The 57,671-nt window shown below is 44.5% G+C and carries 47 protein-coding genes (1 of these 47 only partly in view); 28 read left to right on the top strand and 19 right to left on the bottom strand.

Translation table 11 applies throughout. The annotated features are described in order from the left end of the window. A protein-coding gene (locus tag AB4486_RS07875) for an META domain-containing protein (RefSeq protein ID WP_004734625.1) crosses the window boundary here: on the bottom strand, positions 1-22 show its 5' portion. It extends 425 nt beyond the left edge of the window; 22 of the gene's 447 nt are visible here — the first part of the coding sequence; it begins with the start codon at positions 20-22; the stop codon falls past the left edge of the window. Positions 23-210: 188 nt separating this feature from the next. Between AB4486_RS07875 and AB4486_RS07880 the strand changes: the two genes are divergently transcribed. Together AB4486_RS07880 and AB4486_RS07885 are read left to right on the top strand one after the other, a co-directional pair. Beyond that, positions 211-474, top strand: a complete 264-nt coding sequence (locus AB4486_RS07880; RefSeq protein ID WP_372116912.1) for a DUF1289 domain-containing protein — start codon at positions 211-213, stop codon at positions 472-474. A gap of 109 nt (positions 475-583) precedes the next feature. After that, on the top strand, positions 584-751 hold the full coding sequence (locus AB4486_RS07885; RefSeq protein WP_017060325.1) for a hypothetical protein: 168 nt from the start codon (positions 584-586) through the stop codon (positions 749-751). Between the two features lie 57 nt (positions 752-808). Here the strand turns inward: AB4486_RS07885 and AB4486_RS07890 are convergent, their stop codons facing one another. From AB4486_RS07890 to AB4486_RS07900, 3 genes are all read right to left on the bottom strand, one after another. After that, on the bottom strand, positions 809-1,111 hold the full coding sequence (locus AB4486_RS07890) for a thiamine-binding protein (protein WP_017065764.1): 303 nt from the start codon (positions 1,109-1,111) through the stop codon (positions 809-811). 127 nt (positions 1,112-1,238) lie between these two features. Then, positions 1,239-1,460, bottom strand: coding sequence for a hypothetical protein (locus AB4486_RS07895; protein WP_017057116.1), 222 nt, complete (start codon positions 1,458-1,460; stop codon positions 1,239-1,241). Between the two features lie 253 nt (positions 1,461-1,713). Further along, positions 1,714-2,952: a DEAD/DEAH box helicase gene (locus tag AB4486_RS07900; protein WP_371725014.1), complete on the bottom strand. Its 1,239-nt coding sequence runs from the start codon at positions 2,950-2,952 to the stop codon at positions 1,714-1,716. Positions 2,953-3,161: 209 nt separating this feature from the next. Here AB4486_RS07900 and AB4486_RS07905 point away from each other — a divergent pair, with 209 nt between their 5' ends. After that, positions 3,162-3,788, top strand: coding sequence for a LysE family translocator (locus AB4486_RS07905; RefSeq protein WP_017060328.1), 627 nt, complete (start codon positions 3,162-3,164; stop codon positions 3,786-3,788). A gap of 267 nt (positions 3,789-4,055) precedes the next feature. Then, positions 4,056-4,412, top strand: a complete 357-nt coding sequence (locus AB4486_RS07910; protein WP_017060329.1) for a hypothetical protein — start codon at positions 4,056-4,058, stop codon at positions 4,410-4,412. A 142-nt stretch (positions 4,413-4,554) separates the two neighbouring features. Here the strand turns inward: AB4486_RS07910 and AB4486_RS07915 are convergent, their stop codons facing one another. After that, on the bottom strand, positions 4,555-5,679 hold the full coding sequence (locus AB4486_RS07915; protein WP_017060330.1) for a M14-type cytosolic carboxypeptidase: 1,125 nt from the start codon (positions 5,677-5,679) through the stop codon (positions 4,555-4,557). A 133-nt stretch (positions 5,680-5,812) separates the two neighbouring features. Next, on the bottom strand, positions 5,813-6,088 hold the full coding sequence (locus AB4486_RS07920; protein WP_136979680.1) for a nitrogenase-stabilizing/protective protein NifW: 276 nt from the start codon (positions 6,086-6,088) through the stop codon (positions 5,813-5,815). A gap of 307 nt (positions 6,089-6,395) precedes the next feature. Here AB4486_RS07920 and AB4486_RS07925 point away from each other — a divergent pair, with 307 nt between their 5' ends. From AB4486_RS07925 to AB4486_RS07935, 3 genes are all read left to right on the top strand, one after another. Continuing rightward, positions 6,396-7,490 (top strand): NapC/NirT family cytochrome c, encoded by a 1,095-nt coding sequence (locus AB4486_RS07925; RefSeq protein WP_372116914.1) that lies wholly within the window; start codon positions 6,396-6,398, stop codon positions 7,488-7,490. A gap of 22 nt (positions 7,491-7,512) precedes the next feature. After that, positions 7,513-9,960, top strand: a complete 2,448-nt coding sequence (locus AB4486_RS07930) for a molybdopterin guanine dinucleotide-containing S/N-oxide reductase (RefSeq protein WP_017060333.1) — start codon at positions 7,513-7,515, stop codon at positions 9,958-9,960. A 141-nt stretch (positions 9,961-10,101) separates the two neighbouring features. Next, positions 10,102-10,314: a TIGR02450 family Trp-rich protein gene (locus AB4486_RS07935; RefSeq protein WP_017068050.1), complete on the top strand. Its 213-nt coding sequence runs from the start codon at positions 10,102-10,104 to the stop codon at positions 10,312-10,314. Between the two features lie 29 nt (positions 10,315-10,343). On the opposite strand, the gene AB4486_RS07940 is transcribed toward AB4486_RS07935, so the two are convergent. Further along, positions 10,344-11,081 carry an HAD-IIB family hydrolase gene (locus AB4486_RS07940; protein WP_102429182.1) on the bottom strand — a complete coding sequence of 246 codons (738 nt, stop codon included), beginning with the start codon at positions 11,079-11,081 and terminating at the stop codon, positions 10,344-10,346. A 435-nt stretch (positions 11,082-11,516) separates the two neighbouring features. After that, a complete protein-coding gene (locus AB4486_RS07945; RefSeq protein WP_347232041.1) occupies positions 11,517-11,936 on the bottom strand; it encodes a nuclear transport factor 2 family protein in 420 nt (139 codons plus the stop codon). 144 nt (positions 11,937-12,080) lie between these two features. Between AB4486_RS07945 and AB4486_RS07950 the strand changes: the two genes are divergently transcribed. After that, positions 12,081-12,947: a LysR family transcriptional regulator gene (locus AB4486_RS07950; RefSeq protein ID WP_102429183.1), complete on the top strand. Its 867-nt coding sequence runs from the start codon at positions 12,081-12,083 to the stop codon at positions 12,945-12,947. A gap of 28 nt (positions 12,948-12,975) precedes the next feature. Here the strand turns inward: AB4486_RS07950 and AB4486_RS07955 are convergent, their stop codons facing one another. Continuing rightward, positions 12,976-14,835, bottom strand: coding sequence for a helix-turn-helix transcriptional regulator (locus tag AB4486_RS07955; protein WP_102429184.1), 1,860 nt, complete (start codon positions 14,833-14,835; stop codon positions 12,976-12,978). Positions 14,836-15,141: 306 nt separating this feature from the next. On the opposite strand from AB4486_RS07955, the gene AB4486_RS07960 reads away from it, so the two are divergent. From AB4486_RS07960 to AB4486_RS07970, 3 genes are all read left to right on the top strand, one after another. Beyond that, on the top strand, positions 15,142-25,536 hold the full coding sequence (locus AB4486_RS07960) for a hypothetical protein (protein WP_372116927.1): 10,395 nt from the start codon (positions 15,142-15,144) through the stop codon (positions 25,534-25,536). 27 nt (positions 25,537-25,563) lie between these two features. After that, a complete protein-coding gene (locus tag AB4486_RS07965) occupies positions 25,564-29,079 on the top strand; it encodes a hypothetical protein (RefSeq protein ID WP_372116916.1) in 3,516 nt (1,171 codons plus the stop codon). 62 nt (positions 29,080-29,141) lie between these two features. After that, positions 29,142-30,092 (top strand): OmpA family protein, encoded by a 951-nt coding sequence (locus AB4486_RS07970; protein ID WP_229647202.1) that lies wholly within the window; start codon positions 29,142-29,144, stop codon positions 30,090-30,092. A gap of 103 nt (positions 30,093-30,195) precedes the next feature. Here AB4486_RS07970 and AB4486_RS07975 read toward each other — a convergent pair whose 3' ends face one another. Then, positions 30,196-30,615 carry a BLUF domain-containing protein gene (locus AB4486_RS07975; RefSeq protein WP_229647310.1) on the bottom strand — a complete coding sequence of 140 codons (420 nt, stop codon included), beginning with the start codon at positions 30,613-30,615 and terminating at the stop codon, positions 30,196-30,198. Positions 30,616-30,820: 205 nt separating this feature from the next. Continuing rightward, a complete protein-coding gene (locus AB4486_RS07980) occupies positions 30,821-31,012 on the bottom strand; it encodes a hypothetical protein (protein WP_017065380.1) in 192 nt (63 codons plus the stop codon). Positions 31,013-31,540: 528 nt separating this feature from the next. Between AB4486_RS07980 and AB4486_RS07985 the strand changes: the two genes are divergently transcribed. The 7 genes from AB4486_RS07985 (at position 31,541) to AB4486_RS08015 (ending at position 35,643) form a co-directional block, all read left to right on the top strand. Further along, positions 31,541-31,966, top strand: coding sequence for a hypothetical protein (locus tag AB4486_RS07985; RefSeq protein WP_017065381.1), 426 nt, complete (start codon positions 31,541-31,543; stop codon positions 31,964-31,966). Positions 31,967-32,184: 218 nt separating this feature from the next. Next, positions 32,185-32,997 carry a hypothetical protein gene (locus AB4486_RS07990; protein ID WP_017065382.1) on the top strand — a complete coding sequence of 271 codons (813 nt, stop codon included), beginning with the start codon at positions 32,185-32,187 and terminating at the stop codon, positions 32,995-32,997. A gap of 123 nt (positions 32,998-33,120) precedes the next feature. After that, complete coding sequence (locus AB4486_RS07995; protein ID WP_017091136.1) at positions 33,121-33,372, top strand: TIGR03643 family protein; 252 nt, start codon at positions 33,121-33,123, stop codon at positions 33,370-33,372. Between the two features lie 58 nt (positions 33,373-33,430). Continuing rightward, complete coding sequence (locus tag AB4486_RS08000) at positions 33,431-33,826, top strand: DUF3465 domain-containing protein (protein WP_102320616.1); 396 nt, start codon at positions 33,431-33,433, stop codon at positions 33,824-33,826. A gap of 50 nt (positions 33,827-33,876) precedes the next feature. After that, a complete protein-coding gene (locus tag AB4486_RS08005) occupies positions 33,877-34,413 on the top strand; it encodes a GNAT family N-acetyltransferase (protein ID WP_102320615.1) in 537 nt (178 codons plus the stop codon). 14 nt (positions 34,414-34,427) lie between these two features. After that, positions 34,428-35,189: a nucleotidyltransferase domain-containing protein gene (locus AB4486_RS08010; RefSeq protein ID WP_372058830.1), complete on the top strand. Its 762-nt coding sequence runs from the start codon at positions 34,428-34,430 to the stop codon at positions 35,187-35,189. Positions 35,190-35,250: 61 nt separating this feature from the next. Continuing rightward, positions 35,251-35,643: an NUDIX hydrolase gene (locus tag AB4486_RS08015; protein ID WP_017060354.1), complete on the top strand. Its 393-nt coding sequence runs from the start codon at positions 35,251-35,253 to the stop codon at positions 35,641-35,643. 168 nt (positions 35,644-35,811) lie between these two features. On the opposite strand, the gene rplY is transcribed toward AB4486_RS08015, so the two are convergent. Further along, entirely contained in the window at positions 35,812-36,090 is a 279-nt protein-coding gene (gene rplY / locus AB4486_RS08020; RefSeq protein ID WP_048658383.1) for a 50S ribosomal protein L25, read from the bottom strand. A 367-nt stretch (positions 36,091-36,457) separates the two neighbouring features. Here rplY and AB4486_RS08025 point away from each other — a divergent pair, with 367 nt between their 5' ends. Beyond that, complete coding sequence (locus AB4486_RS08025; protein WP_372116918.1) at positions 36,458-37,186, top strand: glycosyltransferase family 2 protein; 729 nt, start codon at positions 36,458-36,460, stop codon at positions 37,184-37,186. A gap of 14 nt (positions 37,187-37,200) precedes the next feature. Next, a complete protein-coding gene (locus AB4486_RS08030; RefSeq protein ID WP_372116920.1) occupies positions 37,201-38,508 on the top strand; it encodes an LssY C-terminal domain-containing protein in 1,308 nt (435 codons plus the stop codon). A gap of 76 nt (positions 38,509-38,584) precedes the next feature. Here the strand turns inward: AB4486_RS08030 and AB4486_RS08035 are convergent, their stop codons facing one another. The 4 genes from AB4486_RS08035 to AB4486_RS08050 form a co-directional block, all read right to left on the bottom strand. After that, positions 38,585-39,931, bottom strand: a complete 1,347-nt coding sequence (locus AB4486_RS08035) for an ATP-binding protein (RefSeq protein WP_372090616.1) — start codon at positions 39,929-39,931, stop codon at positions 38,585-38,587. A 104-nt stretch (positions 39,932-40,035) separates the two neighbouring features. Then, positions 40,036-40,695 carry a response regulator transcription factor gene (locus AB4486_RS08040; RefSeq protein WP_017060377.1) on the bottom strand — a complete coding sequence of 220 codons (660 nt, stop codon included), beginning with the start codon at positions 40,693-40,695 and terminating at the stop codon, positions 40,036-40,038. Between the two features lie 61 nt (positions 40,696-40,756). Beyond that, positions 40,757-41,155 carry a PepSY domain-containing protein gene (locus AB4486_RS08045; protein ID WP_017066076.1) on the bottom strand — a complete coding sequence of 133 codons (399 nt, stop codon included), beginning with the start codon at positions 41,153-41,155 and terminating at the stop codon, positions 40,757-40,759. 180 nt (positions 41,156-41,335) lie between these two features. Next, positions 41,336-43,078, bottom strand: a complete 1,743-nt coding sequence (locus AB4486_RS08050) for a DEAD/DEAH box helicase (protein WP_372116921.1) — start codon at positions 43,076-43,078, stop codon at positions 41,336-41,338. Positions 43,079-43,175: 97 nt separating this feature from the next. On the opposite strand from AB4486_RS08050, the gene rsuA reads away from it, so the two are divergent. The 3 genes from rsuA (at position 43,176) to AB4486_RS08065 (ending at position 45,948) form a co-directional block, all read left to right on the top strand. After that, the gene (gene rsuA, locus AB4486_RS08055) at positions 43,176-43,871 is read left to right on the top strand and encodes a 16S rRNA pseudouridine(516) synthase RsuA (protein ID WP_017060380.1); all 696 of its coding nucleotides are present in this window, start codon (positions 43,176-43,178) and stop codon (positions 43,869-43,871) included. A 200-nt stretch (positions 43,872-44,071) separates the two neighbouring features. After that, positions 44,072-45,289 carry a Bcr/CflA family multidrug efflux MFS transporter gene (locus AB4486_RS08060; protein ID WP_017060381.1) on the top strand — a complete coding sequence of 406 codons (1,218 nt, stop codon included), beginning with the start codon at positions 44,072-44,074 and terminating at the stop codon, positions 45,287-45,289. Continuing rightward, positions 45,289-45,948 (top strand): DUF2913 family protein, encoded by a 660-nt coding sequence (locus AB4486_RS08065; protein WP_017060382.1) that lies wholly within the window; start codon positions 45,289-45,291, stop codon positions 45,946-45,948. Before AB4486_RS08060 ends, AB4486_RS08065 begins: the two co-directional genes overlap by 1 nt. A 124-nt stretch (positions 45,949-46,072) precedes the next feature. On the opposite strand, the gene AB4486_RS08070 is transcribed toward AB4486_RS08065, so the two are convergent. After that, the gene (locus AB4486_RS08070) at positions 46,073-47,503 is read right to left on the bottom strand and encodes a DUF2867 domain-containing protein (protein WP_017065397.1); all 1,431 of its coding nucleotides are present in this window, start codon (positions 47,501-47,503) and stop codon (positions 46,073-46,075) included. A 98-nt stretch (positions 47,504-47,601) separates the two neighbouring features. Between AB4486_RS08070 and AB4486_RS08075 the strand changes: the two genes are divergently transcribed. The 5 genes from AB4486_RS08075 (at position 47,602) to nhaA (ending at position 54,782) form a co-directional block, all read left to right on the top strand. After that, positions 47,602-48,975 carry an MATE family efflux transporter gene (locus tag AB4486_RS08075; RefSeq protein ID WP_017060384.1) on the top strand — a complete coding sequence of 458 codons (1,374 nt, stop codon included), beginning with the start codon at positions 47,602-47,604 and terminating at the stop codon, positions 48,973-48,975. 122 nt (positions 48,976-49,097) lie between these two features. After that, a complete protein-coding gene (locus AB4486_RS08080; RefSeq protein WP_017060385.1) occupies positions 49,098-49,769 on the top strand; it encodes an ABC transporter ATP-binding protein in 672 nt (223 codons plus the stop codon). Continuing rightward, complete coding sequence (locus AB4486_RS08085) at positions 49,750-52,203, top strand: ABC transporter permease (protein ID WP_137001714.1); 2,454 nt, start codon at positions 49,750-49,752, stop codon at positions 52,201-52,203. The genes AB4486_RS08080 and AB4486_RS08085 overlap by 20 nt, the downstream gene beginning before the upstream one ends. Next, on the top strand, positions 52,193-53,341 hold the full coding sequence (locus AB4486_RS08090) for a lipocalin-like domain-containing protein (protein WP_029235783.1): 1,149 nt from the start codon (positions 52,193-52,195) through the stop codon (positions 53,339-53,341). Before AB4486_RS08085 ends, AB4486_RS08090 begins: the two co-directional genes overlap by 11 nt. Positions 53,342-53,615: 274 nt before the next feature. Beyond that, positions 53,616-54,782, top strand: coding sequence for a Na+/H+ antiporter NhaA (gene nhaA / locus AB4486_RS08095; protein WP_010441484.1), 1,167 nt, complete (start codon positions 53,616-53,618; stop codon positions 54,780-54,782). A 275-nt stretch (positions 54,783-55,057) separates the two neighbouring features. Here the strand turns inward: nhaA and AB4486_RS08100 are convergent, their stop codons facing one another. Both AB4486_RS08100 and AB4486_RS08105 read right to left on the bottom strand, forming a co-directional pair. Then, on the bottom strand, positions 55,058-55,669 hold the full coding sequence (locus AB4486_RS08100) for an OmpA family protein (protein ID WP_102428233.1): 612 nt from the start codon (positions 55,667-55,669) through the stop codon (positions 55,058-55,060). Next, positions 55,669-56,976 carry a TolC family outer membrane protein gene (locus AB4486_RS08105; RefSeq protein WP_102333196.1) on the bottom strand — a complete coding sequence of 436 codons (1,308 nt, stop codon included), beginning with the start codon at positions 56,974-56,976 and terminating at the stop codon, positions 55,669-55,671. Before AB4486_RS08105 ends, AB4486_RS08100 begins: the two co-directional genes overlap by 1 nt. Positions 56,977-57,671 lie beyond the last annotated feature (695 nt).

Below are 57,671 nucleotides of genomic sequence, written 5' to 3' on the forward strand. Positions count from 1 at the left end.
ATTTTTTTGAACTAAACTTCATATTATAAGGCTCCAAAGGAAAGAACGAAGTTACCGGATAAGTGTAACTTGATGGGTTCAAAGTATAGTTTACAAAACACTATATGTGTCAGTATAAGGTCATAGTTTAGTATGGATTTCACGAGCCAGGCGACAAATTAATCGCTTATTTTTGAGAGAGTAAGCGTAATTTTGAATGTGTAAGGAGGCATGGTGGAGCAGTTAGAGTTTTTCCAAGTTCCAAGCCCTTGCGTTGGGGTTTGTTCAAGCGATGACAAAGGCTATTGCAACGGTTGTATGCGCAAGAGAGAAGAGCGCTTTAATTGGATGTCGATGACACCGTCAGAACAATTGCACGTGATAAAGCTGTGTCGTCAGCGCTATAGAAGAAAAATAATGAATCAAAAAAACTTGATTGGTAAGCAGGTCGATGAAGAGGGAAATACCAGTCCCCCAAGAGATCTTTTTGGCTAAAGAGGAAGTATTTAGATTTTATTTAACTCCGAAGTAACTATTACTTTACATAATGGTTGGGGTGTAATATTAAAGTAGGTACCTTTGTACCTGAAGGAGTGGTGTCGGTATGAATAAAAAGAACGTAAAAATCAAAAAAGAGCCAGTCAAAGCACTTGACCGAAAACCGATCGGGGCAAAAGATGACCCTGAAGAGACTCCGCGTGATTGGCATTCGATGTCAGAAGAAGAACGAATGGAAATCCTTTCTCACCTCTCAGACATGCCTTTCCAATAACACCACTGGTTCTTCAGAGCCTTTCTTAAAGCTCAGTTTTCAGAAACAAAAATGTGATTAAACAAACATGTGATTCGCTTTCGTTACACCACGATGGTACGTGCAAAATGTATCATCGGCCTCGGTGGTTTTACTGTGAATCTTAATGTTTGTGATCACTTCTACCGCCCCTGCATCGTAGCAAGCTTGTTCTGCTTTTTTAACGATATCGAGTAATTGGTTGAGTTCACCTTTCATCGTAGTTTCCATCGCACCGACTTGGAAAGGCACATCGGCAGCTTTCACAACTTCAATGGCTTTATCAACCACTTCGAAGTTGTTGCCTTCTTTAACGCGAGGTATCACTTGGAAGGCAACCATCACTTCTTTTTCTCTTTTTAACTCAGACACTTTCTGCTTACTCTAGGATAGGGAATTGTTGCAGATGATAGGTTAATTCGGAGACGAATTCTACAGCGATTATGCTGGTTGGATTACTCTCTTTGTCCTACTTGTTACCCCAGTGGTCACTTACCCAACCACCTATGTGCTCATCAAAATGACTGCCACTGAACCTCTGGTTGCGTTCAACCGAAGTATCACAATCATCTTTATTATCTATTAGGGTTTGTATGTAGTTTGCCATCGGGTCATTGGAACGTTGACGATCTCGGCGAGTTGCCACTTCCTTAATCAGTTGTAATCGATATGTAGAGCTAGCACGTTTCATTTCAATGACCTCCTGTTGTAGACACTAATAGAAAAATCTAGTTGCTAGATATAGGGGCGTCAACGTGATTTAAGAGTATTTTTTTTGAGCAACCAAGAATCAATACGTTGGCATCATAATTCACAAAAGTGTCATTTAAGTTGGCAACTTTAGGGAAGTTTTTGGGTGTGAATTTGTATTTTGTTGCATATAAAAAAGCCCAGTACAAACTGAGCTGACCATTCTATTTCTGGTTACTTAGAGTTATTTCTGGTTACTTAGAGCTATTTGGTTTGCTTTTAAATTGCTTAATGCTTTTCTTTTTAGCTGTTCTTCGATTGGCCATTTTATCTTTAGGTGGACGCTTGCGAGCGGTCGTTTCAGATGCAGGTTTGTCGGTAACCGGGAAACCCTCTAATGGTTGCAGCACTAACGGCTTATTGGTCAAGGTGCGAATCGCATTGAGGTAGTCAGTTTCGCTGTGGCTAACCAGAGAGACCGCGCAGCCAGTACTTCCTGCTCTTGCTGTACGACCAACGCGGTGTACGTAAGTTGCTGAGTGAGAAGGTAATTCGAAGTTAATTACGACAGGTAACTGATCAATATGAATGCCTCTAGCCATCACGTCTGTCGCGATAAGCACACGAGTCTCGCCATTTTTGAAACTTTCTAATGCTTGCTCTCGTTCTTCTTGGCTCTTATTTCCATGTAACGCACTCACACTGATTTTGGCTTTATTCAATCGTTTGGTTAATGCATCGGCATTGTCTTTTGCGCCAATAAATACCAATACTTGCGGCCATGTGTGTTGATTGAGTAGTGCGATGAGCGCTTGAGCTTTACTGCCTTTGTTCACTAAATACAGGGTTTCTTCAATAGTCGCGACCACGCTGTTTTCTTGATGTGTCGTGACTTTAACTGGATTTAAAAGAAGCTCTTCAGCTTGCCCTACTAATTCGGGCGGAAGTGTCGCAGAGAACAACAGTGACTGACGTTTGCTCGGTAGTGCTGAAGTAATCGCTTGAACATCTGGCCAAAAGCCCATGTCGATCAGGCGGTCGGCTTCATCAAGAACCAATGATGAACACTGAGCGACATCCAGTTCATCACTTTTGATTAAAGCAAGTAAGCGGCCCGGTGTGGCGATGGCTAATTGTGGTTTAGTCGATAATTGTTGCTGTTGATCATCAGTATTTACGCCGCCCGTTAGCGTTACCAATTTGATATCAAGCGCTGTTGCGATCGGCTCTAAAGATTTGGTCACTTGAGATGCAAGTTCACGGGTTGGAACAATGATCAGTGCTTGCAGTTCATTCACATCTTGGTTGATGTTATTCAGTAACGGTAAGCCAAACGCCAATGTTTTACCGCTGCCCGTTTGAGCCAATGCAAGTACGTCTTTCCCCGCAATAATGGTAGGAATTACCGCTTGCTGTATCTCTGTTGGCTTATTGAATTGAGATGGGAGCGCGGAGACGGTTTTTGCGTTAAGGGTTAGGCTAGCAAATGACATAAATGAACCAAGTATCAAAAGGGAGGTGGAGTCTAACAGGGCTACAAATGTTAGAGAATCAGTTTTGTATGTTAGACGATAAACACATTCATTATACGCGCGAATTATGTATGTTAGCCATACGCGATAATTAAGCGTTTATCATATTGTAATGGCACTGAATGGACGTACAATGTCCGCCCTAAAAATGTTCATGAAATGAGATCGAAATGAGTTGGGACAGTATCTGGCTGTTTATCGTTATCGTGTTTTTTATTGCCATTATCCCGGGCCCAAATGCGCTGTTGGTATTAAGCACAGCCTTAACTCAAAGGAAGCTGTTCGCATTTGTGAACGTGTTGGGCGTGTCATGTGGTTTCTTTTTTCATGCCTTTATCTCGGCTAACGGCATAAGCTTATTACTGTCGAACACTCCCATGGCCTTTGAAGGGCTAAAGTGGGCTGGGGTTTTGTATCTTGTCTGGCTTGGGTATAACCATTTTCGTGCGGCGCTGCGCGCTCAAGAGGGCGTGCTCTCTGTGGTCAGTGCATCGGGAAGTAAGCTTTATAAGCAATTTTTCAAAGGGCTTCTCACTAATCTACTGAATCCTAAAATTGTCCTGTTTTATCTTTCTATATTCCCTCAATTTGTTTCAACAGATGCGATTGTGACAGACAGTTTGATACTTGGTGCAATTCAAGCGTCAGTGGTGTCGATGTGGTTCTTAGTTGTGATCTTAATGGCGGATACCTTTAAGCGCTTGTTAGTTCAAAAGCGCACCTCGCAAATGATGAACATTGTGTGTGGGATTCTATTCGTGGGCTTCAGCATTCAGTTGGCATTGTTTCAGCTTTAGGGTGCGATGCGAAGAATTGGGTTTTTAGCTATTGGTTCAGTTCATTTCCGGCTTAGTTCTCGTTTCCATCTTAGTTTTCATTTCCGATTCAGTTCTCATTTTTTACTGAATGCTAAGCAATCAGTGTTTCTCTGTATAAATCTCTAAAGCATTAGCTCGGGAAGTCGATATAATTATTAGCTATCAATTTGGTGAATGTGTTTATTTGAGACCAATTGAAGCTACAGCCTATTGCTTGACCGAAATAACAGAGACAGGGAGTCACCAATGCGTGAAGATTCATTCACCCAGAAACGCAAATATTACCGCTTAAAGTACCCTCAAAAGGCTCGTCCGGTGATGCGAATTAAGGATGAGCTTTTTCATGTCAGCGAAGTTTCTGAAAAGGGTGTACGCCTGATGATGCGTAACATCATTCCGGTTTATCGTGGCTTTTCAATGGCCGGCACCTTGAGGTTGCATGACAACAACAGTATCGATATTAGCGGTGCTGTATTGCGACAAGAAGGTGACGAAGTGATCGTTCAGTTATCACAAGGCCCAAGCTTCAAAGATATGGTGTCTGAACAACGCCACATTAGGCAAAGATACCCAGTGTTTTTTGCTAGCCTCAGAGTGGCATAGAAAGCTTTTAAAGTTAGATTCACTCATCCAAGCCGATATTAAAAAACCAGCACTTTCACAAGTGCTGGGCTTTGTTCTATCTATAGCCCAGATTCTTATAAACCAAAGGCGATACAGGTAAAGCTAATGAGCTTAGTTCGCCTTATAGCTCGTCTACTGTAGCCCAAACTGCGGCTAGCATATCGTGACCAAACGCGACACTTCGTTCTGGAGACCAGCCGTAAAGTTCGTCAGCGTGACTGATGTGATCTTTAAATGGCATCTCGACGGTGTAAGCCAAACACTTGAATTGCTCACCAATCCAGTTTGTGCCAACTGTCATGTTTGCTTTGCCTGGTTCGTCTTTATCGTAACCAAATTCATCTTGGAACTCTGGCGTGATAGTGAGCAGTGCTTGCTTGAAGTGGCTCTCTAGCTTCGCGATGCGCTCGTTGTAAGAAGGTGTGCCTTCGCTACCTGCTACAAAGTTATATGGAATCGCTTCGTCGCCGTGAATATCTAGACACAGGTCAACGCCCGTTTCCAGCATACGCTCGCGAACAAGGAATACCTCTGGGCTGCGTTCCATAGAAGGTGATTGCCATTCACGGTTCAGGTTTACGCCAATCGCGTTAGTACGCAGGTGACCGCGGATGCTGCCATCTGGGTTCATGTTTGGTACAACTCTGAACACAACGCTGTCTAGAAGAGAGCGACCAACCGTATCTGTTTCATCAAGTAGGCGTTGTAGCAGGCCTTCGATCAGCCATTCAGCCATCGTCTCGCCAGGGTGTTGGCGACCAATAACCCAGATGTTTTTCTTCTCTTCACTTGGCTCGCCGATGGTTAGCAAAGTGATGTCGTTGTTGTCTAGCGTCTGACCTAGAGTTTCAAGCTTACAAGCAGGGTGCGTTTGAGCATTGTGCAGAAGATCTTGGTGACGATCGTATGAGTACGGCGCGAAGTACGCGAAGTACATTGAATCGTGTTCAGGGATGATATCGAAGCTTAATGTATCGCCATCGAACTGAGATGGGATACGGAACCACTCTTCACGGTCATACGATGCAACTACATCGTAATCTTTCCAGCCTTCAGGGTAGGCAGATGTTGCCAATTGACCGATTTCAAAGTGGTGAGATTGTTGAGCTTCACTTTCTAAGCGGAAGTGAAACCACTGAGAGATTTCAGTTTGGTAGTCTGCTGGGATCGTCAGTTGAATGTTTTGTGGTGAATCTGCAGAAACGACGTGAATGTTGCCGCTTTCGAAATTGCTGAAAATTTTCATTGTAGTTTTTATCGTAGTTGAGTTGCCGTAAGACTAGCACACTTTTTTTCGAGCAAACCACTAACTAAATCGTAATGAGATGTTATTTCAACTATCTACTTTTTAGTTCTCTACTTTGAGCAGTACTTCCTATCTATCGACGCTGACAAGTTGTACACCCACGACAGGCTGAACGTGTGTGGCGATCTAACTTGCTGCGTTGAACCTTACAATAAGCGTTTTTCAGCGCTCTTCTTCCTGAGAACCAATCATCGGGTTTCGATAGGATCAGATAACCATTAAAGCGCTTCACAAGCTCTATTCTATTTTGGTCGATAAACTTGCTATCAAAGCCAATTTCGAAGTAATCAAGCGCTTGTTCGATGGCGGTGAAACTCGCTATTTTTTGTTGGAATTCTGTTTGGTTCATTGAGTGAGGAGTTTATGAAAAATAGATAGCCAATATTGTAATAGATTTACAATTTACTTCTTTGACTTAGAAAGCCGTTTTGTCTCGTTGATGTTAGATTAATCAATAATAGATATTTAACCGTCGATTCTTATTTGGTGGGCGATTGTATCTGGTGGGGAATAATTTCGTGAAGTGCCCTTGGGTTCTCATAAAGGTTCAATCTTTGTTCCTCAGAATGCGATTTATGATCCAAATCAAACTGATCTACCCCTAAAGTACTATTCTGATCTTAATTGTAACCAATTGTTGAAGATGATTAAGAATTATGACAATAAAAAAACGTTATATCGCACTAATAGCGGCGGTTGGTATAGGTATTGGTTGGTTAACCTTAGGGGGAACTGCAGCCGTTATGCACTATACATCGAGCACTGAGTTTTGTGTTTCTTGCCACACAATGGAAGCACCCCACAAAGAATACCAAGGTTCTGTACACTTCAGTAACGCAAAAGGCATTCGAGCTGAATGTGCCGATTGCCACATTCCAACTGATCCGATTGACTACGTGATCACCAAAGTAAGAGCGTCCAAAGACATCTACCACGAATTTATTTCAGGTAAGATAGACACGCCTGAGAAATATGAAGCACACCGTGAAGAGATGGCTGAGACAGTTTGGGCTCAATTCCGCGAGAATGACTCAGCGACTTGTCGCTCTTGTCACGAATTCGATGCAATGGAAGAGTTCGAGCAATCTCGTGATGCAGCAAAAATGCATGCTTATGGTCGCGAAAATAACCAAACGTGTATCGATTGTCACAAAGGCGTTGCACATTTTGCTCCTGAAGCTCAGCTAGATAGCAAAGCGTTCGATACCCTGATCGCATTTACGAAAAACACGCCAGCAGATGCGAAAGTGGTTTACCCAGTAACCGATATCGCAATGGGTGACTTCGGCAGTGTAAACCCAACAGCAGAACTGCAAGTGGTCAAGGCTGAAGGCGACAACCGTACTGTGACTTTGAATGCATTCCAAATGAAAGGTGCAGAGCAAGTGCTTTACTTCGGTGAAGGCCAACGTGCAATCGTTGCGACATTGACAGACAAAGGTCAAGAAGCACTGACTACTGGTGACTATAAAGCCGATGCTTACGGTAACGAGTGGCGTTCAGTTGCGCTAACGGGTGATATCACTTCTCCAGTTGTCGATAAACTAGACCCAATCTGGTCTTACGCAGAAGAGTTGGACAACGTTTACTGTGCAACGTGTCACGCGAAAATTCCTTCAAACCACTTCACTGTGAATGCTTGGGGACCTGTTGCGAAAAGTATGGGCGACCGTACAGACATTTCTGAGCAAAACCTTGAGCTGCTGACTAAGTACTTCCAAACCCACGCGAAAGACGTTGTTGGTCACTAAAGAGAATTAGAAGGATAAAATTATGACTAATATGACACGTCGTGGATTTATGAAAGGCACAGGTATTACAGCTGGTGCGTTGGCATTCACATCTTTGACGCCGATGAGCGCAATTGCTTCGGACAAACGTGGTTCTGGTGTTCTAACATCAGGTCGTATGGGACCAATGCTGTGTGAAGTGAAAGATGGCAAGTTAGTGTCGACGACGAATGCACTGGCACAAACGGTTCCAAATAGCCTGCAGACCACAGGCCCTGATCAAGTACACACCAAAGCGCGTGTTAAGTACCCTATGGTTCGTAAAGGCTACTTGGCTAACCCATCTGCACCTGAAGGTGTACGTGGTAGTGATGAATTTGTTCGTATCTCTTGGGATGAAGTGTACAAATTGATTCACCAACAACACTCACGTATTCGTCAAGAGCACGGTGCGGAATCTGTATTCGCAGGCTCTTATGGCTGGCGTTCAAGTGGTGTTCTGCACAAAGCGCAAACGCTTCTACAACGTTACATGAGCATGGCTGGTGGTTACTCTGGTCACTTAGGTGATTACTCAACAGGTGCTGCGCAAGTTATCATGCCGCACGTTGTGGGTTCGATTGAGGTGTATGAACAGCAGACGACTTACCCAGTTATCCTTGAGCACAGTGATGTGGTGGTACTTTGGGGCCTAAACCCAATTAACACCTTGAAGATCGCTTGGAGCTCAACCGACTGTGCAGGTCTTGAGTTCTTCCACCAGTTGAAGAAGTCGGGCAAGACAGTGATTGCGATTGACCCAATGCGCTCTGAGACTATCGAGTTTTTTGGTGACAACGCAGAGTGGATTGCTCCTCACCCAATGACTGACGTAGCCATGATGATGGGTATCGCACACACGTTAGTGAAACAGGGCAAGCACGATAAAGAATTCTTGGGTAAATACACAACAGGTTACGACGTATTCGAAGCTTACTTGATGGGTAAGGAAGACGGCGTAGAAAAATCTGCTGAGTGGGCGTCTGAGATCTGTGGTGTGCCAGTGAAGCAGCTTGAGCTACTTGCGGATATCTTCAGTAAGAACCGTACTATGCTGATGTCTGGCTGGGGTATGCAGCGTCAACAATACGGTGAACAACGTCACTGGATGTTGGTTACGCTAGCGACAATGCTAGGTCAAGTTGGCTTGCCTGGTGGTGGTTTCGGTCTTTCTTACCACTACTCAAACGGTGGTAACCCTGCTCGTGATGCAGGCGTACTTCCTGCGATTTCAGCGTCACTTGGCGGTGGTTCTTCGGCGGGTAACGATTGGGCTGTTTCAGGATCTGTGAACGCATTCCCTGTAGCTCGTATTGTTGAAGCGCTAGAAAACCCGGGTTCAAGCTACCATCACAATGGTCACAACCTAACGTTCCCAGAGATCAAAATGATCTGGTGGGCAGGCGGTGCGAACTTTACTCACCACCAAGATACCAACCGCTTGATCAAAGCTTGGCAAAAGCCTGAGCTGATTGTTATCTCAGAACCTTACTGGACAGCAGCAGCTAAGCACGCGGATATTGTTCTGCCAATTACTACATCGTTTGAACGTAATGATATGACGATGACGGGTGACTACAGTAACCAACACTTAGTGCCAATGAAGAAAGTGGTTGAGCCACAAGGTGAAGCTCGTAACGATTTCGATGTATTTGCGGACATGTCTGAGTTACTTGCTCCGGGTGGTCGTGATGTGTACACCGAAGGCAAGACCGAGATGGAATGGCTGTATGGTTTTTACAAAACCGCACAGCAAGGTGGTCGTGGTCAGCGTATCGTAATGCCTAACTTCAGCAAGTTCTGGGAAGATAATCAGTTGATCGAGATGAAGTGGAACGAGAAGAACGCACAGTTTGTTCGTTACGCTGATTTTCGTGAGAACCCAATCATGAACCCACTAGGTACACCAAGTGGCAAGTTCGAGATATTCTCAAGAACCATTGAAGGTTACCAACTAGATGATTGCCCTGCACACCCAACTTGGTTAGAACCAACAGAGTACACAGGCAACGCTAAAGATGGCGAACTGCAACTGATGACAGCGCACGCCGCGCACCGTCTGCATAGCCAGTTCAACTACGCGAAGATCCGCGAAGAGTATGCGATTGCAGACCGTGAGCCGATTTCAATTCACCCTGAAGATGCGAAAGCTCGAGGCATTAAAACGGGTGACTTGGTTCGTGCACATAATGGTCGTGGACAAGTATTGGTGGGTGCATTAGTGACGGATGGCATCAAACAAGGCTCTGTATGTATCCATGAAGGCGGTTGGCCTGATTTAGATAAAGACACAGGTCTATGTAAAAACGGTGGCTGTAACGTGCTTACGTTGGATATCCCGACTTCTCGTTTGGCGAATGGCTGTGCTGCAAACTCTGCGCTTGTGAAGATTGAAAAATACACAGGTCCAGTATTAGAACTCACGGCATTTGATCCACCTAAAAACGGCTAATCTTTAACAAGTAATAGCTAACTGAATGAAGTCAGCCTAATCGCTGGCTTTTTTTGATCCTTTTCTTGCGACGAAGACTATTACTCAGTGTCGGCTAGACAATCCATAATAATCAATGACATCTAAGCGAGAAATAAACTCATGAATCGAATCAATCCAAAGAAACTACTTCGCAGTAAATGGACGGCCGTTAGCCCTGTAAAGAAAGAAAAACACTTTATGGTCACAGAGGTCGAGTTTGAAGAAGGGGAGGTTATTCGTTGTTTGATAGAAGCGGTGATGACCAAACGAGAGGAAGACATCAACTGGCGGGATCTCACCGACAAGGATCATTGGCTTCCCGGTTGGAAATAAGGATAGCAAGTAGGGAGCAGTCCTTATTTCTAATTACCCGCTGCTGCACGTCCTTGCCAGTATTTAAGGCCTTCTAAGACACCCTCAGCATGTGTTGCTCTACTCGTGTATACGTTGTCTCTATCCGATAGGTGAGCAACCTCTGGGTAATGGTTAGCAACCAGTATCGAGTTTACGCCTTCAATGGTGAGCATTGAGGTGTCGTTAGCTGAATCACCGGCAACGCAAACCTGGTCAATGCTCAAGTCGTGTTGCTTCAAAAGATGGTGGATAGCGGTTGCTTTGTTGACTCCCTTTGGTGTGATGTCTAGATACCAGTCGTGTGAATACGTTAGGTGAACATCTAATCCGTGCATCTCCAAGCTAGATTCAATCAGTTCGTGTTGAGGCTCTGAAAGCTTTCCTTCAAAGGTGATCTTGTAATCGCCTTGATGGTTTTCTATGCGATCACCCATAAAATCAAGGGGGGCGAGAGCCGTCTCTACCCTTGATTTGTTCCAAGAAGCTTCCAGTTGGTTATGCCAAACATGGTCTGGTTTTTGGGAATGAACATGATGAATTTTGGTGCCCACATCGCTAATAATACTGTGTGGCTTCGGGTAGTTATCCGATTCTAAACCCATTCGAATCGAAGGTAATGTTCTTCCTGTCGCGATGATAAAGCGAATATCAGGTTGTTCTGTGAGGTAATCAAATAGCTGGTTAACACCGTGAGATGAGCCTCCATCAAGCGTACCGTCAAAGTCACACACCAACATTTTTATCATTCGAATTCCTTGTCTTTTTCTCTATTTCGTCACGGGAAAATGCTTATTTCTTTTATAAAGAATGGCTCAGCAATGAGCACTCTACAAGTTGAAGTTCAGCTTAGATAATCACCAATTGGCAGTTTGCAGCAAGTATCACAGTTGGTGTGACGTATTAAAATTCTTGGTTGAAAAGGTTGATTTCAACTCGCTGACTTTAGCCGGTTGACCTTTGGTTTTTAGGTAGAGATTGAGAGTTGATCTTATATTTTTTATCGAGCGAACTTTCGCCTCGGAAACATCATGAAAGCTTAATAAATAGTTCGTATTCGAATTGTTTGTGCACGAACTAATTATGGCTTTTGTTGGTTCATTCAGCCTATTAATTACTCTAATGTAAAATTAATATTCAATAATCTACGACTACGTAATACATAATATTGGCCGTACGCTTATCTAATTTATCCCTTTTATTATCAGTGACTTGCTTTGTTTTTGCTTATTTTTTGGTCTTGTTGTTGCTGGTCTGGTTTCAGTCTGTTGCCTTGTTTTACCGAGCGAAGAACCTTGATGTTCATGATGTACAACGCCAAACGCTTTGTTCATTGTCCAACTCGCGGTAAGAATGTAACCGCCGTCTGTGTGCTCTTCCCATTTTACATCGGTGTAATCAACGTCTTTGAAACCTTGGTCGATGATGTTTTGCCAAAATGCTTGAATCGCTTCATGACCTTCAAAAGTACCAAATGGACGCGCTTCCATTACACAGCTTTTAGTATATTGATCGGCACAACCTTTCGCATCTTGGTTGTTGAAAGCCTTTTGCCACGCGTTAATGCCTTGCTTACATGCTTCTAAAATTTGGTTGTCTAACATTGTCTTTCTCCATAACAGTCTTGTTGTTTCGAGCACTGTCTTTTTTATTTGGTATTTCGATAAGTTGAATTGAGTTTAGTCTTGGAAATTGATTTGAAAAACAGAGATAATAGAAAATACTGTTTGTAAAAAGAGAACAATAAGATGAGTAAGCTAAAGCAGATGTCGATTTTCGCTCATATCGTAGAGCAGGGTTCAGTCTCGGCTGCGGCTGAAAAGTTAGAGTTGTCTAAATCTGTCGTCAGTCAACATCTCAAAATTCTAGAACAAGAGTTAGGCGCCTCTCTCCTTAAACGCACAACACGAAGACAAACTTTGACAAGCATGGGTGAGCGCTTTTATTTGAGTTGCAAAGACATCAATGTGATCGCTGAATCGGCTTGGGATATGGTAAAAGCCGAGCTAGAAGAGCCACAAGGCCGGATTCGTATCACAGCTCCGAATGCCTTGATGGATTTATTGGTAGCGCCTGTTATTGCCGAACTGATGAAACAATATCCGAAGTTAAAGCCAGAACTGATAAGCGACGATCAGCATTTAGACTTCATGGAGCACGATATTGATCTCGCGGTACGAGTGGGCAGTTCTCGTGATAGTAACCTCAAACAGAAACGCTTGGGTGAATTTAAAGATGTGTTGTGTGGCGTTGAAAGCATGCGTGAACGCGAACTTGATTCTATCCCTTATATCGCTAACTCATGGCAGGGGAAGCAGGTGACTCATCATTTTAGTTCTCAAACTGAGCAGGACTTTGTCTACCAACAGCAAGCTAGTTGCGTCACCAATTCGTTCCACAGTTGCCTTGCACTGATTAAATCAGGTGTTGGTATCGGTGTGATTCCAGATTTCTGCATTCCTCAGTTATTTGGTGATGTTGTCGACGTGCTGCCAAGCTTTGAATTACCCACCAACACGGTTTATGCGCTAAACCCATTTGCTTCAAATACGCCTATCGCCATCAAGCTGTGTATCCAAGCGTTGGAAGAAAAGCTTAAGCAGAATTTAGTATAAGCTTTCTATCGTTGGTAAAATCCGGTGCTTAACCATATTTACTAATAAAAGAAATAACATGTTTATTACTCAGTAATTCGATCTTGTCGATAGTCAGTACGCAATAGCGATAGTTTTTGTTTTTGAAGGTGATGTTCGACTTTTGTTCTGTTGGTTCTGAAAACTTCCATATTTCAAATCCGATGTTCTTCATAAGTTCCAATGCACTTGGGTTCTTTATGATCATGGAATACTTTTTAATCTTAGTATTTCTTGCAAGAAGCTTCATATCGGAAATCAGGTTCGCAATAGATTGTTCACGCTTCTCAGAGTGACCGCTAACCACAATGTAATTTAAGTTATGATTAGAATCTAAAGAGCAGGCTTGCTTAATATGTAGATGTTTATTTTGGTATTGCTCGAATACCTCTTCGTTGAAGAAAAAACCTAGGCTATGACTAACAATATCGCCATTAACATCGACCATTTTTCTGCCATGCGCCTTTTTTTCACTGCAATAGAGAAACAGGTCGATAGTATCAAGAGCTGAAGGATCCACCTTTGTATATTGTGAAATCAGCTTTATTCTATCTATTACTGATTTGTCATTCTGATCTGTCATTAGTGGCATGATCTGACAGTCGCAGCCTTCTTCTATTTCCCCTTTAGTGATAGACGATATTCGGCTTTGAAACGAAAAGAACCTCTCACGAAGGAAGTCTTCAAGTAATGCACTGTCTTCGTTATCTTCTGAATCAAAGGATTTCAACGTTGTATACAAGTCCAGACCAAGGCAGTCCAGTAGCTTTAGGGCTTTGTAATTACTTGGCTTTACTTTGCTATTTTCCCATCGATTTATCGTTACGACATCTACAGAGCTGAATTCATCATCTAAGTGATTAATGTATGCCGCAAAATCCTTTTGCGTTAACTTCAATTTCTTGCGCGCTTCGCGCAGTAATTGCGGAAATTTCATCATGGTAGAATATTCATCTTTGATTAGTGACATTACGTTCCGATTCGTCAGATAGTCTATTTTATCAATCGTTAATATACAGTAGCTATAATATTTATTTTTGAATGTAATATTACATTTTTTAGCAGAAGGTTCTGAAAATTTAAATACTTCAAACCCCACGCCCTTCAAGAGTTTCATCATGTTGGGGTCTTTTACTAAAACAGAATATTTTTTAATGTTTTTGTTCTGAGAAAGTAACTGTATATCTGAAACTATATGCTCAATAACATGATCTTTTGTCTCTGAGTGTGAGCTTATATTAAAATAATTTATGCTTTTGCTTGAATTTAAAGAGCAGGCCATTCTTAGATCTAGCTCTTGAGTTTTTAATGTTTCAAATTGATGGTCTTCAAAGAAAAAGCCTACGTTGTGACTCACAATGTCACCATCTACATTGATCAGTTTGTGACCATGTGCTTTTTTCTCACAGTAGTAGAGATATAAATCAATTTGGTCCAATGGCGAAATATCGACTTTTGTGAATTTAGAAAGTAGTTTGATTCTGTCGATAACGCCAGTGTCACACGGCTCTGACATTAAAGGCCGTGACTTAAAGTTGCGTTTGCCTTGTTGTTGATTCAGGCCTGATAGAGCTGAAATTCTACTTTGAAATGAGCCATAGGATTCGTTTAAAAACAGTTCGATTAGTGTGTCTTTTTGTTCGGATTTAAAGCTCTTTATTGTCTCAAACAAATCTCCGCCAAGGTACTGTAAGATCTTGAGTGCTTTGTATGTACTAGGCTTTACCTTACTGTTTTCCCAACGATTTATCGTTACGACGTCAACCGCATTAAACTCGTCGTCCAGCTGATTTAAGTAGGTTGCAAACTCTGTTTGTGTAAATTGAAGTTCCTTTCTGAAGTTACGTAACAACTGTGAAAACTCACTCATTAAAACATTAACCTTCTGATAATTAACTCAATGTCTTGATTCTAATTTAGACATCAGATTCTCTATTTAACATCTTCAGTAATTTGTTTTTTACAGATGTTAATTGTTCGGATTATTTGAACTGTATGTTGCGCATGTCCCTAATAGGCTAAGTGCCAAATTAGTGACGTCAAATCTATGGCTTTTTGCCTAGACACTTGTCAATCTACTGTGAAGTGCGCGTTAATGTTCAGATACAACCTTGCCTTTTTCTTATCTATTTTATTGATTCCATTTGCCTCCTATGCGGACACAACGGGTCTTGTTATGGATCTGTCTGTTGACAGCGCGTCTTACGACAACGACCAAGAGGTGGCTTATACGCTTGTTTTAACGAATGAGTCGGATAAAGCTATTGCTGAGTTGGACGTTAAGGATGAGCTGTTAAATATCTTAACGACAGATGACCAAGGGAATAATGTCAGCGCGTTCTCGCAAGTCTCGACTCAAGCGCAATCCTCCTTCCTGTCATCTCCAGGTGATTACAGTCGCTTCGGAAACTTAGATGCATCAGGTGTGCGTATTGCGGCTGGTGGGTCAGTGACCTACACCATGGTCGCCACCGTTTCTGCTAACGCAGCCGGTACGATTGATAACTTCGCAAGTGCGAGCACTGGACTATTGGATGCTGTTGAATCAAATACAGAATCCATTCAGCGTGGTGTGTATCAACATGATGTTGTTGTTTCGGTCGATAAAGCGAACTATCAACTCAATAACAAACTCACCTATAAGATTAAGGTTTCGAATACTGGCGATACGTTTATTCAGGCGCTCGACGTTCAAGATATCATTTCAGATATAAAGGCACTCAATATTGAAGGGGCTTTGCAACAAGCTTTTACTGACAACGTTAACTCTGCCACCAAGGTTGAAGGCAGCAAAAGCGATCCAGGCACCTTCGCCGAATCAGGGGACTTATCAGTAAGTGATGCGTCGATTGATATAGGCGGTTCTGTGACTTACGAAATTAAAGCGACCGTTGCCGACAATTTAGTCGGCGACATCGTTAATGACGGTATAATCGCTGAAACACGCGATGACTTGGTCACAGTTGATGAGGTTATCACTCCACCCACTGAGCCTAGTATCACCCTGACACATACCTTGAACCAATCGGATAACTACCTAGTCGACGATGAGTTTTCCTATACGGTCACGGTTGCTAATCAAGCAAACACTGGTATCGCGTACTATTATTCGGTTCAGCAGTTTCTTGCGGATCTTGAAACCGATCTAGGTAACGATGTCAGCAACGAAAAGAACGCAACTGACACGGTTGGTAACCCTTACGATTTTTGGACCAATGAAGTGACCTCGATCGGTTCTAATAGCCTTTCTGAACTCAATGCATCTGGAAAGGAGTCCAACAAGTCACTAGAAGACAAAGTGTCTATCTATCCCGGTGAGCAGATTGTTTATTCCGTTGTGGTGGACGTTAGCCCTGTGTCTATTGGTCAAATTCCCCAAGTTGCAGCCCGAGTGGTTGATGCTGATGGCCACGCAGATTCTGGCGATGCTTTGGCCAATATTCTCGATTCGAAAGACGTTCTGACGACGTCATCAAGTCAAATTACACGTAATAAGAACACCACAGATACGACTTATGTTCCGGGGATAGTCGGTGATAACGAAGTGGTCTATGACATTGTTATTTCTAACAAGGACACAGAGTTCTTCGCCAACGATATCGAAGTTGTCGATAAATTTGCTTGTATCGTGACAGAGCAAGCGGATGGCTCTAATGCTTCAGCATTTTCCGAGTGGAAGCTTGAAGTCGCTGATAGAAGTGGTGAAGGATCGAATTATGGTTCATTTAATTACAATACTTGGACAACAAACGACATCAATTTGAAAGTCGACCTCGCACCTGAGGGCTTCGTTCATTATAAGCTGACCGCAAAAGTGGCAGACACCAGTGTGGGGCAGATTGTTGATGATGGTACCGATGCCGGCTTGTGCTTAGGGGATAACTTAGGCGAGTCGGGTTCTGGCGTCCAAATGCCAAACTCGAAATTAAAGGTCCAAAAGGAAGTGGATTCTCGTTACTACTCAGCTGGCGGTACCCTGAACTACGACATCACGGTAGAGAATAACGGTGACGGCTATGCGATTGATATACCGGTTTATGATGATTTAGTCTCTGTCATGACTCAGTCTATTAATGATACACCGACTAAAGCGTATTTGAGCTGGATTATTACTGCGAAATCTTATGCCTCTGACGGCTCAATTTCGACAAACAGTGATCCCGGCTTTACTGATGACATAGAAGGTAATCAGAAGAATCAAAAGATCTTAGATGTGAAGGCAAAGCTAGCTCCACACGATAAGATCGTTTATAGCATTGCGGCGATCGTAAACCCCATTGCCGATGATGAAATCCGTAATGAAGTGACAGTCGACAGCGTGCTTTATTCCGACAGAGGCTCATACCCACGAGATTACTACTTAGTATTGGATAAGCGTGTTGATGGCCATAACGAACAAAACGCGTATACCGACACCACCAATACTGTCACTTATACGATCAGCATTACCAACCCAGCAGGGAACGGTTTCGCCTCTAACATCAATGTTAAAGATGAAATCAGTACCATAGAAGCAGAGTTACTTCACGAGCCGGGTGAAACCAAGCCCGTGTTCTCTTCGTGGACGATCAGTGCAGAAAGAGAGGCAGACTCCCCGTGGGTGAAAGCCGTGACTGACCCTGGATCGTTCTCGGATAACAATGATCTGGATGCCACCGCTCAGCTCCCGCCAGGTGCGACGATTACTTATACCATTGTTGGGACACTCGATCGCAGTGTCGACAGTGAGATTCTTTGGGGAGCATTCACCAATACCGCAACAGTGACGGGACCAGATACTAATCTATCGGATACGGTACGTACCTATCCTAGCGAGCCGAATCTTGTAGTCGCTAAGACCGCTCAAAATACCGACTTTGTTGTAGGTGAGCGCGCTACGTTCGATATTTATATCTATAACCGCGGTGTTGGCTATGCAAATGACGCAACGGTACAAGATAGTATTTCAGCGCTTAACTTCTTTAATAGTTGGACAATTGTAGGTTCGACCAACACAGATAAACCGGGTTCTCGTTACGGTGACATTGCTAACGACACTGACATCGATACCGACGTTGATATCACTCCCGGAGGGTGGGTTCACTATGAGGTGAGCGGCATTGTTAAGTCTGACTATGAAGAAGAACAAGTATCGAACCGTGTTGATGTTTACGATCCTATTACAGACCGTGACCACAGCTCTTCCGCTCAAATAGATAACTCACACAGTACCTATGACATCAATGTTTCATTAGCCAAAACGACCGATGTTGTCCGCTACACGCCGGGTGAAGATCTCACCTACACCATCGTTATTGGCAATAACAGCGACACTGATGAGACCGATCTTATCTTCATGGATCGCCTGAGTGAGATCACTACTACGCTAGCGAATGATAAAGATGGTGAAGTAGAAGATGTTCTTAATCAAAACCCGTTTGACTATTGGTCTGTTGATACTGGCTCTGGTTTCGGCCCTCAAACGACTGAAGATGTGGAGTTCCCAGTTTCAATTCCGGCCAAAGACTTTGTCACGGTGCGTATTAAGGCGCATGTCAAAGACAATGCGGTATCTAACGGTGTAGCGGACAGAGACGGCGGCATAATCCGCAACGAAGCCGTGCTGATTCATGATGATAATGCCGGTTGTACTGACGATTGTGAGTATGCCAAACGTGCCGTGGCTGAAAACCATCAGGTACATAATAACGGCGGCGTTGTTCGCACTACTAACATTAACCGCTACTCTCCGGGAGATGAGTTGACTTATACCATTAGGTACAACTCTCAAGATGGACATGGTTATCGAAACAACGTAGACGTTAACGAACTGATTAATGACATATCAGTGGAGCTACAAGATGGCAATTCAGGTAATCCATTTTTCGATGATTCGGTAGGTTCAAACAAGTTTACGGTGGCGGTTGCTAAGAGCGATCCTGCGAACGCGGGTACAACAGATGGTACCAAAGACGGTGATGTTGCGAACGACACTGACATCGTAACCTCGATTGATATCGATGCTGGCGAAGACGTGACTTACACAGTAACAGGTACCGTAAGACCGGATGCGGTCGGTGATATTCATTATCGAGATACCGTCGTGATTCCCGATGGCTACCATTTAGATTTTGATAAAACGACTGATGAAGCGGTGTACGAGCCCGCTCAAACCGTGACCTATCACTTAGTGATTGAGAATGACGGCAAAGGTAACGCTCACGATATTCCAATCGTCGATAACCTCGAAGATATTACGGTCAGCTTAGTGGATGGTAATACAGGACCAGCGTATTCAGATTGGACCATCACATCGATCGCAACTGGAACTGATTCTGAGTATGTGGATGCGGGCGCAGGTGCTGGCAATGTTTACACATCAACCAACAGTAACCTAAATGTTGAAGCCGATATTCCGATGGGCGCTAAGCTTGAGTACCAAGTTGTCGCGACCATCAATGACAAAGCCAATGGCGATGTTGTTAACGTTCTAACCGTCGATGGCGACACGATATCTCATAATATTTCGCAAACTGGTCGCAAAATTGATTACGAAAAAAACATTCTGGCTTACTACGACACGGATGGTAATGAGTTGGTTGGTGCTACCAATTACATGCCTGGCGGCTACATCGAGTATGAAATCCTAATCGAGAACATCGCATCGGCGCACGTTGATGACATTAGCCTGCGTGATGATATCGACCAGATAACGACTCAATACTACGATGGAACTCGCGGTTCGGCGTTTGATAGTTGGACGATTGAAACTTTCGCTGATGGATCGGGGATTTCAGATCCTGATGTAGATAACTCGATTAAAGACAATCAACCGATTGATACGCACTTTGATATATCGGCAGACAACTTTGGCGGTGTAGTATTGTCATCGTTTGTGCGTTACGTCATCAAGGCCAAAATCAGTCCGAAAGCAGTAGGTTCTTTCACTAACCGAGCGTACATCGATGAAGATGACGGAAATGAACTAATTGCCGTATCTCCACCTGCAAAGATGGCTGAGCCTGAAATTTCGTTCTCTAAGAAAGCATTTTATGACGCAGGCCTCTCCTCGGCAAAGACTGAGTATTCTCAAGTCGCTGGTGAAAGCGAGGTTTACTACCGAGTTCAAATTAAGAACACGGGTAATGGTATTGAGTATGGTTCTCGCCTTGAAGATACTATTTCTGCAATTCAGACTCGCATTGCAGAAGATGCCTCGACGTCTGGCACTGACCCTGTCGGCCAGCCATTTTTATCTGGTTGGGAAGTGCAGCTAGAAAAAACGGCAGCGGTAGGTTCGATTACAGACGCGGTTGACTTCGTTTCTGGTAATAACGTCAATATTGATAACGACATTGTTATCGCGCCTCAAGAAAGCCTAACGTTCACCATCCATGCTGAGATTCGTGAGGATGCGTTGGGCGATATTCAAAACAAAGCGAATTATGACGGTAAGGTTCGTACTGCGACTCTAATGCCACTAGGAAATAATATCAGTGTTGAAAAACGCGTGGTGTCGATTAACGGCAACCCGTTCAATGATGGGGATACCTATCTGCCGGGTGACGAAGTTGAGTATGAATTTGTGGTCACTAACACTGAAAACGGTTGGGCGAATGATATTCAAATCAAAGACACGGTAAAGGATATCCAAGTTGAGGTTATTGGCGGAACAATGGAGTCTGCCTTTGTTTCGGGCGATATCATTCACGAAATCAGTAATGGTATTGATGCCAACGTCGATACCTATGTTCCTAGCTATAACCCAAACAATAACCTGAATATTGAAACCGATATTGCCGCAGGTGAAATACTGACGTTTAACTTAACGGGTGTTATCCGTGATGACGCTTTGGGAACTATCGAAGCCAACCGAGTGACGGCAGAAAATGAGTCTGCGACGTCAGAAACTATCCCACCTCAAGAAGCTGAGCTCGACTATTTCAAAACCTTGGTTTACACCGATGGTGAATCGGCTGGTTGTTCAGTTCCTTCAAACGATGGCAGTAGCTGTACCTACGCACCTCGCGGGGATGTTGAGTATCAAGTTACGCTAGAGAATACGGGTGATAGCATCGCGAATGACGTGAGTGTTATCGATGCTATTCATACCATCAAAACCGAAGATGGTGATGATGCGTTCTCTGAATGGACCACCGCGATTGCTGTGGAACCTGTTGGTTCTTATGACGTACGAGGTAACTACAACGGCAGTGTACCATTGAATGCAACTGTCGACCTTCGCCCAGGTGAGCACATTGTATTTGACGTGAAAGGCAGAGTTTCTACGTCAGCGACAGGTACCATCACCAATACAGCACAAGTGAATGGCGATAACACCAACGATATTGTCCTCAACCCTGGCCGCTCGAACATTCTAGTTGATAAGTGGACAGATACACCTACGTACGTACCTGGTGGAACGGTGAATTACTACATCGATATTACCAACGATGATGTGGATTCTGGCCTGTTTTCAATCCGCGACATCATCAGTGGCTTCGAAGTCGAAACTGTCGATGGTTCGATGCAAACCGCACTCACGGAGTGGAGCGTCGATTACAATGTGCTTTATAACTCCGCGCCATCAGACCCTGACGCTAATGATTTTTCAGAGTTAGATAAGCTAGTTGGTCAAAACAGTCCAGACATCGATTTACCTGTTGAATCGATCAAGATGGCTGGGCGTGACGATGCTGGTACGGGTGGTGGTGATAAGTACACAGCTGTCCGTATTCACGTTCAAGGTAAGGTTCGTGATGATGCGATTGGGCGCTTTACCAATACGGCTTATCTACGACATGGTTTGGACGATTCGAAGATCGCTCGCTTACGAGAAGGCTTTATCACTCCGAAGTCGGGTCAATTGGTTCTAACCAAAGAAACGACGCCAATTGCAGAACCTGATGCTAAGTATCAACCGGGTCAACCTATCTCATACAAGATCACCGTGGCTAACACAGGTGAAGGTTACCTTGTCGATCAAGTCCTGACGGATCGCATCGATACCATCATGACAGAGGTGGCTAACAGCCCAGATCAAGAGCAAGCGTTGACAGGTAATTGGATCATTAGCGACGAACAGCTTGATGGCAGTGGCGATCCAGCCCTGAACGCTCGCAAAGATGTGGTTAATAACGCACAGGGTTATAGTGCGACTTACAGCATTCACCCGGGTGACAGTTATTCATTTGTCGTGACCAACACTGTTAATGATAAGGCCAAAGGCGAGATCACTAACGTCGTTAAAGTTGATAGCGACGACGGTGAGCACTCTGCAGACGCGACCTACATTCCAGAAGATGCGCAAGTTGAGATCACTAAAGATGTCGATAAAGCAGAGTACCTTCCGGGAGAAACACTTCAGTACACCGTGACCGTTAAGAATAACGGCTTAGGTTGGGCTGAAGATGTTGCTATTGAAGATGCGCTGAAGTCGGTTGAAACCACGATTGCAGGCGGTACGACTGAACAAGCTTTTGACCCTGCTTCAATCCAAATATCGGCGGTATCGACAACCGGTGAAACCCCAGTACCGGATGCAACCCGTGGTGAAGACCTTCATGAGACGCTCGATATTGCGCCTCAAGACAGTATTGTTTTCACTATTCAAGTTGCGACTAATCCGTTGGCGACAGGCGATATTACTAACATCGCATCAGCGACCTTTGACGGCACAACGTTTGATGACAGTGCTACCAGTACACCAGTGTTGGCGACGGTTTCGGTCAAGAAGACGGTTGATACGCCATCGTATGAAGTAACCAAGCTGATTAACTACGACATCACCGTAACCAACAGCTCTGATGCGTTTGCATCTGGTGTTCAACTTCAAGACATCATCAGTGACATTCAAGTCGACACGACCGCGGATAAACAAGAGTCGGCATTCCTACTATGGGAAGTGAGCTTTGACGCCTCGGATGATCGCTCTGTTGTCACTCCCAAGACGTTCGACTTGAGTGAAGATATCGATGTGAGTATGGATGTGGCGCCACAAAGTACCGTGACATTCCATGTTAAGGCGTTGATTCGTACGACGGCGATTGGCGATATCAGTAACACGGCAACCATCACTTATAACGGAACACCACAAGACTCAACGGTAGTCATGACACCGAAAGACTCTGAGTTTGTTGCGACGAAAACTAACGTACAAACCGAGTATGAGCCGGGTGGTGAGCTGGAATTCTTGATTACCATTGAAAACACCTCTAACAACTACATCAGCGATTTAAATGTTGTCGATGACATGAGCACGATAGAGGTGGGCTATTACGATGGTACCACTGGGCCTGCTTTTGTTGCTGGAACCACTTCTTTGGTTGTTGAGTCAACCACGGTAGGAACGACGACGGAGCAAATTAGCCCAATTGAGTACAGTGTGGATATTGCACCGCACGGCACAGTTGTGTTCCGCTCAAAAGGCACCGTAGTCGATACCGCGACCGGACACATCATTAATACTGCGCAAGTAGATGGCGGCGATGTTATCAGTCCTCCAGTTCAAACAGTTGCGGCTGTGGTTCAAGCTGAGCTGTTTACCGATGCCCCGTATTACGTGCCGGGAGAGCAGGTTGAGTATCACTTAGTGGTGCAAAACATAGGCCGAGGTATAGCCAAAGATGTCGCGCTTTACACCCAGTTCTCTGAATCCATGGGTGATCATATTGATGGTAATTTTAGTAATGCGTTTGATGAATGGACACTAACGGCAACATCAGAAGGGGCTGAAACTCAACCTGGCACCTTTGATGACGACAAAGACCTGTTCACCTTGGTCGACATATCGCCGGGCGGCAAGATTGATTACACGTTCACATTGACGGTCAACGAAGACATGCTGACTAATATCGATGTGCTTGGATACTACCTCGACTTAACTGGTAGCCCAGCGATGCGCGCTCGTTCTAAAGGCATGTTGGCCTCTGAAACCTCGATGCAGGCAGTGGCAGATCAAGTATCTGCTTTGGATTTGCCGCCAGTGGGTGCTGATCTGGTTGTTGAAAAACGTTCTGATAAGCCTGAATACACCGAAGATGACGACAGTGTCACTTATTACTTAGCCGTGACCAACAACGGTCAAGGTAACGCGGCTAATGTTCGTCTAACCGATGAGATCAGTGGACTACAAAACAGCACAGGTAATAAAGTCTTTATCGATTGGACAATTGAAGGTGTGGAAGTCGACGACTCGGGCGCGGTTATTCAGCGTCATTCTTTCCCGTCGAATAAAGACTTAGACACTACCGTTAACCTGAAATCCAACAAACGAAATGCTTACGCGTTTGAGGTCGTGGGTACGCTAGGTAAGGGCTTGGATGACGACATTACCAATACCTTTACGGCGACCGAATCTGACGGTACCGAAACCAGCGACAGTGTAACTACTCATATCAAGAAGATTCCTGATAATTCTGGAGAGTTGGAGCTGACCAAGTCTGCGTTGCAAGATACCGCGCAAGTGGGTGATGCGGTTGAGTACGAGATCATCGTTGAGAACAACAATGAATCTTACTTTAAGAACGTGACTGTGGAAGACCGTTACCCAGGTGGTCTGAAATACATCGTGGATACATCAGAAGTTGTGCTAAGCGGCATTGATGGTGAGTTTGGTACAGAAGACGATCAGGTTATCTCTCAAGAGCCATCAGACACGGGCAAGTTAATGTTCACATCGTTGAACTTTGATCCGGGCGAGAAGCTGCGTATTCGTTACTTATTGCGTGTCTCGGTAGGAGCAACGTTTGGTGATTACATCAACACCGCAGTAGCAAAGGTTGATGGCACGGCTGTTTCTAATGAAGACACCGCCAAAGTAACCGTAGAGCCGGACAAGGTGTTCGATACCTCATCGATCATCGGTAAAGTTTTTGAAGATCACAACAAAGATGGATTCCAAGCCGATGCAACCGCGTTTGATGTTGAGCTAACTGCGAACTTAGCAACGCAAGGCTACATCGCTGATTCGACGCACATCATTCGTGATGGTCAAGACGTTGCTATTCAAGATGGTGCGATAACCACTGCACTTGAGCAAGGCTTGGATCTTGGTGATCTTTGGGGACATTCAGTGAACCGAACGCTGCCAGAAACCAGCAAAGTGGTGATTCAATTTAAAACTCGCACACAGCAGAGCTTTGATTTCTACGTCACGACCGATGCGGGCTCTCGTATCGAGTTCGACGCACAAGGTCAGATTCAGTTTAAGCATGAATCGGACAAGAAAAAGGGACTGAGCGCGGAAAACCTCAACGTAACCAGAAACCTGTATCGCGATGGCGAGGATTACCTGTGGGAAATCGTTATCGAGAACAAAGGTATTTACGAAGATGGTATTCCGGGCGTTAAGTTGATGACGGTTGAGGGAATCGTTATTTACACAGACCAGTACGGTCGTTACCACGTGCCCGACCAATGGGTACTCAATAAGAAAGGTAAGAACTTCCTCGTGAAGTTGGACACTGATTCGCTCTCCACCTCCATGGAAGTGGTGAGCGAAAACCCAAAAGTGTTGCGAATTACCCCGAACAAGCTCACCAAGTTCAACTTTAGCGTTCATCGCAAAGACCAACAAAGTGAACAGAAGTAAGCCATTGGAACCGTAACTGGAAATTGTATGAAAGTATTTAGTAAGTCTCGTTTAGCGACGTGTGTGTTAACGGCCATTCCTGTGATGGCGGTAGCGAAAGACACAGGTAAGCTTGAAAAACTCGGTTCTGAGACGACTGGCATTGAAATCACCAAGCCGAACCAAGACCAAGACAGCTCGCGTATTTACTTAGAGCAAGGCGCTATTTGGGCAAGCCGTGACATCACTCGCTTTGACCCAGTATTAGATGTCAGTGTCAGCGATGAATTAGAAGTCGAACAAGGCACACTGCGTGACAGCGTCGGTTTCACCATTACCACCAACTACGGTTACTACATCAAAAAGTACCAGTTGGAAGTGTACCGAGTGGGTGACTTTGGTCTGTCTGAGCCAATCGCTGTGCTTGAAGGCGATAAACTGGCGAACGACTCTGACATCAATTGGGATGGTCAAACTGATGTTGATTATCAGTTTGAGGTCGGTGAGCAGCTGATGTTCCGCCTAAAAGCGTGGGACAAAGATGGCAACATGGATGTGACCACCGTTGGTGTGACTGACTTAGTCAAGCCGGACTCTGAAGTCGATATCGACCGAAACGATAACGACGATGAAGAGAGCAAAGATAAAAGCTACGGCCAAGCTAAGTTGATGCGTCACAACATCCCGACCAATGCGGGCTTAGCGAAATTTATCGGCACCGGCTTAAAGGGCGTAGATAAAGTCATCATCGGTGAAGATGAATTTGATGTCGAAGATGGCAACTTATACGCAGAGCAGTACTTACCTACAGACTCCTACATTTTCCCAACCAAGGTTGTGTTTGATAACGGTGATGAACGTCGTTACAAGCTGTACGTTCGTATTCCAGATACTTACTACGCACAAACCGGCTTGGCTGATCTTTATGTTGGTAAGAACAATGTGTCTGGTAATAGCGATGCATTAAGTGTCGATGACCAGTACCAAGATGACATCTATAACCAAGGTCGTTTAGCGTACTTTGGTCAGGGTAAATTTGGCGACAAACTTCGTGTAACGACTCACTTTGATACGCGAGAAAGTGAAATCAAAGACATGTTCAAACATCCGTTCGCCTCCGACGATTCGGATGTGTTCGATATCCTCGAAGACGACGATGAGCTTTATTACGGTAACTATGGTGACAGCTCAAACATCGAAAAAGTGGTCAACACCAAAGGCAAGGTTTACCTCAATGTTGAATACGATAAGTCTCAATACTTGTGGGGTAACTACAACACGGGTTTAACAGGCACCGAAAACAACGATTACAACCGCAGCCTCTATGGTTTCAAAGCTGATTATCGTACTCGCGATACTACACAATACGGTGAAGATCGTTTGAACGTGGTCGGTTTTACTGCCGAAGCAGACTCTTTGTATGCATACGATGAGTTCTTAGGTACGGGCGGTTCTCTGTACTTCCTTCGTCATGGTGAAGCAGTACCTGGAAGTGACAAAGTTTACGTCAAAGTAAAAGATGAATCTGGCCTAGTGCAGAATGAAATCCCACTTGAGCCTGGCGTCGACTATGACTTTGACCCGTACCAAGGTCGAATCATTCTGACTAAGCCGCTCGACAATATCCTATCCGATAGCTTTGGTAGCGTGATTGAAAACGGCGATGATTACGAAAACTTTCTGGTTGTCGATTATGAGTATGTTCCACAAGGTTCAGATTCATTAGATGCGATGTCTTACGGTGGTCGTGCTAAAGGTTGGATCAACGATTACGTTGGTGTTGGCGTGACGTATGCGACTCAAGAAAAGGACAACCAAGACTACGAGTCTTACGGTACGGACTTAACGCTACGTGCCACTGAAGGGACTTACATTAAGGCTGAGTTTGCGCATAGTGAAGGTAGGCAAACCGAGTCGAATTTCGTCTCTACTGATGGTGGTTTAACCTTTACGCCCATTGGCGACACGTTGGAAGACCGCGAGGGTGATAGTGTCCAAATCACAGCTGTCACCAGCCTTTATGATCTTGCTCCAACCATCTTTGGTGCCGTTGGTAATGACCTGAAGCTTTGGTATCGAGACAAAGACGCGGGATACAGCTACGCAAGCAGCAGCGATGACCTTGAACAAGAAGCTTACGGTGCAGAGCTCCGTTTGCAAGCCACCGATCGCTTGGCGGTTCTCTCTCGCTTCTCGACCAATGAAGAGCGCGATGTCGATGGTAATCTAGAAACAGATACTGAAACGATTGAGATCGAGACTCAAGTTAAAATCACCGAGCACATCAAAGTTTCGGCGGCAGGGCAACAAACTGAAGAGCTTAACCAAAACGACGAGCACAGCGATGCGACCTTAGCAGGTGTGCGTTTGGAATACATGTGGGACAGCGAGAACAGCGTTTACGTCAAAGGGCAAAAGACCGTCGACCAGTCGGATGACTATGACGAAAACGACAGCGCGTCGATTGGTGCTGAATTCCAAGTGTTGGAAGACTTGTCTCTTGGTGGCGAATACACCGATGGCGACCGAGGCCAAGTAGCAGAAGCGACTGTGACTTACGATGTATCCGATGACCACTCAACCTACGTAACTTATGTAGATGATAACTACGAAGGCCAAAACAACGTGATTGTTGGTCAGCGTGCAGACCTCACCAGCAGTGTCGATTTTTACCAAGAGAACCAGTTTGTTGATGAAAATGATGGTCATGGCCGTATCGACTCATACGGCTTTGGCTACGATGTGACGGAAGATGTCGAGATGGGGATTGGTTATCAGCTTGGTGAAATTGAAGATGACCAGAACATTACCACAGAGCGTGAATCCATCAGTTTCAATGCTTCAATTGACCTAGATGACATAACCCTTAGCCACAAATTTGAATACCGAGTGGATAAGAGTGAAGACGACCCTGACATCGCTCAGCGAGAACTTCAACAAATCGTGACGACCAACCGTTATACGCATCACTTAACGGAAGAGTACACATTGTTCGGCAAGTACAACTACTCCATTACCGAAAGCGAGACTACGGGCGAAACCATGGCGCAATTTACTGAAGCCACTGGCGGCCTCGCGTATCGTCCGATCTACAACGATCGACTCAATTTACTGAGCCGCTACACCTATATTGCAGATTTCGATCAACTGGATCGCGATGTGGATTATCAAGACGAAACCAGTCAGATCATTGAAGTTGAAGCGATCTATTCGATTGACCAACATTGGGACGTCGGTACTAAGTACGCCCATAAAGACAAACAGCAAGCTTTTGAACGAGCATCTGGTGCGAATGAGATGGTTAAAAGTGACATCGACCTATATGGACTTAGCGCTTCTTATCGCGTGATGAAAGAGTGGGATGTGACGGGTGAATACCACTGGAAAACAGACACACTCAACGATGAGCTAGAACACGGTGCGCTAGTTTCGGTGAACAAGCACATTGGCGAGAACTTCAAAATGGGGATTGGTTATAACTTCTCTGCGTTTGATAGTGACTTAACCAATGATGACGACTACGACGCATCCGGTGTGTTCATTAACTTAGTCGGTAAGATCTAAGCCTGCCCCAAAGTGGGTTGAAAGTTAAGAGTTGAGAATTCGAAGTGACAGTTAAGAGTAAGATGAAAACAATTATTTTCCTAATAAGCGCAGTGATGAGTACTTTGCTGCTGTCCGGCTGTGCAACCGACACCTATGTGAGTCAGGAGAACCGAGACAAGTTTGCTGGTATCGATGTGTCTAAGTTTTTAATCAGCGAGTGTTTGGCGCCAGAGCGTGAGGTGCATATCGCCATCGCAGAGCATTTTGCGTTTGATAGATATCAATTACGCGACCTCGACAAGATCAACTTAGATACCTTTGTTAAAGAGATCAGAGGCTTAAAAGGGCGCATCACGATTGTCGGCCATACTGATTTCAAGGGTTCTCTCGAATATAATGAGCGCCTTTCACAGCGCCGTGCTAAATCGGTCGCAGATTATTTGAAAGGGCAACTAGACCCAACGCAATATGACTGGGAAGTGAAACATCTTGGTGAGACTCAACCTCTTCTGTTTGGTAAGACAGATAAAGACCGAGCGGAGAACCGCCGTGCATTTATCGTGTTTGAAGAAGCTCAGAAGTACGAAGAGATGCCTTTCTGTGAGCCGCCAAAACCAGAACGTAAAGTTTATATGGCAATGACGCCGCACTTCGATTTCGATAAGTCAGTACTCAAGCAAGAAGACCTAACTCAGTTAGATGACTTCACAACGAAGTTGAGCGGCCTGCAAGGTAGCATAATGGTGGCAGGGCACACCGACCAAGCGGGTTCACTTTCTTACAATGAAAAGTTGGCAGAGCGTCGCGCAGAAACGGTGGTTGAATACCTCAAAACCAAACTTGACCCTAAGCTGTTCAACTGGGAAGTGAAGTCATTTGGTAAGTTGCAGCCTGCGATTAATGAACGCTCTGAAAAAGCCGATGCATTAAACCGCCGCGCGTTCATTGTGTTCAAAGAGTCTGATATTACCGCCGAACAGCAAGCTCTTTCTGGCAGTGAACAAGAGGCGTCGAGCAGCGAGAGTGAGTAGAAATTACTGAAGAATAACAAATAGATGCCTCTATAAAACGCAAAAAGCCCCATACGTTGGGGCTTTTTGTTGCTCGCTCTAGGGATTAAGTCGGGTCGAATATCTATTCAGATGGCAAATTTTTCTTTAACTCTAAAAGCATTCGGTAAGCACTTTCGCCAGACATTTCGTACGGGTTAAATTGATCAGATGTTGAAAACTGTAAATTAACCAGTTCAGTTAGGCTAGATTGTGGAATATCACCCATAGACCAATCACCAAACTGCCTACAATCGATCTCTTTGAAATATAAAATCATGACGTTTTTGTGTCGCGTGTCATTCAAGATATGATTGTAAGTATGGTTCACTGCGGTTCTCGAACCTTCAATACATTGCAGGAAATACTTATCATTGTGGCTTAGAAGGCCTGTTAAATGGCTTTGCTTATTGCGGTCGTGTGAAATCTGAAGAATGTCGTTCAAAGCCTGAGAATCGCAACTTTCACAGAGCGTACTGACATAAATTAACCGAGTTAGGAACACAGGCATCATTTCGAATTTTTGTACAAAGGGTATTAATAAATATAAGCCAAGATCATGGAATTGCGAGTTATTGATTTAATTGTCACTCGGTGCTTTTGGAAGAGAAGAGGGTGGGTATGAAGTAGAAAAGGGCAGGTTGCAAGATACGCTAAAATGACTCGAATGTTGGCCATTCAATTATTTTAGCGACCTGCTTGTGAGCTCGTTAGTTGTTTAGAGTTGAAATCGATTCAACGTTAGAAGAGGAATCAAATCGAACGTTGACCAACACATTTTCACGTTCGAAAGTCACATCATCAAAGTCAGTCGTTGCGATCTTAAATCCATTTCTTGCGAATAAACTCGTCACCGTTGTTCGTTGTTTCTGTTCCATACCGCATGTCAGTAGTTCGTTCATCGTGATCTTCATTAGGTAACCGTGTGCATAGTGTAAGCGTACAGACTCTACATTATGAGATCAATTGCTTAATCGATAAGCTATATTGATATGTTCAATTGAGTGATTCAGGTATTTAAAAGCCGGATGGATAGTGGGCAAGGGAGTTATGCGACCTATGACAAGTGGAGCGTTATGTGACCACTGTTCAGCATTCCTTGAACACGAAGTTTGTCGCAAAAATCGCGTTGAAATAAGTGGTTACAAAGCAGGAGGAATTATGCCCGCCGTTTGGTATGTTTGGTCGGTTATTGGAAATATTATCGGCCTATATCTCACTTAACTAAAGTACATCGATTTACGATGAGTAGACTCCTCAATAAGCCTTCTTTTTATTTGAATTTTATATGCTAAGTGGTGTTGTTATAATTGTTATTAATTGCATAGGCTTGATTTTAATATTGGTTTGATTTATAAAACAAGCATTCGTTCATTAACTTCATGATTATATTAGTTTTTACTAACCTTTAAATAACATGGAGAAAGGCGATGAATAAGAACCAAACACGCAACAGGTTAGCGAATTTAGTGCGACTTCGTAGGTCATACAAAGCATCAGACTTTCTGGTGGGTTCTGATGAACTCCGAGTTAAAAAAGATGTGTATAGCTTACGTAAAATCAAACAGTTAGAAATTCGTCAATTGGGTCTTAAAGAAAACGCAATCAATATCGTTTCGTTGGCTTTAGTCCTCTCGGCGGCGACTTGGGCATTTGTTCCTCAGTTCGGTTTACCAATGCTTGCACTGACCTTTATTTTGGCGTTTGTTACATGGCGACGATATGAGTTGCGTGCAGAGTTTAAAGGGGCCGATGAAACTGGCGACCATTGGGTTTCCGTGGCGCGCGGTTGTACTCGAGAAGAGTTCAAAGTATTGAAAAACGTTGAATTGGCTTTACGCGATCAGCTGTCTTAGTGGCTAGATCTGTTAAGGTTAAGGTCTTATAAGCGTTAAGCTCCCATAATCAACAAGGCTCGTCATTGTATGGCGAGCTTTTTATTTTCTGAAAAACACAGGTAGTGCAGGTTACTTTGAGAGGCCAATGCTTATATGTGTAATGGGGGGTGATATGAATCTTAAGTCACGGCGTTTTTGATGCTCTTTGTGGTTTTGAATATAGGGAGAGGGTGGAAATGAATACACGAGTCAGTGAGAGTTCTTTTAAAAGGCTCATCCAGTTAGTTGGTTGTGTTTTGATTATAGTGTTGAGCAATAGTCGACTCTCCAATGCTCAAAGCATCGAGTTTCCTACTTGTGTACAGAGCGAGGTTTTGAATACAGAAATCCACCTTTATGTTGATGAATCGGTGTTAGATGAATATTCCAAAGCATTTATAGCCTCTAAAATAGCGACATGGGAAAGCTATTCGAATCTGGTGTTAAAAAACTCCTGCGTCCCTATGACGAGAAAAGTCACTAAGGTGACTTATACGTCTGAAATCGACAGCCTTTGGTTTCAAGATTTGGGCGCAGCAGAGAGGTTATTAAAACTCTCGATGGAAGAACCGATTCCAGAAACAACAGAAGACGGCGTCCCCATTTTTACTGGGATAGTATTTTCTAATTATAATTTTAGCTTTGAGTCTGATTATTGTGGTATGTCTTCTTCGGTATCCTACTTTTTTTCTTTAGCGATAAACTGCCCTGATTACTTAATGGAGCATGAAATTGGCCATTTAAGTGGTGCTAATCATGACTATAAAACGTTATTGAAAGATTTTGATAGTATAGAAAGTTACATTTCTGGAACGTATCCAAGAGCTCCTCAATATTCCTTCGGTACAATTTGTGCTGACAGAGGCACAGTGATGTCTTATGAGCGAGATGTTATACCTGCATATTCCAGCCCGGACATCAGAGTAGATGGCACAAAGTGCGGGGATAGCAAATACCACAATAATGCGAGAGTGCTTAGAGAGTTCGCACAAGCTTATTTAACCCCATGATTGCCTAGCTGGTAGCCTGTTGTTTTATCGAACGTTATAACGCGTTCAATTCAAAGTGTTTGTCCTGTGATCTTTAAATTTGGAACGAGCGTATTTCTCCCAGTTTATTAAGGAAGAGTATGTATGATGTTATCCAAAGAGAATGAATCAAGAATTATTGAAATGGCGTGGGAAGACCGAACGCCATTTGAGGCAATAGAGCACCAATTTGGTTTAAATGAATCACAAGTGATTCGTTTCATGCGTAGCCATCTCAAGCTTGGCAGTTTTAAGCTGTGGCGCTCACGTGTTTCTGGGCGCTCGACCAAGCATGTAAAACTACGCAGTTCGGACGTTTCGAGAGGTTATTGTCCAACTCAGTACAAGCATTGTTAAAAGAGGGGATGCCCAACCAGTATCCCAAATCAACACACAGATATGGGAAATGAAAGGAATGAAACAATTTTTCGCTCTACTTATAGTGCTGCTTAGCTTCGGCATCAGTCATGTTCAAGCGAATGATACGCGACTTAAGCAAGCTTACGAAAATCACCAAAGCGACGTTCAGGTGCGCGGATCGGGTACGGTGTATCGAGTACTTCCTGATGATAATAAAGGTTCTCGACATCAGAAATTCATTTTGCGACTCGATAGCGGACAAACCTTGTTAGTCGCACATAATATTGACTTAGCGCCTCGTGTTCAGGGACTGGCAAAGGGCGATCGAGTTGAATTTTATGGTGAATATGAATGGAACAAGAAAGGTGGCGTAATGCACTGGACGCACAAAGACCCTCGTAATCATCACACTCATGGTTGGTTGAAGCATAACGGGAAAGTATACGAGTAAACACCTCCGAGACTTTTCCTTTCAAGGCTATAAGATAAAAAGGAATTTTGATGTTTAAGCTGGAAACTGACAGGTTGATTCTTCGAGATATGAGTCTCGAAGACGAGTGTGCCTTTGTTGCGATGTCTCAAGACGCTAAGTATCAGCGTTTCTATGATGAAAGTGATTGTGAACCTAACAAATATCGAGAGCTAACCCAGTTGTTTGTTGCACAGGCTTTGGAAGTACCACGCCAGTCCTATCAGCTAGCGGTTGAAAGCAAAGATTCGGGGAAGTTTATTGGAACCGTTTGTTTACGTCTTGAACGCGATAAACAAGCTTCAATGGGCTGTGCTTTCTCAAGGGAAATTCAGGGAAAAGGGCTTTCTATAGAAGCTTCTGAAGCCCTCGCTGATTTTGGTTTCTCAGAGTTAGGCATACACCGTATCTACGCTGAAACCATCAGCAAGAACTTGGCTGCGATTAAATTATGTAAGTCACTAGGAATGAAACAAGAAGCGTGTTTTAAAGATCATCGATTCTTCAAAGGTCAATGGTGGGATACAGTTGTGTTGGCGGTTCTACGTTCTGATTGGAAAAAGGCTTAGTGATGGAAAGTGGTATGCAGAAGCTAGATAGAGGGCTCGATAGAGAAGGGTTCATTCAAAATCTTTATTCGCCAAAGAACATTGCGCCTGAATTTCAAGACGTGGTGTCAGCAGTCGTTGATTCGTTGCTAAGAGAACTTCCAAGTCAAGTTGATGGTATCTACTTGTATGGAAGCGTGCCTAGAGGAACGGCCATTGTTGGTCGCTCTGATTTGGATGTTTCTATCGTACTCGCTACGCCTGTTGGTCAGAGAGAAAAGGAAGTATTTAACCTACTTTCCGACACCATACCCCAAACCTATCCGCAAGTGACCAAGCTTGATATCGATCCTGGCTTCCTGCGGGATGTTCTGCAACCCAACGAAGAATTCCATTGGCAGTTTTGGCTCAAGCATTGTTGCTGTTGTATTTGGGGGAATGATCTATCTATAAAGTTTCCACGATATAAGCCCAGCAATGAAATAGCCCAAGCTCTTAATGGCGATTTATCGACTTTTCTTAAGCAAATGCCCTCGAGTTTCAAAACAATGACTGATGCGGATATCGTTAAGGTAATTGGTAAAAAGTTAGTGCGAGCGGCGTATTATTTTGTGGCTGAGCAAGACGGCAGTTGGTACACCAATCTGAGCCAGTGCGCTGCAGTCGCCAAGCGCTATTACTCCAATCAAAGCGACGATATTGAGCTAGCTCATCAATACGCTCTCGGAAATTTGATATCTAAAACAGAAGCTTTTGAATTGTATGAAAGGCTGAGTAAAAAGCTTGTTGTAAATTAAGCATTAACACAAGCTAGAACAACAAACTTAACTACTTTTGTAACGGCTTTAGGAAAATTAGATGGATGTCCACGAGTGTGTTTCTTTTATCATGCTGAAGGAATCGCAGGTATTACTAGAAAAGCGTAGTGAGTCTAGGGAGACCGATCCCGGTTTAATCACTATACCTGGCGGCCATATTGAACACGGTGAAAACCAGGTTCAGGCGCTGTTTCGTGAACTTGATGAAGAGCTTAATGTTGTTCCGATTGATTACCAATACTTGTGTTCGCTTTACCATCCTACGAAGGAACTTCAGTTGATTCATTATTTTATCGTGAGTGACTGGAAAGGAGATATCACCGCTCAAGAGACTGATGATGTTAAGTGGTATTCACTAGGTTCAGCTCCTGTTGGTATAGCAGCCGATGGTATTGCTTTGAAAGAAGTAGAGCGCGTGGGTAGGTATCTTTAGTTTGGATTCGATAAGATGTTTTGGACGTTTTTTGAGGGCTCAAAAACGGTGAAACCCCGATGTTGGTAGCATCGGGGTTTCGAATTTCTAGATTTCTCGACTGGTAAGATCGATTATCTTTTCTATGCAGAAGGCTGGATTAATCCAATCTTATTCCTTGGTAGGGAATTAGATGCGGATGAAGTCCATGTGCTCAACTTTTGGCTTGAACGCGTGACGTTGAACGTCTTGTGGCTTAACCTTAACTTCTGCGCCGTCAATCAGTAGAGTGATTGCTTCGTAGAATTCAGGCTTATCCATTTGGTTGATCACTTCAGCGTGAACAAGTTCGATAGCTACAGCTTCAGCTTCGCCACCGTAGATTACAGCTGGGAATTTACCAGCGTGACGTAGGCGGCGGCTCGCACCTTTACCTAGTTCAGTACGTACTACTGCTTCAAATTTCATAGTTTTACTCTCAAATTAGTAAAAATTAACTTCACACCTCAATGCGACCTTGAGTGTGTGGTAATGCTTAAACATAAAAGTTCATGCTTAAGCGAGCGCGGATACTAACATCACATTCCAATATGAGCAAGTCAGAAGCCCATCTCAAAGTGAATTTCCTTAGATAATGGGTTCGTTTGGAGATAAAACGTTCGCTAACGCTTGTTTAGTGCATTTTAACCTCTTTTACATCGCCATTCTTATCTATTTATATCACCGCTAAATCATCAAGTTAATGAACGGAAAATGAATGTTTGCCTAAGACTTGGTTAAGGCTTAGTTCGTTAATCTTAGTGTTAATTAAACAGCAGAATGAATAGGTGAAAATATGGAACCGGTAAGCATTGTCGTAATTACGCTAAACGAAGAGAAACGCATTAGCCGCTTAATGGAAGAGTTGAGCGCGCAAACCCACCAAGAGTTTGAAGTGATTGTTGTCGACTCGAACAGTGAAGACAACACAAGAGAAGTGGCGCAAGCTTATGAAAACGCGCTGCAAAAATTAACGGTGCATCACATGGAAAACCGTGGTGTGAGCCTTGGCAGAAACACAGGTGCGTCATTGGCGCAATACAACAGAATCCTTTTCTTAGATGCTGACGTGAGCTTGCCTCGAAACTTCCTTGCGAAAGCGCTTTATGAACTAGAAGAGAAGAAGCTTGAAGTGGCGGGTGTGTACATGAGCTCGAAAGGTTTGCCGCTTGTACACAAGTTTGGTTACGGGCTATTTAACGCAGGCTTGTTTACTACCCAGTTCTTTTTCCCGACGGCGATTGGCGCATGTATTTTCTCGACGAAACGAGCGCATGATGAGATCGGCGGTTTCGATGAAGAGATCGTATTGTGTGAAGACGGTGACTACGTAAAACGTGCGAGCAAAACATGGCGATTTAGATTCCTAAATATGACTTTTGGTTTTGACCCACGTCGTTTAGACCAAGATGGTGTTGTGAAGACAGGTTCTACTTATCTTAAAGCCAATGTAAGACGCTTCTTTAAAGGCGAAATGCGTAACAACGAGATGAACTACAAGTTTGGTCACTACAAAGAACAGTAAGCATTGAGGTTGTTATGTTTGATGGACTAGGGCTGTTTCTGGGAGCATTGGGTGATGCTCTCATTGGCCCAAACCTATTTGTACCGGGAGAGCCGTTCTTTATCGCAGCGGGCTTTCAACTGTATTCAGGTGCATGGATGGCGTTGGTTTTGGTGATGCTAGGTGGTTTGCTTGGTGATCAACTCAGTTATTTCATTGGTTATAAATACGGTGTTAAGGTGCAACGAAGGCTCATTAAGTTTCGCCCTAAAACCAAAAGATTAATTGCGCGCTGCCGCTATCTGGTTGCTCGCAAAGGCACATACATCATTCTTTTTGCTCGTTTATTAGGGCCTATCGCTTGGGTTGTGCCATTTATAGCTGGCTCGCATCGTGTACCGTGGCGTAATTTTAGTGTGTTGGCGTTTATCGGTTTGGCCCTTGGTGGAGGGCAGTTCATTGCTTGGGGCATGTTACTGGCGCACGGCGTTGAAAACTTCCCGTGGCTTAATAGCCTTAAGATATTTATCTCGGAGCATAATAGCTTGATCGTTGGTGTGTTCGCGGTATTAGTCTTCACCATTATCGGTTACCGAATGAAGTGGCGATGCTTAGTACTTAAGTCTAGTGCGCTGTTGTTGGCGTGGGTATTGTTTGCGAACTACGCTCACTTTTTCTGGAAAGCGGATGACTTTCAGAATCAACCAGAGACGGCTCAAATAAACAAAGTCGACTGGAACTCGGTTACCTATAAAGCGTTCCCCGGTAAATCTTCGTTCTACTCGGCGCAAGCGATCAACGTCATTTATGTTGGAGCAACCCCAAGAGACTTAATGAAGCAATTAGGCTGGATAGAGAATCAAACCTTCTCTCGAAATGAGATTGAATGGGTTGGTTATCTCGCATTGCTTAGAGAAAAAACGCCGCCAGTGTCTGATTTATATTGGCGAGACAAGCCGCAAGATATGGCTTTTCAATTGCCGGATAACCTGATGAAGCGCAGCCATATTCGTTGGTGGCGTGCAGGTGTTGATATTAAAACTAACCAGCCTCAGTGGTTAGGCGCAATTAGCTATGATGATGGCCTTAAAGTCACGCCTTACTCAGGCATTGTGACCGTGCTTCATAACATTGACCCTAATGTTGATGAAGAGCGAGATCGGCTTGCTAATCAGATACGAACGTTACTACCAGACATCGAGTTAGACAAGTACCCATTAGCAACGGTGGAAGTGATCAATGACGATCATGACTATTACACTGATGGCCGGGTATTAACGATTGGAGCAACGACCCTTAGTGATAATTCACAAACTTTGGATGTTGCTGTGAACGATATATAGAGTTGTATATAAGGTCGATAGAATTAAGCCCTAACATTACGATAGGGCTTATTGGTTTCACTTTTACTTAGCTTGTTCAGCCTTTACTTATTTTAAGCACCAGAGAAGCTTTTAAGCCGCCCATTGAGCTCTTGCTGAGCGTTAGGCTGCCTCGGTAACTGTGTGCCATTTCATTTACGATATTAAGCCCTAAGCCTGTTCCTGGTGTGGTTTCATCAAGTCGGACGCCACGTTTGGTCACTTGCTCAAGCTTCTCTTCAGGAATGCCTTGGCCATCATCTTCAATCACCAGCTCTATGTTGCCATCGTCGAGTTCATTTGCATGGACGCGAATAATGCTGCCCGCCCACTTGTAACTGTTCTCGAGTAGGTTGCCGACCATTTCATCAAGGTCGGTTTTTTCTACTGCCACTTCAATCTCAGAGTCTAGCTCGTTAATCATGGTGACTTCATTGGCAGCGTAGACTTTATCAAACGCCATTGAGATAGCTTCGACACGCTCACAAGGTGAAGACTTCACCGAAAGAATGTTCATTGCACCTGCCATACGAGCGCGGCCAAGGTGATAATCAATTTGGCTTTGAATCTGATGAATGGGCTGTTGCAGCAGTGCCTTGTCATCCTCTGGAAGTCGCTCTATCTCATTTTTTAGAACTGAAAGCGGTGTTTTCAACGCATGAGATAAGTTACCCGCGTGGTTACGAGCTCGTTCTAATAACTCTTGATAGTGAAAGAGCAGGGCATTGAGGTCAGAGACTAATGGAGAAACCTCTTTCGGGTAGTTATCGCTTAACCCTTGTTGCTCGCCGTTTCTTAGCATTACCAGTTCGCGTTGCATCTTGCTGAGCGGTAATAACGACCAACTGACTTGAATACCGATCAACATCAGCACGCCAACAAACAGCAACATTAGGATCAACCAGACTTGACCAGTAAGCTCTGTCAGTGTGGATTCTAATGGATCTTCATCAATACCAATGGTGATCGTGACAGGGTCGCTCAGTTCAGGCAGGTAGATATCTTGCTCGATGTAAATCAGCTTTTCTTTCTCTGGCCCTTTGACTGATGTGTGAATCGGTGAACGCTTGATGGTGAGGTCTTTATCCCATAGCGAGCGAGATCGAATGATCTGCTCTTGGGTAGCGGCGCGCCAATAAATACCACTGTAGGGCTGGTTGAACCTAGGATCAGACAGACGCTCTGCCATGATCAGGTTACCACTGTCATTGGTTTCGATATTGGCGGTTAACTCATCCATGGTTAAGCCAAGCTGCTGCTTCATGTCATCGACGAGGTAGTCGTTAACCAGTTTCGGAATCCCGACACCAGCCGCTAATATCATCGCACCTAGCCAAAAAGCCGCAGCAAGGAGCAAGCGGCTTTTTAAACTGATGTTTTTAAGTGTTCGTTTCTTTAGATTCATGCATTTCCAACCTGCCTTTGCTCATCGTAACTTATCGTATTGCGATGATCAGAACAGGCTGTCCACTTAATTAATGGTTGCTCTTGGCGTGATTGACGACTGAGCTATTCAGCATTCAGTTGGTAGCCAAGGCCACGAACGGTTTTGATGATCTTTGGTGCGATTTTCTTACGAATACGACCGATGAACACTTCAACCGTGTTTGAGTCTCGGTCGAAGTCTTGCTTGTAGATATGCTCAACCAACTCAGTGCGCGAGATAACCTTGTTTTGGTTATGCATGAAGTACGCGACAACTTTATATTCCAGCGCCGTGAGGCTAACTGCTTGACCTTGCCACAACACTTTAGAACTGCGTGTGTCTAGGCTTAGATCACCGATTTGAAGTATCGGAGCAGCACTGCCTGATGCTCGGCGCAGTTGAGCTCGGATACGGGCAATCAGCTCGACCATCTCAAATGGCTTAGTTAGGTAGTCATCAGCACCGGCGTTCAAGCCCTCAACACGTTGAGTTAGCGTGTCACGAGCACTTAAGATAATCACTGGTGTGTTGATGTTTTCGTCTCGAATGCCTTTTAATACCGTTAGGCCGTCAAGCTTAGGTAAACCTAAATCGAGGACAATCGCGTCCCATTCTTCTGACGTTGCACGGTAGAGTGCGTCGATACCATCTTGAGAGAGCTCTGGAACCCAGTCGGCCCCCTCAAGTGTTTCAATAATTTGTTGGCCCAAACGAGGCTCATCTTCAACGACTAAAATTTTCATAATTGTTCTTCTAATTTCTTCTAATGACTGTTCGTCGTGCTTAGCTCTTCGTCGTACGTAACTAGTCGCCGTGTTTAATTGCGTCTTTAAAGTTGCGGCCTTTGATCATAAGCATTTCTAACGTCTCAGCGTTGTATTCGACTTTGATGATGTTGTTTTGGTAATTGATTTTTAGTTCATACACCCAAATGTCGTCATCTTCTTCTAGTTCTACTTTAATGATTCTGCCATGAAGATCGTTTTCAACCGCCGCATACATTTCTGAGAAAGGGCGAATGTAGCCTTCTCGTACGGCTTCATAGACTTCGTCTTGATCTTCTTCAAATTCGATGCTGGTTCCTGCTTTATGAACGTCCTGCACTAATTCATGACCATTATGATGTGAGTCAGCCCATGCGCCAGCAGAAACAAATAAGCCTAAGCTTATAGAAAACAAAGAAATCATAGCTTTACTAAACATAGCGAATCCTAGAGAAGGTTGATAGCGTTCAGTATAAAAAAGTAATTCTGAACAGAAAGTGAACCTGATTAATAATGAGAATTTGATACCGAAAAACTTAACGCTTAAATGGCGCAGGCTTTAATACATAAGATTAATTGCCGAGTGTTAAGAACGTAAGACTTACTTTTATTCTTAACCTTAACGCTGCTGTAGTTCGTCTTCGAATATCTTGTCTCTCATTTTCCAAAAGCGTCCGACTTTACGGGCAATCACGAATTGAGGTGGGCGGAATCTATGTTGGTGAGCAACCACTTTCGTCGGTGAGGCTTCTTCGAAAGGGCGATGTCTGTCTGCAAGGTGAGGGCGAACAAACTGGTCTTTGAAGTTCTGCTTCTGCTTTTTGCTGGTTAATGACCAAAACTCATGCACTTGCGCTTGGTTTTCTCCGCGATAGGTGACCTTAAGTTGTGATTTACCTTTCTCGTCTTTAAGCACGTTGAGGTCCATTTCCAAGCATTCAAATACCAAGGCATCTTTTAGGTTCAGTGCTTCTTTTAGCTTTTTGTCTGGGTCGACTAAGGTTGCATCGCACTCATGACAAATGCGCGCAGCAATGTCATTATCAGCACCACATTCACCGCAATATTTCGCTCGGAAGCGATAATTACAGTGCTCGCGCTCGCCCGTGTCTTCATCGGTAAAGTAGCCTTGGCATTTGCGCCCAAAGTGCTCAAGCAAGAAGCCATTGCTGTCTAGCTTGCCCCAAAAGTTATTATTGAAGCCGCACGCAGGGCAAGGGATGGTGATGATTTCACTGTCTGAATCGGGTTTAGGGTCGCCAACCTCAGGTTGGTAGAGGTCGTAACTGTTGCCCGCATAGTCGAGCACCAAACACTCTTTTTTACCCGGAGATAGGCGTAAGCCACGGCCAACGATTTGTTGATACAAACTGATGGATTCTGTCGGGCGCAAAATCGCGATTAAATCGACGTGTGGCGCATCAAAACCTGTGGTTAATACCGATACGTTAACCAAAAACTTGATTTTACGTTCTTTGAAGTCGCGGATAATTTGGTCACGTTCGAGAGTTGGTGTATCACCAATCACAATTGAAGCTTCACCTTCTGGCAATAAGCCGAGGATCTCTTGCGCGTGTCGAACGGTCGCAGCGAATACCATGATGCCTAGTTTATCTTGGGCTAGGTGAATAATCTGATCGACAATCTGTGGGGTCGCTCGTTTCGATTGCTCGATCACCATGTCGAGTTCTGCTTCTTTGTAGCGACCAGTGCTCGCGGGCTTTAACTGCGAAAAGTCATAGCTCAACACGGGTGCATCAATCATGCGTGCAGGAGTTAAGAAACCTTCATCGAGCAGGTAACGAATCGGCAGCTCAAAGATACAGTCGCGGAAGAAACGTGGCTCATCTGAACGCACTTGACCGCGAGTGTGGTATTGATAAATCCAACCCATCCCAAGACGATATGGGGTCGCTGTTAATCCAAGCACCTTGATGCCCGAATTATTCTCGCGTAAGTGAGTGATGACTTTCTGATAACTACTGGTCTTTTCATCGGGAACACGGTGGCATTCGTCGATAACCAACAGCGAAAATTGGTTAGAGAATGAATCGAGATTTCGCACCACAGATTGCACCGAAGCAAACACGACTTGTTGGTCGGTCTCTTTGCGTCCTAAACCCGCAGAGAAAATCGAGCCTTTCAGCCCGTAACCTTCATACTTTTCATGGTTCTGTTCAACCAACTCTTTTACGTGAGCAAGCACCAACACTCGACCTTTCGCAAGCCTTGCTAACTCTGCAATCACAAGGCTTTTTCCTGCACCTGTCGGAAGCACGAGCACTGCCGGAGTTTGGTGTTTTCTGAAGTAATGAATCACTGATTTTACAGAATCAGCTTGGTACGGGCGGAGTGTATACATATCGCGTCTTGTAAGAAGGAAAACAAATAGTGTGAAATAGCTCAACTAATTGAGCAAAGGTGACTATAATACCCGACTTAGATTAGTTGAGGTATTCATGCGTTTAGATAAATTTCTGTGCGATGCATTAGGCGTCACTCGAAGAGAAGCAACACACTTATTAAAATCCAAGGCAGTGACAGTAAATGATGTCATTCAAAAAAGCGGCTCACTCAAGGTAACTGAAGAGTGCGTTGTGGAATGGCAAGGCAATGAACTGAATGTTCACGGCCCACGTTACATCATGCTTTATAAGCCAGAAGGCTTTGTTTGTTCGCATGAAGATGGCGCAAATCGTATCGCGTTTGAATTACTTGATGAAATCAAAATGGACAAGCTGCACTTTGCTGGTCGTCTAGATATTGATACAACAGGTCTTGTGTTGATTACAGACGATGGTAAGTGGTCTCACCGTATCACTTCGCCAAAGCACAAGTGCGAGAAGACGTACCGTGTGTGGTTGGTTGAACCTGTTGAAGACGATTACGTTGAAAAATTCAAAGAGGGCATCCAGCTTAAGAGCGAAGATGGCCTAACACTTCCTGCACACCTAGAAGTTCGTGCAGAGCGTGAAGTGCTGCTAACGATTCACGAAGGCAAATACCACCAAGTTAAACGTATGTTTGCTGCTCTTGGTAACAAGGTAGAAGCACTACACCGTGAACGTATTGGCGAAATTGAGATGGACGAATCTTTAGAGTTAGGTGAATACCGTTACCTAACGCAAGAAGAAGTCGATTCAATCTGGAAGTAGTCCTTAGCTAGAAGTTGCTCTTAACAAGAAATTGTTCTTCACAAGAGACCACTTTTGCTGGACATAGCCCTTTCGTTGTAAAGCCGACCATGGATAGCGTCGGCTGATGATGTTGACTGGTACTAGGAAAGTCTCAGCCAATCTTTGACTCGCGTACTCACGCTAGTCCCTAGCTCTATCAGTTGAACATTCGGAGAACCATGCAAACATCGACCTCACAGAGCCAAAGCTCCCAACTAGAAACACCTCAATTAGGCTTAGTGCTGTTTTTGATTCTAGGTGCGATTGGTGCACTTACTCCGCTAGCCATTGATATGTATCTGCCAGCGATGCCGACCATTGCTAAAGATCTTGGTGTGACGGCGGGTGAGGTACAAATCACGCTAACAGCCTATACCGCAGGTTTCGCGCTGGGGCAGTTGCTGCATGGCCCGTTGGCGGATAGCTATGGTCGCAAGCCTGTACTGCTTATTGGTGTGTTCTTGTTTGCTATCGCTTCTATGGTGAGTGCGACAACTCATGGCATTGAAGCGCTGACTTACATCCGTACCGCTCAAGGTTTTGCTGGTGCTGCGGCGGCCGTTATCATCCAAGCGGTGGTAAGAGATATGTTCGATCGTGAAGATTTCGCAAGAACCATGTCTTTCGTTACTTTGGTGATGACAGTTGCGCCATTGGTTGCTCCGATGATTGGCGGTTACTTAGCGTTGTGGTTCGGTTGGCGTTCAATTTTCTGGGTTCTGGCTATTTTTGCGGTGATCGTGATTCTGGCGGTATCGATGAAGATCCCAGAAACGCTTCCTGCAGAAAACCGACAACCATTGCGCTTTAAAACAACGATTCGTAACTATGCTCGACTGTGTAAGAACCCAACGGCGATGGGCCTGATTTTCTCTGGTGCATTCTCATTTTCAGGGATGTTTGCGTTCTTAACGGCAGGTTCATTCGTTTACATCGATATCTATGGCGTTCGCCCTGATCTGTTTGGCTACCTGTTCGGTTTGAATATTGTTGCTATGATCTTGATGACGAGCATCAACGGTCGAATCGTTAAGAAAGTGGGCTCCCACGCTATGCTCAGAGTCGGTTTAACCATTCAACTGTTTGCGGGCTTAGGTCTGTTAGTCGGTTGGATGTTAGATATCGGTTTGTGGGGTATTGTGCCATTCGTGATGCTGTTTATCGGCACACTGTCTACCATTGGTAGTAACTCAATGGCACTGCTTTTAAGCGGATACCCGAATATGGCCGGCACAGCTTCTTCGCTTGCAGGCACATTAAGATTTGGTACTGGTTCTGTAGTGGGGGCAATTGTTGCTATGCTACCAAGTGACACTGCAGGGCCAATGGCTATGATGATGGCAGCATGTGCAATACTGTCAGCATTACTATATTGGACATTAGGAAAGAAGGCATAATGTCAAAATACTATATTGAAATTCAGAAGTTAGTGAACGATGCGCTGGGCGAGCTGTATGCTCTGCATAAGTCTGGTAAAGCGATCGACGCACCTATCGCGAACAACCTTTATCTTGTTCGTTGGGTAACAAAAGCGATTAAATCTCAAGCTTATGATCGCGTGATTGTGCCTGACTTAGTTCGCTGGCAGAAACAGGGTCGCTCAAAAGGCAACAACTCTGATTTAACTTTTACCTTTAAACGTATTTCTGCGTTTTACGGACGTTTTTTCCCTGAAGGCGAAGAGCCTAAAACGCTAAAAGACAGTGATGTTGAAGCGTTCATGGACAAAATGTACGAGATGGGTTGGAGCGTATCGAGTGAAGACGAGCTAACGACTGGCGGCAAGATTCAATTCTTCACCGATGGCGAGCACTCTTTTGCTTTATGCGGTAAACAGTGTGACGACTCTTTCGACGGGGAGTTGATGGTTAAGCCAATGAACTGGTTTGTTCGTGGCAACCATGCTGAGTTCATCCAAGCGGCGATGGAAGCGGGCTTCATGCTTCACAAAGTAACGGACTATAAGTCTGCGGTGAAGTATCACGGTGAATACATCGTTTACCCTGCTAACCAAGGCAACCAACTGGCTGAGATCCCAATTAGCGTTATCGGCTAATAGCGGATTCGAGATGAGAGATACGAAGAGCGGAATTATCCGCTCTTTTTTGTCTCTCATAGCGCGTGTCGCTAATTTGCTTTTAGTCTTTTCGCATCTCGTCACTCGAATCCCGCATCTGCTTTTAATCCTGTTCTTTAGCCTGCTTCTCAATTGCCTTCACCATGCCTTTAAAAATAAACAGGTGGGCTGGCATCATAGCAAACCAATACAGTAACCCTAGAAACCCCTTTGGATGCCACCAAGCCGAGATATTCAGCTCGCGAGAGTCACCGTGGTCAGAGACAGTAATCTCGAGTCGCCCTAAACCGGGGCCTTTCATACCGAAAAGCAGAGATAAAAACTGATTCTCTTCACAGCGAATGACCTTCCATGAATCGATTTTGTCACCGACTTTTAGGTTGGGCCCTTCTGGCATTTGTCGAACCGGTACACCGCCACCGAAAAGAACATCCAACCATTCGCGTGTGCGCCATAAAGTGTTAGCAAAGAAGTAACCTTGCTTCGGGCTTCCGATTTGCTGAGCAACATGCCAAAGCGATTCCAATGAAGCGCTTGAGGTGATACTTGCGCCTGTTTTCTTCGGGTAATAGCCATACCCAGCTTGCCAGCGTTTGAATGCGGTTTTATCAAAGCCCCATACATTGCTTTTGACAAAGTTTCCTTCAGCGTGAATGGCTTGTTCAACCATATTTTCGAACGAGATAAGCTTCTGAGGGTACTTTTCTCTAATGATGGTCGAACTGGCGATGAAGTCGTGCTTTAAGCCTGCAAGTAGTGCTCTACCTATGTTAGACGGTACAGAAGTCACCACACCTAACCAATATGAAGCAATCTTTGGTGTCAGTAGCGATGTCGCCCATAGTTTGAGTGGACGATCGGCGGTTTTAGCAATATGAGCAAATTGGTTTCGGTAAGAGACAATATCCGGCCCGCCAACCTCAAAGGTTTGGCTTTCGCTAGGCGTGTCTTGTGCGAGTTTTAGTAAATAGTGGTTCAGGTTCTGCAAAGCAATCGGGTTGGCTTTAGAGTCAACCCATTTTGGCGCAATCATAATCGGCAAGTTGTACACGAAATCTCGCATGATCTCGAATGCCGCAGATCCTGGGCCAATGATCACGCCAGCTTGAAGTTCGGTAACGGGTACAGGCCCTTTACGAAGCAATTCGCCGGTTTTCTTTCTCGCTTGAAGGTGCTCTGAATCACCAGTCTGAGGCTGTAAAGAACTCAGGTAGATGACGTGTTGATTCTTTGGCCCAAGAGCAGAAACAAAGTTACGGGCTAAGTTCAGCTCATAATCGATAAAGTCGTGGCCTTCCGCCATGCCATGGACGAGAAAGAAGATAAGATCAAAGTCGGGGACTAAGGCTTGTGTCGCAGCTTGATCGGCCAGATCAAGATACTCAAGCGATAAGCTTTCGTGAGGCTCGGTCCGTGCCTTTAAATAGTCGATATGCCTTGCTGCTGCCGTGACTTGATAGCCTTGCTCAAGCAGGAGAGGGAGGAGTTGCGAACCAACATATCCAGAAGCGCCTAAAACCAGTACTTTCTTCATTGTTACTCCATTTATATCTGTGGTTAAAAACCGAACATTGATATAATAGCGCGATATTTATCTTTATTCATCAATACGTTCCGTTTAGGTATCTCTCTATGTTGCTCTCTTCAATTATTCATCACACACGAGGTGATTTTGTTCGCAGGCTTATTGCGATTGCACTGCCCATCACCTTGCAGAGCATTATGTTTTCAAGCCGAGGCTTGGTGGATGTATTGATGTTGGGCCAACTTGGCGAAGCAGACATCGCAGCTGTGGGGGTGGCGAGCCGAGCGATGTTCGTGACGACCATTATGCTGGTGGGTGTTACCACGGGCGGTGCTCTTCTTACTGCTCAATATTGGGGCGCGGGTAACAGACAAGGTGTGAGAGAAAGCACTGCGCTGACGTGGCTGGTGTCGACACTGTTTGCTTTACTGACTATCGCGTTTTTCGTTTCATTTCCTGCACAAATCATGGGCGTGACGACCGACTCTCAAGAGGTCATCAACTTAGGCGTTGAATACATCGTAATTACGTCATTTAGCATGCTAGCGGTATCGTGTGTCAGCAGTATGGCTGTGGGTTTGAGAGCGATGCACAAACCCGGGCTAAGTACATTTTTCAGCGGTATCGGCATCCTGTCTAACGTGTTCTTAAACTGGGTGCTGATCTTCGGTAACTTAGGCTTTCCTGCGCTTGGAATCAAAGGTGCGGCGATTGCGACGGTACTGAGTGGCGCGATTGAAGTCGCGACTTTGTTTGGTTATCTCTATTTCTCTAAGCATTTATTAGCATTTAAGTTTTGCGATATTAAAGCGGCAGCTTCGATTGATAAGGTGGTTCGCTTCTTGAAGCTGTCTCTGCCGACCACGTTTAACTTCTTAGCATGGGCGGGTGGTTTGTTTGCTTACCACGCGATCATGGGGCAATCGGGCGTTCAAGGTCTGGCTGCGCTATCGGTCATGACGCCGGTTGAATCTATCTCATTGAGTTTATTGATTGGCCTTTCGAATGCGGCAGCTGTTTTGGTGGGTAATCAACTTGGTGCGAAAAACAATGAAGCGGTTTACTATCAAGCGCTTGGCTTAACAATTTTGTGTTTCTTAACTAGTATTGTTGTAGCCGTTTTTCTCTATTTCGTTCAAACGCCAATACTTAATGCCTTTAGCGCACTGACGGAAGAAACCAGAGCCCTCTCAGAGAAGTTCATTCTGATCCTCTGTGTGGGTATTGTCATTCGCTCGGTGCCATTGACTGTGATCGTTGGGGTGTTGAGAGCGGGTGGTGATGTGAAGTTCTGCCTCTATCAAGATTTGATTGCTCAGTGGGTGATCGGTATCCCATTGGCAGCCATCGCGGCTATCTATTTTAAGTTTCCACCTGAGTGGGTATATCTGCTTTTCCTAACGGAAGAAGTCCTCAAGTGGGGCGGGTCGCTCTATCGCATGAAAACAAGAAAATGGATTAAAAACTTGATAGGAAGTTGAAGTAGGGCGCACCAATCGCATCACTTTATCGTTGGCGTGTGATCTATCTTTCAAAATACTTCCTCCTAACAGGGAATTAGTGTAGATTCTCCTTCCAAATTCTAACTAATGCGAGCTGTTTAATGTTAAAGCTGTCAGACCTATGTAAAGGCTATGTCGATGGGGGGGAGTTTCACCCTGTTTTGCAAGGTGCTGAATTAACATTAAACCAAGGTGACCAGCTGGCATTAATGGGAGAAAGCGGTTCAGGTAAAAGTACTTTACTGAATCTTATCGCGGGCTTAGACCTAGCGGACTCAGGTGAAATCGCTTTTCCTCACTTCAATATGCACGACTCAACCGAGCGTGACCGCACCGCTTATCGCAGAAACAACATTGGCCATATTTTTCAGCAATTCAACTTACTGCCAACGTTAAATATTGCCGATAACATCCGTTTTTGCCGCCAGTTAAAAGGCTTACCTGAAGACAAAGGTCTCTGGAGACAGATTCTCTCTGCTTTAGATCTTATGCCTTTACTTGGCCGTTACCCTGAAGAAGCGTCTGGTGGCCAACAACAACGTGCGGCCATTGCGCGTGCGCTGTATATGGAACCAAAAATATTGCTGGCCGATGAGCCGACCGGTAGTTTAGATGAGCGTAATGCAGAAGCGGTAATGCGTTTGCTGACCTCTTTGGCTCGTCAATTAGAATGTACGTTGCTGTTGGTAACACACAGTGAAAAAGTAGCTCTGCATATGGATGGTAGGATCCGTCTGCAAGGAGGGCAACTGCATGTTATGGCCCGTAGTTAAGGCACTACTCGGTCACTATCGACGTTACCCACTGCAGATTATTTTGGTATGGCTTGGTTTAACCCTCGGCGTATCACTTTTGGTTGGTGTTACTGCTATCAACCAACACGCCAAGCAAAGCTATGCGCATGGCGAAAAACTCTTTTCGAATCCTCTTCCTTACCGTATTCGACCAAAACACAACGCCAATAAAATCCCGCAAGGCTTTTATATCCAACTTCGCCGTGAAGGTTTTCAACAGTGTTCTCCTCTTGATCACCATCGTATCACTGATGAAAATGGCGCAAACTTCATGGTTGTCGGTATAGATCCTGTTTCTATGCTTCAGCTACAACCTGGTATAGCGTTAAAAGATCTCACCGCTTTGAACCTCATGAAGCCACCATATCCAATCCTTGTCAGTGATGATCTTGCTGAACACATGGAATGGCACAACGGTGATTACATCCCTTTGATGGATGGTTCTGAACTTGGTCCTGTGGTTGTTGATCAAAATAATATGATTAATGGTACAAGGTTGATTGCGGATATCTCCTTGCTCCGAATGCTTAAACGCAGTGCTGGGCTTTCAGTGATTGCTTGTTCAGACATGCCCACTGAGAAGTTTGAACGTCTTAAAAATATGTTACCTAATGGTTTGACGATCTCTCGTAGCTCTAAGGCAGAGCTTGAGTCGCTGACCAGTGCGTTCCACTTAAACCTAAAAGCGATGGGTATGCTGTCGTTTGTGGTTGGCTTGTTCATTTTCTATCAAGCAATGTCGCTTTCTTTTATTCAGCGTCAACCGTTAGTCGGGATTTTAAGACAAACGGGTGTGTCTGGTTGGCAACTGACTAAAGCGCTCTGTTTAGAGTTACTGCTATTGGTTTTACTGAGCTGGATCTGCGGCAATGTATTTGGCGTGATGCTAGCAAACCAATTGTTACCTGCCGTATCTTCAAGCTTGGGCGATTTATACGACGCTAACGTCGGCTTAACGATCGACTGGAATTGGCGTTGGAGTGGTTACAGCTTACTGATGGCATTGATTGGTGCTTTCTTAGCGTGTGCGTGGCCACTGGTTCGTTTACTTAAGTCTCAACCGATTCGTCTGTCTTCTCGTTTGTCTTTGATGCGTTTTGCGGGTACCGAGTTCACTTGGCAAGCGTTGATTGGCTGTGGCTTCTTGGTTGCTGCTGTTGCTGTGTATCAAGCCCCTCAGACTCAAGAAACGGGTTTTGCGATTATCGCGCTAATGCTGATCAGTGTGGCGCTATTTACCCCGTTTTTGATGTGGAAGTTATTTAACAGCCTCTCTTATTCGTTGCGCTGGGTTCGTGCTCGCTGGTTCTTTGCTGATGCAGCTTCCAGTATGAGCTACCGTGGCGTGGCGACGATGGCGTTTATGTTAGCCTTAACAGCCAATATTGGTGTAGAAACCATGGTCGGTAGCTTTAGAGATACCACTGATAAATGGCTAACACAGCGTTTGGCTGCCGATCTGTATATCTACCCAACCAACAATGCCGCTGCTCGTATGAGTAATTGGTTATCTGACCAACCTGAAGTGGATTCGGTTTGGTGGCGTTGGGAGAAAGATGTGGCGTCTCCAGTCGGTAGTATTCAGGTGGTCAGTACGGGGCCTTCTGAAGGTGAGCTAGAAGCGCTGACGATCAAATTAGGTATTCCGAATTACTGGTATCACTTACATCACTCTAAAGGCGTGTTGATCAGTGAATCGATGTCTCTCAAGCTGGGGATTCGCCCTGGCGACTACATTGACCTCTATGATAGTCTCGGCTCTGGTTGGCAGGTTGTCGGTGTTTATTACGATTACGGTAATCCTTACCATCAAGTCATGATGTCGCATCGAAACTGGCTGTATGGCTTTGCAGGGCGGGGTAATGTCGGCCTTGGGGTAATACTCAAAGACGATGTGAATTCATTAGGGCTTCGCAGCCGATTAGAAAGCGTATTCAGGCTTGGCTCCGAGCGCGTTTTCGATAACAACAACATCCACAGTCAAGCGATGCGGGTGTTCGATAGGACGTTCGCGATTGCAGATACATTAGGTAACATCACCTTGGTTATCGCCGTCTTCGGTATTTTCTTTGCGACGGTTGCGGGAGAAGTGTCTCGCCAAAGGCATATTTCCTTGCAGCGCTGTTTGGGTGTCTCGGCGAAAGAACTGATCCTGACAGGTAGTTTGCAGTTGTTTGTGTTTGGGCTTATTTCCTCCTTAATTGCGATTCCGCTCGGATTGGCGTTAGCGAGCCTAATTGTTGATATCGTGATAAAGCAGTCTTTTGGGTGGTCACTCGAGTTACAAGTGATTCCTTGGGACTATTTGCAGACATTTGCATGGGCCATGGCAGCATTGATGCTAGCTGGTGCTTTACCAGTGATGAGAATGATTCGGAACACTCCGATGAAGTCACTGAGGGATGCGCTTTAGTATGTTTTTACGGAATACTTCAACTAAGTTAAGACAACGAATTCTGTCTTCTCTGCTATTAATCAGTTTCTTCGGCATCTTTTTAAGTGTTTGGGGTTATTACTCCTATTTCATCGATCCTGGTGAAAAGGACGTGAATGAAGTTAACTCAATATTGGTTAATGAACACTTCAATGTGTTCGAACCTGTTTTGCCAGACCGTAATGTTTCGCTACCACAAGATTTTAAGTTCCACCCAGAGTTTCAGCACGAGTGGTGGCATTACTTTGCATCTTTGAAAGGTGATGATGGTAAAGACTATTCGGTTCAGTGGAGTTTTTTTCGTATCGCAACGGACGAACGTGAAACACCGGGGTGGCAAAGCCCTCAAGTCTATATCTCAAATGTGGTGGTCTCTTCTAAGTCCAAAGTATGGAAAGAACAGCGCATGGCTCGTGGCGGTATTGGCCAAGCGGGAATGACTAATCGTCCATTCAGACTTTGGATTGATAACTGGAACTGGCGTGCACTCGGCAACACCCCATTCCCCGGGCGCCTTCAAGTGCAAACTGATACGTTTGGACTAGAACTCGACACCATTGCAAAAGGGCCCTATGTGCTCAACGGCGATAACGGTTATCAGAAAAAGCACGACTTATTACCTGTCGCGTCTTATAACTTCAGCGCTCCATTTTTATCGTTGAGCGGTGTGTTGAACCTAGACGGCGTTACCAAGGAAGTGGAAGGAACTGCGTGGGTACATAAAGAGTGGGGCAGTGGCTTACTTGGAGTGGGCCAACAAGGTTGGGATTGGTTTGTATTTAACCTCGATGACGGCACAGCGCTGAGCATTAACCGCTATCGTCATAACCAACAGTTGCCTTACATATTCGGGACATTAGCAACGCGCTCAGGCAAAGTTTACCAATTAACGGAATCCGACATTTCCATTCAACCATTGCAAAATACAACGTTGATGAATGGAAGACGGATGCCTTTGCAGTGGATCATTAACGTCCCTAAGCATGATATCAACCTCACAACGCGTATTATACGCAGGGATATGTGGCTTCCATTTGTCATACCATATTGGGAAGGGCCGATTAAGGCGAGCGGGAGCCATGAAGCGACAGGCTTTATGCAGTTAACTGGCTACTAAAAAACACCTAAGGCTATAATTTGATAGCCTTTTTTATGCCTGCGCCTTTTAGCGTCCCCCAATGAATTGTGCATACAGGTTCGATGATCTCATCTATACTTAATTCATGGTGCATAACAACATTATGGAATATACGACGTATTGTTTAGTATTTGTAGGAAAAACCGAAGTTAAACATCCGAAGAAGTGATTATCTATCAATTAAACTTGGATATAAACTCGTGGTTATTCTTTGTTATTCGTTTATTTAAATAATAAATATAAGGGCGAAATCATGACCGACGTCATCCGTGACTTCTTTAAAATGGAATCTGCTGGCGGCATCATACTAGTCATCGCTGCGGCGATCGCAATGTTTGTAGCAAACTCACCACTGAACGAAATGTACCAAGGTGTACTACATAGTTACGTTCTTGGTATGTCTGTGTCTCACTGGATTAACGATGGCTTAATGGCTGTCTTCTTCCTTCTAATCGGCTTAGAAGTTAAGCGCGAACTTTTAGAAGGCGCATTAAAGTCTAAAGAGACAGCAATCTTCCCAGCTATCGCAGCCGTTGGCGGTATGCTAGCTCCGGCACTTATTTACGTGCTATTTAACTCAAGTAACCCAGAAGCGCTTCAAGGTTGGGCTATCCCCGCGGCAACTGATATTGCATTCGCATTAGGTATCATGGCGCTTCTTGGTAACCGTGTACCGGTTAGCTTGAAGGTGTTCCTATTGGCTTTAGCAATTATCGATGACCTTGGCGTTGTTGTTATCATTGCACTGTTCTACTCAGGCGACCTATCAACGCTTGCGTTAACGGTTGGTTTCATCGCAACTGGTGTGCTGTTCATGCTAAACAACAAGCATGTAACTAAGCTGAGTGTGTATCTCATTGTTGGTGCAATTCTGTGGTTTGCAGTATTGAAGTCTGGTGTTCATGCAACGCTGGCTGGTGTAGTGATTGGTTTTGCTATCCCACTGAAAGGCAATAAAGGTGAACATTCTCCGCTGAAGCATCTAGAACATGCTCTGCACCCATACGTCGCTTTTGCAATCTTGCCAGTCTTTGCTTTTGCAAACGCAGGTATTTCATTGGAAGGTATCTCAATCTCAAGCCTAACAGGTATGCTACCGCTTGGTATCGCTATGGGTCTATTGATTGGTAAGCCTCTTGGTATCTTTGCATTCAGCTGGGGTGCGGTGAAATTGGGTGTTGCTAAGCTCCCTGAAGGTGTGAACTTTATGAACATCTTCGCAGTATCTGTCCTGTGTGGTATTGGTTTTACAATGTCTATCTTTATTTCATCACTAGCATTTGGCCCAACGAATGTAGAGTTTGACACACTAGCTCGACTAGGCATCCTGATGGGATCTACAACAGCTGCAATTCTAGGTTACTTCCTGCTAAGCGTTTCTTTACCGAAAACAGCAAAGCAACAAGAAGTAAAACTATAATCAGTGGTAGGCTCGTTTAACGGCGAGCCTATTCACTGATTAACAAGCTAACTTCTGAGTAGCAAGACGAGTCACAGAATCATCCTCCCCGATTCATGTGACAGCAAAGAACAATAAAGCCGTGATAGGGTTTCCTATCTCGGCTTTATTGATCCTAACTGCTAGTATTTTTAGTTTGGTTAGTTATTGATGATCTAAAACTCCTAGATTCAACTCATTATTTTGATCGGCATGAATTGCGGATCGTTTTGGATGACCAGAGTGACAGTGTCATGTTATTTTTCTAGCGTGGTAAATATGGTCCACTCCTCGACGATCTGTTCGCTTAGTCCGACAACTGTGGCTGTTACTCGGCGGTTCAGTGCATGAGACGTAGCATCGTTGCCATCGCTCTCTAAGCGGTTTTCACCGTAACCAACAACTCTTACTCGGCTCGGGTCGATACCATTCGACAACAGTTCATCTTCAACGTGGTGAGCGCGTTTCTTTGATAGCTCTAAGTTGTATTCACTCGCGCCGACTTTACTGGCGTAACCTTGAATCTCTATCGATGCACTTTGGTAGGTTTCTAAGAACTCAGCCATAGTGGTGATTTGATCTGAGAAGATAGGGTTAACTTCATAGGAGTCATTGGCGAAAAGGATGTTCAGCCGTCTGACTTCTTGCGAGCTAACCGTCTCTCCACAGCCTTCGTTGTCTACCAGAGACGACTCTGGTGTGCCAGGACAGGTGTCTCGTGCATTGACCACACCATCGTTATCATCGTCTTGCAGGTCAGAAATTTGCTCCGCTTCTGGCGTTTCTATGTAGGGCTCTTCATTTTGGCTAGAGCATGCACATAGCGTTATCGTTAATGCGGAAAGTAATAAATAAGGTCTCTTCATCATTAATACTCCACTGCCGTTGTCCACTCGTCTGGAATGTCGACCAGTAGAGCGTTCAATAGAGAGCCTGTCGCGTTCATTACACGGTATTTAGCGTACTGTTCAGAGTAATGCGCATCTAAGTAATCTTTGCGGGCTTCAAACAATTCGTTTTCAGTGTTAAGCAGATCAAGTAGCGTACGTTTGCCGATTCGATATTGTTTCTCATAAGCGATAACGGTTTCTGACGCCGAATCCACGTGATCAGACAAGAAGTTCTTTTGTTGTAACGTCAGATCCAATGCACTCCAAGAGAGGCGAAGGCCTTCTTCAACTTGTCGATAAGCACGATCTCTTAGATCTTTTGCTTTATTGAGTTGGTAAGCTGCAGCTTCTGAATTAGCACTATCGGTACCACCGTTGTAGAGGTTGTATCGCATTCTCAACATTGCCAAAGTCTCTTGGCTCGAACCTTCATCGCCTCCAGCATCATCTCGCCATGATTGAGATGCCTCGATAGAGAACGTCGGGTAGTTAACCCCTTTTGATTGTTTGTACTGGAAGTGCGCTGAATCGACATCTGCAGTCGCGACTTTGATGACTGGGTGTTGGTCCAGAGCATCAACAAGCGCGTCTGATAATGACAGAGGAATCATAGAAATATCGGCTCTTGGGTAGACTAAGCCAAGCGGTTCTTGACCCACTATTCTTCTAAATTGGGTGTGGGTATCAATTAGGTTGTTCTGTGCGGCTAATAAGTTGCCGTGAGCTTTTGCAATCCTTGCTTCTACCTGAGATACATCTGCGGTTGAGCCTATGCCTGAGACTGCACGCTTTTTGATGTCTTTATAGATTTTCTTGTGGATAGCGAGGTTACTTTCCGAAAGGGCTAAAACTTCAGTTGCTTTGACTGCGTCTAAGTAGATCTGTGTGACCTCTAGCGCTTTGTCTTCGGCATCCGCGAGCAATTGCAAACGAACCGATTCTGCTTCTGCGGCAGTACGATCAATATCATTGAGAGTCGACGAACCATCCCACAACAACTGAGTGAGGGATATGGTGGCTTCCTTTCGTGTGAGATCGGTATCAGGACCGTTGTTTGGCGCAGGGTTTATGCCTTCATAGCCAATACCAGCATCAAGATCGATACTCGGCCTATAAGCACCACCTGCGGCATCGTTTCGTTTTTGTACACTCACAAACTCATTAAAAATACTTTTTATCTCAGGATTGGTAGCCAAGGTAATGGCAACAGCCTGTTCTAAAGTCTGAGCAGAGAGTGGGGTTGCAATAGCTAAGCAACAGATGATGGGTAATTTAAACAGTCTCAAAGTAGGTCTCCTTCTACTTTTAAAAGCTCCCGCCTCCTCCCAACTAGCGTTTAACTACTTAATTGAGAAGGGTATTAAACGAAGCTTAGGACATCTGCTAGAAATTGCTAAGTTTGTTGGCTTTATTTCGAATGTAAGTCTCTATCGCTATTGATTAATTTACCAGTTGTGACAGGTGGCAAGCTTCGAGTAGATGTGTTGAAAATAAATGCAAGGCTAGAATTCGGCTTGGGCAGAGATTGGTAAACGTTGGTTAGGAGGTTGTTTGAAATACGTATCTCAGTGATAGCAATGTGCCAAGCGTGGTAGTTCGATTTTTAGTAAAAAATGACAATATAAAAAGAATCGATCGCGCTGTTTAGTTTGTAGTTGTAGCTGTGAAGAAGGGTAAGTAAGGTTTCACCCTAAACAACAAACAAAAAAAAGCCCAAACCAACGTGGTTTGGGCGGATACAAGTATAGGAGTTAATAAGGAAAATGCAGTAATTAAGAAAGCAGTGAGAAGAACAAGTTTGACGGCCTGTTAAACTTCTAAATACGCTGTTTTCTACCTAATTTAGGACTCTCCATTTCCATTTCAGTTCCAAGAAAATTCATTATTTTTTTCTTTTTTTATAAACACACAGCGATTCAATCGTTTAGTGCTGAGTTTTATTAACTGGTACGACCAATTTGTGAAAATGTGATGTTGCTTG

The sequence above is a fragment of the Vibrio sp. 10N.222.55.C6 genome, from assembly GCF_041473395.1.
In the GTDB taxonomy this organism is placed as follows: Bacteria; Pseudomonadota; Gammaproteobacteria; order Enterobacterales; family Vibrionaceae; genus Vibrio; species Vibrio crassostreae_C.

Bases quoted from the DNA above. Each gene is read 5' to 3' on its own strand.
- AB4486_RS08015 (WP_017060354.1), top strand. From the start codon at position 35,251: ATGGATGTCCACGAGTGTGTTTCTTTTATCATGCTGAAGGAATCGCAG.
- AB4486_RS08035 (WP_372090616.1), bottom strand. From the start codon at position 39,931: ATGAATCTAAAGAAACGAACACTTAAAAACATCAGTTTAAAAAGCCGC.
- AB4486_RS07980 (WP_017065380.1), bottom strand. From the start codon at position 31,012: ATGAACGAACTACTGACATGCGGTATGGAACAGAAACAACGAACAACG.
- AB4486_RS07950 (WP_102429183.1), top strand. From the start codon at position 12,081: ATGAGTAAGCTAAAGCAGATGTCGATTTTCGCTCATATCGTAGAGCAG.
- AB4486_RS07995 (WP_017091136.1), top strand. From the start codon at position 33,121: ATGATGTTATCCAAAGAGAATGAATCAAGAATTATTGAAATGGCGTGG.
- rsuA (WP_017060380.1), top strand. From the start codon at position 43,176: ATGCGTTTAGATAAATTTCTGTGCGATGCATTAGGCGTCACTCGAAGA.
- AB4486_RS07900 (WP_371725014.1), bottom strand. From the start codon at position 2,952: ATGTCATTTGCTAGCCTAACCCTTAACGCAAAAACCGTCTCCGCGCTC.
- AB4486_RS07880 (WP_372116912.1), top strand. From the start codon at position 211: ATGGTGGAGCAGTTAGAGTTTTTCCAAGTTCCAAGCCCTTGCGTTGGG.
- AB4486_RS08045 (WP_017066076.1), bottom strand. From the start codon at position 41,155: ATGTTTAGTAAAGCTATGATTTCTTTGTTTTCTATAAGCTTAGGCTTA.
- AB4486_RS08065 (WP_017060382.1), top strand. From the start codon at position 45,289: ATGTCAAAATACTATATTGAAATTCAGAAGTTAGTGAACGATGCGCTG.
- AB4486_RS07945 (WP_347232041.1), bottom strand. From the start codon at position 11,936: ATGTTAGACAACCAAATTTTAGAAGCATGTAAGCAAGGCATTAACGCG.
- AB4486_RS07915 (WP_017060330.1), bottom strand. From the start codon at position 5,679: ATGAAAATTTTCAGCAATTTCGAAAGCGGCAACATTCACGTCGTTTCT.
- AB4486_RS07940 (WP_102429182.1), bottom strand. From the start codon at position 11,081: ATGATAAAAATGTTGGTGTGTGACTTTGACGGTACGCTTGATGGAGGC.
- AB4486_RS08100 (WP_102428233.1), bottom strand. From the start codon at position 55,669: ATGATGAAGAGACCTTATTTATTACTTTCCGCATTAACGATAACGCTA.
- AB4486_RS07930 (WP_017060333.1), top strand. From the start codon at position 7,513: ATGACTAATATGACACGTCGTGGATTTATGAAAGGCACAGGTATTACA.
- AB4486_RS08025 (WP_372116918.1), top strand. From the start codon at position 36,458: ATGGAACCGGTAAGCATTGTCGTAATTACGCTAAACGAAGAGAAACGC.
- AB4486_RS08085 (WP_137001714.1), top strand. From the start codon at position 49,750: ATGTTATGGCCCGTAGTTAAGGCACTACTCGGTCACTATCGACGTTAC.
- rplY (WP_048658383.1), bottom strand. From the start codon at position 36,090: ATGAAATTTGAAGCAGTAGTACGTACTGAACTAGGTAAAGGTGCGAGC.
- AB4486_RS08000 (WP_102320616.1), top strand. From the start codon at position 33,431: ATGAAACAATTTTTCGCTCTACTTATAGTGCTGCTTAGCTTCGGCATC.
- AB4486_RS07935 (WP_017068050.1), top strand. From the start codon at position 10,102: ATGAATCGAATCAATCCAAAGAAACTACTTCGCAGTAAATGGACGGCC.
- AB4486_RS07990 (WP_017065382.1), top strand. From the start codon at position 32,185: ATGAATACACGAGTCAGTGAGAGTTCTTTTAAAAGGCTCATCCAGTTA.
- AB4486_RS08010 (WP_372058830.1), top strand. From the start codon at position 34,428: ATGCAGAAGCTAGATAGAGGGCTCGATAGAGAAGGGTTCATTCAAAAT.
- AB4486_RS08030 (WP_372116920.1), top strand. From the start codon at position 37,201: ATGTTTGATGGACTAGGGCTGTTTCTGGGAGCATTGGGTGATGCTCTC.
- AB4486_RS08075 (WP_017060384.1), top strand. From the start codon at position 47,602: ATGTTGCTCTCTTCAATTATTCATCACACACGAGGTGATTTTGTTCGC.
- AB4486_RS07970 (WP_229647202.1), top strand. From the start codon at position 29,142: ATGAAAACAATTATTTTCCTAATAAGCGCAGTGATGAGTACTTTGCTG.
- AB4486_RS08050 (WP_372116921.1), bottom strand. From the start codon at position 43,078: ATGTATACACTCCGCCCGTACCAAGCTGATTCTGTAAAATCAGTGATT.
- AB4486_RS07885 (WP_017060325.1), top strand. From the start codon at position 584: ATGAATAAAAAGAACGTAAAAATCAAAAAAGAGCCAGTCAAAGCACTT.
- AB4486_RS07920 (WP_136979680.1), bottom strand. From the start codon at position 6,088: ATGAACCAAACAGAATTCCAACAAAAAATAGCGAGTTTCACCGCCATC.
- AB4486_RS07895 (WP_017057116.1), bottom strand. From the start codon at position 1,460: ATGAAACGTGCTAGCTCTACATATCGATTACAACTGATTAAGGAAGTG.
- AB4486_RS07985 (WP_017065381.1), top strand. From the start codon at position 31,541: ATGAATAAGAACCAAACACGCAACAGGTTAGCGAATTTAGTGCGACTT.
- AB4486_RS08040 (WP_017060377.1), bottom strand. From the start codon at position 40,695: ATGAAAATTTTAGTCGTTGAAGATGAGCCTCGTTTGGGCCAACAAATT.
- AB4486_RS08070 (WP_017065397.1), bottom strand. From the start codon at position 47,503: ATGAAGAAAGTACTGGTTTTAGGCGCTTCTGGATATGTTGGTTCGCAA.
- AB4486_RS07965 (WP_372116916.1), top strand. From the start codon at position 25,564: ATGAAAGTATTTAGTAAGTCTCGTTTAGCGACGTGTGTGTTAACGGCC.
- AB4486_RS08005 (WP_102320615.1), top strand. From the start codon at position 33,877: ATGTTTAAGCTGGAAACTGACAGGTTGATTCTTCGAGATATGAGTCTC.
- nhaA (WP_010441484.1), top strand. From the start codon at position 53,616: ATGACCGACGTCATCCGTGACTTCTTTAAAATGGAATCTGCTGGCGGC.
- AB4486_RS08090 (WP_029235783.1), top strand. From the start codon at position 52,193: ATGCGCTTTAGTATGTTTTTACGGAATACTTCAACTAAGTTAAGACAA.
- AB4486_RS08080 (WP_017060385.1), top strand. From the start codon at position 49,098: ATGTTAAAGCTGTCAGACCTATGTAAAGGCTATGTCGATGGGGGGGAG.
- AB4486_RS07925 (WP_372116914.1), top strand. From the start codon at position 6,396: ATGACAATAAAAAAACGTTATATCGCACTAATAGCGGCGGTTGGTATA.
- AB4486_RS07910 (WP_017060329.1), top strand. From the start codon at position 4,056: ATGCGTGAAGATTCATTCACCCAGAAACGCAAATATTACCGCTTAAAG.
- AB4486_RS07960 (WP_372116927.1), top strand. From the start codon at position 15,142: ATGGATCTGTCTGTTGACAGCGCGTCTTACGACAACGACCAAGAGGTG.
- AB4486_RS07955 (WP_102429184.1), bottom strand. From the start codon at position 14,835: ATGAGTGAGTTTTCACAGTTGTTACGTAACTTCAGAAAGGAACTTCAA.
- AB4486_RS07905 (WP_017060328.1), top strand. From the start codon at position 3,162: ATGAGTTGGGACAGTATCTGGCTGTTTATCGTTATCGTGTTTTTTATT.
- AB4486_RS08060 (WP_017060381.1), top strand. From the start codon at position 44,072: ATGCAAACATCGACCTCACAGAGCCAAAGCTCCCAACTAGAAACACCT.
- AB4486_RS07890 (WP_017065764.1), bottom strand. From the start codon at position 1,111: ATGGTTGCCTTCCAAGTGATACCTCGCGTTAAAGAAGGCAACAACTTC.